Source organism: Streptomyces sp. NPDC104367, assembly GCF_055583825.1.
The window spans coordinates 112,773-168,248 of the sequence record NZ_JBVJND010000005.1 but is presented as its reverse complement, the minus strand read 5'-3'; the positions used below and the strand labels follow the sequence as shown (position 1 = coordinate 168,248).

Annotated in this window: 52 protein-coding genes, 1 tRNA gene and 1 pseudogene (1 of these 54 cut by a window edge); 27 read left to right on the top strand and 27 right to left on the bottom strand. The window is 72.0% G+C overall.

Annotated elements, in window-relative coordinates; genetic code table 11:
* Both ACZ619_RS09810 and ACZ619_RS09805 read left to right on the top strand, forming a co-directional pair.
* Positions 1–409: the 3' end of an alpha/beta fold hydrolase gene (locus tag ACZ619_RS09810; RefSeq protein ID WP_469596399.1), read on the top strand. It extends 512 nt beyond the left edge of the window; the window shows 409 of its 921 coding nt (coding positions 513–921); its start codon lies off the left edge, out of view; the stop codon is at positions 407–409.
* 127 nt (positions 410–536) lie between these two features.
* Positions 537–716 carry a hypothetical protein gene (locus ACZ619_RS09805; protein ID WP_469596396.1) on the top strand — a complete coding sequence of 60 codons (180 nt, stop codon included), beginning with the start codon at positions 537–539 and terminating at the stop codon, positions 714–716.
* Positions 717–723: 7 nt separating this feature from the next.
* Here the strand turns inward: ACZ619_RS09805 and ACZ619_RS09800 are convergent, their stop codons facing one another.
* From ACZ619_RS09800 to nth, 3 genes are all read right to left on the bottom strand, one after another.
* A complete protein-coding gene (locus ACZ619_RS09800) occupies positions 724–1,923 on the bottom strand; it encodes a MarP family serine protease (protein ID WP_469596395.1) in 1,200 nt (399 codons plus the stop codon).
* A gap of 13 nt (positions 1,924–1,936) precedes the next feature.
* Positions 1,937–2,644, bottom strand: coding sequence for an NUDIX hydrolase (locus ACZ619_RS09795; protein ID WP_469596392.1), 708 nt, complete (start codon positions 2,642–2,644; stop codon positions 1,937–1,939).
* Between the two features lie 82 nt (positions 2,645–2,726).
* The gene (nth, locus tag ACZ619_RS09790; protein ID WP_469596390.1) at positions 2,727–3,740 is read right to left on the bottom strand and encodes an endonuclease III; all 1,014 of its coding nucleotides are present in this window, start codon (positions 3,738–3,740) and stop codon (positions 2,727–2,729) included.
* Positions 3,741–4,017: 277 nt separating this feature from the next.
* Between nth and ACZ619_RS09785 the strand changes: the two genes are divergently transcribed.
* A complete protein-coding gene (locus ACZ619_RS09785; protein ID WP_123975315.1) occupies positions 4,018–4,692 on the top strand; it encodes a Crp/Fnr family transcriptional regulator in 675 nt (224 codons plus the stop codon).
* Positions 4,693–4,781: 89 nt separating this feature from the next.
* Entirely contained in the window at positions 4,782–5,648 is an 867-nt protein-coding gene (locus tag ACZ619_RS09780; protein ID WP_469596387.1) for a nucleotidyltransferase domain-containing protein, read from the top strand.
* Positions 5,649–5,668: 20 nt separating this feature from the next.
* Here ACZ619_RS09780 and ACZ619_RS09775 read toward each other — a convergent pair whose 3' ends face one another.
* The 4 genes from ACZ619_RS09775 to ACZ619_RS09760 all read right to left on the bottom strand — a co-directional run bounded on the left by ACZ619_RS09775 (position 5,669) and on the right by ACZ619_RS09760 (position 8,106).
* Positions 5,669–6,499 (bottom strand): MBL fold metallo-hydrolase, encoded by an 831-nt coding sequence (locus tag ACZ619_RS09775; RefSeq protein ID WP_469596386.1) that lies wholly within the window; start codon positions 6,497–6,499, stop codon positions 5,669–5,671.
* A complete protein-coding gene (locus ACZ619_RS09770) occupies positions 6,496–7,377 on the bottom strand; it encodes an NUDIX hydrolase (RefSeq protein ID WP_469596383.1) in 882 nt (293 codons plus the stop codon). The genes ACZ619_RS09775 and ACZ619_RS09770 overlap by 4 nt, the downstream gene beginning before the upstream one ends.
* A gap of 109 nt (positions 7,378–7,486) precedes the next feature.
* A complete protein-coding gene (locus ACZ619_RS09765; RefSeq protein ID WP_469596381.1) occupies positions 7,487–7,951 on the bottom strand; it encodes a RidA family protein in 465 nt (154 codons plus the stop codon).
* Positions 7,951–8,106 carry a DUF4177 domain-containing protein gene (locus tag ACZ619_RS09760; RefSeq protein WP_469596379.1) on the bottom strand — a complete coding sequence of 52 codons (156 nt, stop codon included), beginning with the start codon at positions 8,104–8,106 and terminating at the stop codon, positions 7,951–7,953. Before ACZ619_RS09760 ends, ACZ619_RS09765 begins: the two co-directional genes overlap by 1 nt.
* Before the next feature lie 107 nt (positions 8,107–8,213).
* Between ACZ619_RS09760 and bagA the strand changes: the two genes are divergently transcribed.
* Positions 8,214–9,191, top strand: a complete 978-nt coding sequence (bagA, locus tag ACZ619_RS09755; protein ID WP_469596376.1) for an ATPase BagA — start codon at positions 8,214–8,216, stop codon at positions 9,189–9,191.
* Positions 9,188–10,609: an ATPase BagB gene (bagB, locus tag ACZ619_RS09750; protein ID WP_469596373.1), complete on the top strand. Its 1,422-nt coding sequence runs from the start codon at positions 9,188–9,190 to the stop codon at positions 10,607–10,609. Before bagA ends, bagB begins: the two co-directional genes overlap by 4 nt.
* 21 nt (positions 10,610–10,630) lie before the next feature.
* Here bagB and wblA read toward each other — a convergent pair whose 3' ends face one another.
* Positions 10,631–10,969, bottom strand: coding sequence for a transcriptional regulator WblA (gene wblA / locus ACZ619_RS09745; RefSeq protein ID WP_063777071.1), 339 nt, complete (start codon positions 10,967–10,969; stop codon positions 10,631–10,633).
* A gap of 559 nt (positions 10,970–11,528) precedes the next feature.
* On the opposite strand from wblA, the gene ACZ619_RS09740 reads away from it, so the two are divergent.
* On the top strand, positions 11,529–13,802 hold the full coding sequence (locus tag ACZ619_RS09740; protein WP_469596371.1) for a transglycosylase domain-containing protein: 2,274 nt from the start codon (positions 11,529–11,531) through the stop codon (positions 13,800–13,802).
* 187 nt (positions 13,803–13,989) lie between these two features.
* Here ACZ619_RS09740 and ACZ619_RS09735 read toward each other — a convergent pair whose 3' ends face one another.
* A complete protein-coding gene (locus tag ACZ619_RS09735; protein WP_469596369.1) occupies positions 13,990–14,457 on the bottom strand; it encodes a GatB/YqeY domain-containing protein in 468 nt (155 codons plus the stop codon).
* Positions 14,458–14,643: 186 nt separating this feature from the next.
* Between ACZ619_RS09735 and ACZ619_RS09730 the strand changes: the two genes are divergently transcribed.
* The 4 genes and pseudogenes from ACZ619_RS09730 to ACZ619_RS09715 all read left to right on the top strand — a co-directional run bounded on the left by ACZ619_RS09730 (position 14,644) and on the right by ACZ619_RS09715 (position 18,518).
* Positions 14,644–15,570 carry a metallophosphoesterase gene (locus tag ACZ619_RS09730; RefSeq protein WP_469596368.1) on the top strand — a complete coding sequence of 309 codons (927 nt, stop codon included), beginning with the start codon at positions 14,644–14,646 and terminating at the stop codon, positions 15,568–15,570.
* 186 nt (positions 15,571–15,756) lie between these two features.
* Positions 15,757–16,549: pseudogene (locus ACZ619_RS09725) on the top strand (Pr6Pr family membrane protein).
* Between the two features lie 41 nt (positions 16,550–16,590).
* Positions 16,591–16,664: transfer RNA gene (locus ACZ619_RS09720), tRNA-Pro, on the top strand.
* Positions 16,665–16,880: 216 nt separating this feature from the next.
* A complete protein-coding gene (locus tag ACZ619_RS09715) occupies positions 16,881–18,518 on the top strand; it encodes a PE-PGRS family protein (protein WP_469596366.1) in 1,638 nt (545 codons plus the stop codon).
* On the opposite strand, the gene ACZ619_RS09710 is transcribed toward ACZ619_RS09715, so the two are convergent.
* Entirely contained in the window at positions 18,448–19,290 is an 843-nt protein-coding gene (locus ACZ619_RS09710; protein WP_469596363.1) for a PE-PGRS family protein, read from the bottom strand. The two genes, ACZ619_RS09715 and ACZ619_RS09710, sit on opposite strands and share 71 nt — an antisense overlap.
* Positions 19,291–19,990: 700 nt before the next feature.
* Here ACZ619_RS09710 and ACZ619_RS09705 point away from each other — a divergent pair.
* Positions 19,991–21,370, top strand: a complete 1,380-nt coding sequence (locus ACZ619_RS09705; RefSeq protein WP_469596360.1) for an SNIPE associated domain-containing protein — start codon at positions 19,991–19,993, stop codon at positions 21,368–21,370.
* A 31-nt stretch (positions 21,371–21,401) separates the two neighbouring features.
* Positions 21,402–22,295: a phosphorothioated DNA-binding restriction endonuclease gene (locus ACZ619_RS09700; protein ID WP_469596358.1), complete on the top strand. Its 894-nt coding sequence runs from the start codon at positions 21,402–21,404 to the stop codon at positions 22,293–22,295.
* A 149-nt stretch (positions 22,296–22,444) separates the two neighbouring features.
* Here the strand turns inward: ACZ619_RS09700 and ACZ619_RS09695 are convergent, their stop codons facing one another.
* A complete protein-coding gene (locus tag ACZ619_RS09695; protein WP_469596355.1) occupies positions 22,445–24,553 on the bottom strand; it encodes a heavy metal translocating P-type ATPase in 2,109 nt (702 codons plus the stop codon).
* Between the two features lie 96 nt (positions 24,554–24,649).
* On the opposite strand from ACZ619_RS09695, the gene ACZ619_RS09690 reads away from it, so the two are divergent.
* Positions 24,650–25,036: an ArsR/SmtB family transcription factor gene (locus ACZ619_RS09690; RefSeq protein WP_469596353.1), complete on the top strand. Its 387-nt coding sequence runs from the start codon at positions 24,650–24,652 to the stop codon at positions 25,034–25,036.
* Between the two features lie 158 nt (positions 25,037–25,194).
* Positions 25,195–25,854: a zinc ribbon domain-containing protein gene (locus ACZ619_RS09685; protein ID WP_469596352.1), complete on the top strand. Its 660-nt coding sequence runs from the start codon at positions 25,195–25,197 to the stop codon at positions 25,852–25,854.
* Between the two features lie 19 nt (positions 25,855–25,873).
* Here ACZ619_RS09685 and ACZ619_RS09680 read toward each other — a convergent pair whose 3' ends face one another.
* Positions 25,874–26,884: an ion transporter gene (locus ACZ619_RS09680; RefSeq protein WP_469596349.1), complete on the bottom strand. Its 1,011-nt coding sequence runs from the start codon at positions 26,882–26,884 to the stop codon at positions 25,874–25,876.
* Positions 26,885–26,983: 99 nt separating this feature from the next.
* Between ACZ619_RS09680 and ACZ619_RS09675 the strand changes: the two genes are divergently transcribed.
* Both ACZ619_RS09675 and ACZ619_RS09670 read left to right on the top strand, forming a co-directional pair.
* A complete protein-coding gene (locus tag ACZ619_RS09675; protein WP_469596347.1) occupies positions 26,984–27,244 on the top strand; it encodes a twin-arginine translocase TatA/TatE family subunit in 261 nt (86 codons plus the stop codon).
* Positions 27,245–27,354: 110 nt separating this feature from the next.
* On the top strand, positions 27,355–28,296 hold the full coding sequence (locus ACZ619_RS09670; protein ID WP_469596345.1) for a sulfite exporter TauE/SafE family protein: 942 nt from the start codon (positions 27,355–27,357) through the stop codon (positions 28,294–28,296).
* A gap of 16 nt (positions 28,297–28,312) precedes the next feature.
* On the opposite strand, the gene ACZ619_RS09665 is transcribed toward ACZ619_RS09670, so the two are convergent.
* Together ACZ619_RS09665 and ACZ619_RS09660 are read right to left on the bottom strand one after the other, a co-directional pair.
* Complete coding sequence (locus tag ACZ619_RS09665; protein ID WP_469596343.1) at positions 28,313–28,831, bottom strand: hypothetical protein; 519 nt, start codon at positions 28,829–28,831, stop codon at positions 28,313–28,315.
* Positions 28,832–28,920: 89 nt separating this feature from the next.
* Positions 28,921–29,391: a hypothetical protein gene (locus ACZ619_RS09660; protein WP_469596342.1), complete on the bottom strand. Its 471-nt coding sequence runs from the start codon at positions 29,389–29,391 to the stop codon at positions 28,921–28,923.
* Positions 29,392–29,639: 248 nt separating this feature from the next.
* Here ACZ619_RS09660 and ACZ619_RS09655 point away from each other — a divergent pair, with 248 nt between their 5' ends.
* From ACZ619_RS09655 to ACZ619_RS09645, 3 genes are all read left to right on the top strand, one after another.
* On the top strand, positions 29,640–30,005 hold the full coding sequence (locus ACZ619_RS09655; RefSeq protein ID WP_469596339.1) for a peptidoglycan-binding domain-containing protein: 366 nt from the start codon (positions 29,640–29,642) through the stop codon (positions 30,003–30,005).
* 179 nt (positions 30,006–30,184) lie between these two features.
* The gene (locus ACZ619_RS09650) at positions 30,185–30,658 is read left to right on the top strand and encodes a cation:proton antiporter regulatory subunit (RefSeq protein ID WP_469596337.1); all 474 of its coding nucleotides are present in this window, start codon (positions 30,185–30,187) and stop codon (positions 30,656–30,658) included.
* A gap of 6 nt (positions 30,659–30,664) precedes the next feature.
* Entirely contained in the window at positions 30,665–31,948 is a 1,284-nt protein-coding gene (locus tag ACZ619_RS09645) for a cation:proton antiporter (protein ID WP_469596335.1), read from the top strand.
* Positions 31,949–32,022: 74 nt separating this feature from the next.
* On the opposite strand, the gene ACZ619_RS09640 is transcribed toward ACZ619_RS09645, so the two are convergent.
* Positions 32,023–32,820, bottom strand: coding sequence for a TIGR03943 family putative permease subunit (locus ACZ619_RS09640; RefSeq protein ID WP_469596333.1), 798 nt, complete (start codon positions 32,818–32,820; stop codon positions 32,023–32,025).
* Complete coding sequence (locus tag ACZ619_RS09635) at positions 32,817–33,845, bottom strand: permease (protein WP_469596330.1); 1,029 nt, start codon at positions 33,843–33,845, stop codon at positions 32,817–32,819. The genes ACZ619_RS09640 and ACZ619_RS09635 overlap by 4 nt, the downstream gene beginning before the upstream one ends.
* Before the next feature lie 171 nt (positions 33,846–34,016).
* On the opposite strand from ACZ619_RS09635, the gene ACZ619_RS09630 reads away from it, so the two are divergent.
* Entirely contained in the window at positions 34,017–35,927 is a 1,911-nt protein-coding gene (locus ACZ619_RS09630; RefSeq protein ID WP_469596764.1) for an NAD-binding protein, read from the top strand.
* Positions 35,928–35,948: 21 nt separating this feature from the next.
* Here ACZ619_RS09630 and ACZ619_RS09625 read toward each other — a convergent pair whose 3' ends face one another.
* Entirely contained in the window at positions 35,949–37,754 is a 1,806-nt protein-coding gene (locus tag ACZ619_RS09625) for a S9 family peptidase (RefSeq protein ID WP_469596327.1), read from the bottom strand.
* A gap of 126 nt (positions 37,755–37,880) precedes the next feature.
* Between ACZ619_RS09625 and ACZ619_RS09620 the strand changes: the two genes are divergently transcribed.
* The gene (locus ACZ619_RS09620; protein WP_469596324.1) at positions 37,881–38,660 is read left to right on the top strand and encodes an SURF1 family protein; all 780 of its coding nucleotides are present in this window, start codon (positions 37,881–37,883) and stop codon (positions 38,658–38,660) included.
* A 12-nt stretch (positions 38,661–38,672) separates the two neighbouring features.
* Here the strand turns inward: ACZ619_RS09620 and ACZ619_RS09615 are convergent, their stop codons facing one another.
* The 4 genes from ACZ619_RS09615 to ACZ619_RS09600 form a co-directional block, all read right to left on the bottom strand.
* The gene (locus ACZ619_RS09615) at positions 38,673–40,133 is read right to left on the bottom strand and encodes a hypothetical protein (RefSeq protein ID WP_469596322.1); all 1,461 of its coding nucleotides are present in this window, start codon (positions 40,131–40,133) and stop codon (positions 38,673–38,675) included.
* 149 nt (positions 40,134–40,282) lie between these two features.
* Positions 40,283–40,957, bottom strand: a complete 675-nt coding sequence (locus ACZ619_RS09610) for a SigE family RNA polymerase sigma factor (protein WP_469596320.1) — start codon at positions 40,955–40,957, stop codon at positions 40,283–40,285.
* Positions 40,958–41,408: 451 nt separating this feature from the next.
* On the bottom strand, positions 41,409–42,494 hold the full coding sequence (locus ACZ619_RS09605) for an aspartate-semialdehyde dehydrogenase (RefSeq protein WP_469596317.1): 1,086 nt from the start codon (positions 42,492–42,494) through the stop codon (positions 41,409–41,411).
* Positions 42,494–43,765 (bottom strand): aspartate kinase, encoded by a 1,272-nt coding sequence (locus ACZ619_RS09600; protein ID WP_393794277.1) that lies wholly within the window; start codon positions 43,763–43,765, stop codon positions 42,494–42,496. The genes ACZ619_RS09605 and ACZ619_RS09600 overlap by 1 nt, the downstream gene beginning before the upstream one ends.
* Positions 43,766–43,971: 206 nt before the next feature.
* Between ACZ619_RS09600 and ACZ619_RS09595 the strand changes: the two genes are divergently transcribed.
* Complete coding sequence (locus tag ACZ619_RS09595; protein ID WP_469596314.1) at positions 43,972–44,694, top strand: TSUP family transporter; 723 nt, start codon at positions 43,972–43,974, stop codon at positions 44,692–44,694.
* A 56-nt stretch (positions 44,695–44,750) separates the two neighbouring features.
* Here ACZ619_RS09595 and ACZ619_RS09590 read toward each other — a convergent pair whose 3' ends face one another.
* The 3 genes from ACZ619_RS09590 to ACZ619_RS09580 all read right to left on the bottom strand — a co-directional run bounded on the left by ACZ619_RS09590 (position 44,751) and on the right by ACZ619_RS09580 (position 46,443).
* Complete coding sequence (locus tag ACZ619_RS09590) at positions 44,751–45,413, bottom strand: DUF5063 domain-containing protein (protein WP_469596311.1); 663 nt, start codon at positions 45,411–45,413, stop codon at positions 44,751–44,753.
* On the bottom strand, positions 45,406–46,005 hold the full coding sequence (gene recR / locus ACZ619_RS09585; RefSeq protein WP_469596309.1) for a recombination mediator RecR: 600 nt from the start codon (positions 46,003–46,005) through the stop codon (positions 45,406–45,408). The genes ACZ619_RS09590 and recR overlap by 8 nt, the downstream gene beginning before the upstream one ends.
* Before the next feature lie 93 nt (positions 46,006–46,098).
* On the bottom strand, positions 46,099–46,443 hold the full coding sequence (locus tag ACZ619_RS09580) for a YbaB/EbfC family nucleoid-associated protein (protein ID WP_469596306.1): 345 nt from the start codon (positions 46,441–46,443) through the stop codon (positions 46,099–46,101).
* Between the two features lie 210 nt (positions 46,444–46,653).
* Between ACZ619_RS09580 and ACZ619_RS09575 the strand changes: the two genes are divergently transcribed.
* Entirely contained in the window at positions 46,654–47,403 is a 750-nt protein-coding gene (locus ACZ619_RS09575; RefSeq protein ID WP_469596304.1) for an SLATT domain-containing protein, read from the top strand.
* Positions 47,404–47,487: 84 nt separating this feature from the next.
* On the opposite strand, the gene ACZ619_RS09570 is transcribed toward ACZ619_RS09575, so the two are convergent.
* A complete protein-coding gene (locus ACZ619_RS09570) occupies positions 47,488–48,489 on the bottom strand; it encodes a LacI family DNA-binding transcriptional regulator (protein WP_469596302.1) in 1,002 nt (333 codons plus the stop codon).
* A 140-nt stretch (positions 48,490–48,629) separates the two neighbouring features.
* Between ACZ619_RS09570 and ACZ619_RS09565 the strand changes: the two genes are divergently transcribed.
* Genes ACZ619_RS09565 through ACZ619_RS09555 form a run of 3 tightly spaced genes read left to right on the top strand, consistent with a single transcriptional unit; the run spans position 48,630 to position 51,845 of the window.
* Entirely contained in the window at positions 48,630–49,784 is a 1,155-nt protein-coding gene (locus ACZ619_RS09565) for a Gfo/Idh/MocA family protein (protein ID WP_469596300.1), read from the top strand.
* A gap of 32 nt (positions 49,785–49,816) precedes the next feature.
* Positions 49,817–50,803 (top strand): Gfo/Idh/MocA family oxidoreductase, encoded by a 987-nt coding sequence (locus tag ACZ619_RS09560; RefSeq protein WP_469596298.1) that lies wholly within the window; start codon positions 49,817–49,819, stop codon positions 50,801–50,803.
* Position 50,804: 1 nt separating this feature from the next.
* The gene (locus tag ACZ619_RS09555) at positions 50,805–51,845 is read left to right on the top strand and encodes a Gfo/Idh/MocA family protein (protein ID WP_469596295.1); all 1,041 of its coding nucleotides are present in this window, start codon (positions 50,805–50,807) and stop codon (positions 51,843–51,845) included.
* Between the two features lie 110 nt (positions 51,846–51,955).
* On the opposite strand, the gene ACZ619_RS09550 is transcribed toward ACZ619_RS09555, so the two are convergent.
* Positions 51,956–53,485, bottom strand: coding sequence for a substrate-binding domain-containing protein (locus ACZ619_RS09550; protein ID WP_469596293.1), 1,530 nt, complete (start codon positions 53,483–53,485; stop codon positions 51,956–51,958).
* A 134-nt stretch (positions 53,486–53,619) separates the two neighbouring features.
* Positions 53,620–55,371: a serine/threonine-protein kinase gene (locus ACZ619_RS09545; protein ID WP_469596291.1), complete on the bottom strand. Its 1,752-nt coding sequence runs from the start codon at positions 55,369–55,371 to the stop codon at positions 53,620–53,622.
* Positions 55,372–55,476 lie beyond the last annotated feature (105 nt).

Sequence of the window (55,476 nt, the reverse complement as noted above, 5' to 3'; positions counted from 1 at the left end):
CGTCGCCGACGACGGCGCGCTGGTCGGCCGGCTGATCCGGGACTGGTCCGGGCCGCGGCTGCCGGAGGACGAGGCGGTGGAGACGTACCAGCGGGCGATGTGCATCCCGTCCACCGCGCACTGCTCGATCGAGCCCTACCGCTGGCTGGTGCGCTCCCTGGCGCGGCCCGACGGCATCCAGTTCAACCGCCGGATGAAGCGGCCCGTGCGCGTGCCGACGCTGCATCTGCACGGCTCGCTGGACCCGGTGACCCGCACCCGCAGCGCGGCCGGCTCCGGCGAGTACGTCGAAGCCCCCTACCGCTGGCGGCTGTTCGACGGGCTGGGGCACTTCCCGCACGAGGAGGACCCGGTGGCGTTCTCCACCGAACTCATCAACTGGCTGAAAGACCCCGAACCCGATCGGTGACCGCGCCGATGCGCCCGCTATCCGGAGCTGCACACCTGTTCTACGAACGGCCACATGCCCGCCGCATAGGCCAATTGGGGGCCCTGGGGGCGGTTATCGACCTTGGGGCAGGGGCAGACGTCGGGGTATGGGCTGGACGCACGACTACAGTGACGCACCCCGCAACCGCCGTACGGCAGGCGGCCTGAACTCCCACCGAGGAGCCTCCCCGCATACGCCGGGTACGGACCTCCGGGTGGGGATTCCGCGCATCCTGCGCCGCCGGGCCCGCTGGGTCTCGGTCCGCCTGCGCCACACCCGAGGCTGACGCACCCTCACAGCGCGCAGCTGTCGGTGCCCACCTGCTGGTTCGCGGTCCGGCCCTGGGCGATGTCCGCCTTGATCTCGTCGGCCGTGAGGGCGTACCCGGTCGCGGCGTCGTCCAGCGACTTCGCGAAGACGACCCCGTAGACCTTGCCCTCCGGGGTGAGCAGCGGGCCGCCGGAGTTGCCCTGGCGGACGGTCGCGTACAGCGAGTAGACGGCCCGGCGGACGGTGCCGCGGTGGTAGATGTCCGGCCCGTTGGCCGTGATGCGGCCGCGCACCCGGGCCGCACGGACGTCGTACGACCCGTTCTCCGGGAACCCGGCGACGATCGCGCTGTCGCGGCTCTCCGCCTCCTGGCCGGTGAACTTCAGGGCCTTCGCGTTCAGGTCCGGCACGTCGAGTACGGCGATGTCGCGCCGCCAGTCGTAGAGGACGACCTTGGCGTCGTACTTGCGGCCCTCGCCGCCGATCTGGACGGTGGGCTCGTCGACGCCGCCGACCACGTGCGCGTTGGTCATGACCCTGCGGTCGGCGAAGACGAAGCCGGTGCCCTCCAGGATCTTGCCGCAGCTCTGGGCGGTGCCCGTCACCTTGACGATGGACTGCTTGGCCGAGACGGCGACCGCGCTGTTCACGAGGGCGGGGTCGGGCGGCTCCACGTCGGTGATCGGCTCGTCGTCGAACGGGCTGAAGACCTGCGGGAAGCCGTTCTGCGCGAGGACCGCGGAGAAGTCCGCGAACCAGCCGTCGGCCTGCGTGGGCAGCGCTCTGGAGACCCCGAGCAGCACCTTGGAGTTGCGGACCTCCTTGCCGAGCGTCGGCAGGGTGGTGCCCGCGAGGGCCGAGCCGATCAGCCAGGCGACCAGCAGCATCGCCACGACGTTGACGAGCGCGCCGCCGGTGGCGTCCAGGGCGCGGGCCGGGGACCAGGTGATGTACCGGCGCAGCTTGTTGCCGAGGTGGGTGGTCAGGGCCTGTCCGACGGAGGCGCAGACGATGACGACGACCACGGCCACGACCGCGGCGGTGGTGCTCACCTCGGCGTTGCCGGTCACCGCGTCCCAGATGACGGGCAACGTGTAGACGGCGACGAGTCCGCCGCCCAGGAAGCCGATCACCGACAGGATGCCGACGACGAACCCCTGGCGGTAGCCGACGATCGCGAACCACACGGCGGCGACCAGCAACAGGATGTCCAGCACATTCACGGTGGACACCCTGTCATGACCGCCAGTCGAGCGGGACCAGCTTCTCGCGGTCCCAGGAGCGCTCCCATCCCGCGTAGTGCACCAGTCTGTCGATCACACCCGCCGTGAACCCCCACACCAGGGCCGATTCGACCAGGAATGCCGGACCTCGGTGCCCGCTGGGGTGCACGGCGGTGGCCCGGTTGGCCGGGTCCGTGAGATCCGCCACGGGGACAGTGAACACCCGTGCGGTCTCGTTCGGGTCGACCACGCCGACCGGGCTCGGCTCGCGCCACCAGCCCAGCACCGGTGTGACCACGAACTTGCTCACCGGGATGTACAGCTTCGGCAGCACCCCGAACAGCTGCACCCCGGCCGGGTCGAGCCCGGTCTCCTCCTCGGCCTCGCGGAGAGCGGCCCGCAGCGGCCCGTCGGCCTTCGGGTCGCCGTCCTCGGGGTCGAGGGCACCACCGGGGAAGGCGGGCTGCCCGGCGTGCGAGCGCAGCGACCCGGCCCGCTCCATCAGCAGCAGCTCGGGACCGGCCGCCCCCTCCCCGAACAGGATCAGCACGGCCGACTGCCGCCCCGCGCCGTTCTCCGGCGGCAGGAAGCGGCTCAGCTGGAGCGGCTGGACGGTCTCGGCGGCCCGCACCACCGGGGCAAGCCAGTCCGGCAGGCCGTCCTTGCTCAGCGCCGCGCCGGCCCGTGGCCCACCGGTGTGCGCCCTGCTGGTGTGTGTCATGGCATCCCCCGTCGTCCTGCCCGGTCCAACGCCCGGGCGCACCTCGTTCGTTCCGTCACGCGACCCCCACAGGACCCCTAGGTCACTTCCCCTGCACACCGCCCAGTGGCGGGGCCGGCCTGCCGCCCGCGTCCAGATAGGCCTGCGGCGGCTTCAGCCGCTGCCCCGGGAAGCCGCCCTTCTCGTACTTCAGGAGCTTCCTCGCCTTCTCGGGGTCGGTCTCGCCCTCGCCGTAGGCCGGGCAGAGCGGGGCGACGGGGCAGACGCCGCAGGCGGGCTTGCGGGCGTGGCACATCCGGCGGCCGTGCCAGATCACGTGGTGCGAGAGGTCGGTCCAGTCGCCCTTGGGGAAGAGCGCCCCCACGGCCGCCTCGATCTTGTCGGGGTCGCTCTCCTCGGTCCACTCCCAGCGGCGGACCAGGCGCTGGAAGTGCGTGTCCACGGTGATGCCGGGGCGCCCGAAGGCGTTGCCGAGCACGACGAAGGCGGTCTTGCGGCCGACGCCGGGCAGCTTGACGAGGTCCTCGAGCCGTCCCGGCACCTCGCCGCCGAACTGCTCCACGAGCCCCTTGGAGAGCCCTATCACCGACTTGGTCTTGGCCCGGAAGAACCCGCAGGGCCGCAGGATCTCCTCGACCTCCTCCGGGTTGGCGACGGCCAGGTCCTCGGGGGTGGGGTACTTCGCGAAGAGCGTCGGGGTGGTCTGGTTGACCCGCAGGTCGGTGGTCTGGGCGGACAGCACGGTGGCGACCAGGAGCTGGAAGGAGTTCTCGAAGTCCAGCTCGGGGTGCGCGTACGGGTACACCTCGGCGAGCTCCCGGTCGATCCGCCGGGCCCGGCGCACGAGCGCGGTGCGCGACTCGGCCTTCTTCACCGCGGCCTTCTTCACCGCGGTCTCCTTCGCGGCGGTCTCCTTCGCGGCGGTCTTCTTCGCGGCGGTCTTCTTCGCGGGCGGGGCGGACTTCGCCGCTCTCGTCGGTTTCACGACGGAAGGCTTCTTCACGGCTTTCACCGCCTTCGTGGCTTTCACCGCCTCGGCCGCTTTCGTCGCCTTTTTCGGCGCACTCGGGGCGACACCGGACCCTTGTTCGCCCACAGCGGAATCACGACGTACAACCACCCGAGCAGCCCCCTTGGCCTGTGCTCTCACCGGCGATTTGGACACCCGGCCAGCCTAAAGCCCGGCACGGACATCCGCCCCGGACCCTGAAGATCAGCCCCCGATTGGACCCCTGCCGCTTACCTCGGGACACCTGTGCGGCATCCTTGTGACAGATCACACTGTTTGGACCGTCCGGCAAAATGGGCAGCACGGTCCCCTGGTAACACCAGGGGAGCAAGATCCCCTGAGCAGGTCGACAAGGAGAGAACTCGTGGACGACCCTCTGCGGCGCAACCCGCTCTTCGCGGCTCTCGACGACGAGCAGGCCGCGGAGCTTCGCGCCTCCATGAGCGAGGTGACCCTGGCGCGCGGCGACTCCCTCTTCCACGAGGGCGACCCGGGCGACCGGCTCTACGTGGTCACCGAGGGCAAGGTCAAGCTGCACCGCACCTCGCCCGACGGGCGCGAGAACATGCTCGCCGTCGTCGGCCCCGGTGAGCTGATCGGCGAGCTGTCGCTGTTCGACCCGGGCCCGCGGACGGCGACGGCCACCGCGCTGACCGAGGTCAAGCTGCTCGGCCTCGGCCACGGCGACCTCCAGCCCTGGCTGAACGCCCGGCCCGAGGTGGCCGGCGCCCTGCTGCGCGCCGTCGCCCGCCGGCTGCGCAAGACCAACGACCAGATGTCCGACCTGGTCTTCTCCGACGTGCCGGGCCGTGTCGCGCGGGCCCTGCTGGACCTGTCCCGCCGCTTCGGCGTGCAGTCCGAGGAGGGCATCCACGTCGTCCACGACCTCACGCAGGAGGAGCTGGCCCAGCTGGTCGGCGCGTCCCGCGAGACCGTGAACAAGGCGCTGGCGGACTTCGCCCAGCGCGGCTGGCTGCGCCTGGAGGCGCGGGCCGTGATCCTGCTGGACGTCGAGCGGCTGGCCAAGCGCTCGCGCTGACCCCGGTCGGCCACCGCCGTACGGCATCAGGGTTCCGTCTTTGGTGAGACGGAACCCTGAGTCATGAGCGGACTTGGCACAGTTGCCCCATGGCTGAAGAACCGGCTGTCTCCTCCCGGGGTCTCGACCCCCTGGGCTTCATCGACCGCGAGGGCTCCCTCGCGCGCGTGCCGCGCGTCTTCCGTCCCGTGGTCGCCGCCGCCCGCGACCGCGTCCTGGACGTCTTCGGGGCGCGGCTGGACAGCGCCTACCTCTACGGGTCCGTTCCGCGCGGCACCGCGCGCGTGGGGCGCAGCGACCTGGATCTGCTGATCGTCCTGCGCGCGGAGCCGGACGCCGCGGACCGGACGGCGGCCGACACGCTCGCCGAGGCCGTCGACGAGGCGTTCTTGGAGGTCGACGGGATCGGCGTCCTGCTCGAATCGCGGACCCGGGTGCTCAGCGAGGAGGAGCGGTACGACTACGGGTGGTTCGTGGCCTGCCTGTGCACCCCGCTGCTCGGCGAGGACCTAGCCGAGTTCCTGCCCCGCTACCGCCCCGACTCCCTGCTGGCCCGCGAGACCAACGGCGACCTGGCCCGGATCCTGCCGCGCTGGCGGGAGCGGATCGCGGCCACCGGCGACACCGAGGAGGCGCTGCGGCCCCTGGTGCGGTTCATGTCCCGGCACCTGGTGCGCACCGGCTTCACCCTCGTCATGCCCCGCTGGAACGGCTGGACCAGCGACCTGCGGGAGATGGCCGAGGCGTTCGCCGGCTGCTACCCGGAGCGGGCCGGACAGCTACGGCGCGCGGCCGGGGCGGGGTACGAACCGGTCGGCGACCGCGCCGTCCTGCGGTCGTACGTCGACGATCTCGGCCCCTGGCTGGCCGCGGAGTACGCGCGCGTGCACGGCGTGAAGGCCCTCAGACCCTCCGAACGAACCGGGCAGAGCGAGCAGGACGGGCAAGGCGGGTAGGGCGAGCTGACGGGGCAGCTCTAGATCAGCCCGTGTTCGCCGAGGTACTCCAGCTGGGCCCGTACCGACAGCTCCGCGGCCGGCCACAGGGAGCGGTCCACGTCGGCGTAGACATGGGCGACGACCTCGGCCGGGCTGCGGTGGCCGTTCTCGACGGCCGTCTCGACCTGGGCCAGCCGGTGGGCGCGGTGGGCCAGGTAGAACTCGACGGCGCCCTGGGCGTCCTCCAGGACGGGACCGTGGCCCGGCAGGACCGTGTGGACGCCGTCGTCGACCGTCAGCGAGCGCAGCCGTCGCAGCGAGTCCAGGTAGTCGCCCAGACGGCCGTCCGGGTGCGCCACGACGGTCGTGCCGCGGCCGAGGATCGTGTCGCCGGTCAGGACCGCGCGGTCGGCCGGGAGGTGGAAGCAGAGAGAGTCGGCGGTGTGGCCGGGGGTGGGGACGACCCGCAGCTCCAGGCCGCCGGTGGTGATCACGTCTCCGGCGGCCAGTCCCTCGTCGCCGAGGCGCAGCGCCGGGTCGAGGGCGCGCACATGCGTGCCGGTCAGCTCCGCGAAGCGGACGGCGCCCTCGGCGTGGTCGGGGTGGCCGTGGGTGAGCAGGGTGAGCGCGACGCGCTTGCCGGCCTTCTCGGCCGTGTCGACGACCGCGCGGAGGTGGTCGTCGTCCAGGGGCCCCGGGTCGATCACGACGGCCAGGTCGGCGTCGGGCTCGGCGACGATCCAGGTGTTGGTGCCGTCCAGGGTCATCACGGAGGCGTTGGGCGCCAGCACGTTGACGGCCCGCGCGGTGGCGGCTCCGGAGAGGACTCCGCCCCGGGGCTGGCCGGGCAGGGCTGCTGCGTCCGTCATGATCGGGCTCCGCCGGTGGGAAGGTCGGTGGGTATGTGCTTGGTGAACTCGTCGTGGCCCGGCCAGGTCAGGACGATACGGCCGTCCTCCAGGCGGGCGCGGGCCAGGACCGGGGTCATGTCCCGCGCGGGCGCCGCCGCGAGCGTCTCGGCCGCGCCGGCGTACGGCACGAGCTGGCGCAGGGTCGCGACGGTGGGCGGCATCATCAGCAGCTCGCCCTTGTCGTATCCGGCGGCCGCCTCGGCCGGGCGGATCCACACGGTGCGGTCGGCCTCCGTGGAGGCGTTGCGGGTGCGCTGGCCCTCGGGGAGGGCGGCGACGAAGAACCAGGTGTCGTAGCGGCGGGTCTCGAACTCCGGGGTGATCCAGCGCGTCCAGGCACCCAGCAGGTCCGAGCGCAGGACCAGGCCCCGCCGGTCCAGGAACTCCGCGAAGGACAGCTCACGGGCGACCAGGGCGGCGCGGTCGGCCTCCCAGTCGTCCCCGGTGGTGTCGCCGACCACCGCGTCGGCGGTGGGGCCGGCGAGCAGGACGCCCGCCTCCTCGTAGGTCTCGCGGACGGCCGCGCAGACGATCGCCTGGGCGCCCGTCCCGTCCACGCCGAGCCGCTCGGCCCACCACGCGCGCGTGGGGCCCGCCCAGCGGACCTGCTGGTCGTCGTCGCGCGGGTCGACACCGCCGCCCGGATACGCGTACGCGCCTCCGGCGAAGGCCATGGAGGCGCGTCTGCGCAGCATGTGGACGACGGGACCGTCCGGGGTGTCCTTCAGGAGCAGCACGGTGGCCGCGCGCCTGGGCGGCACCGGCACGAGGGTGCCCTCCGCGTGTGCACGGATGCGGTCCGGCCACTCGGGGGGATACCACTGTCCATCGGCCATTACCGGAGGCTATCCCCTGGTGCGCGAATGTTCGAGGGGTGGCCTGTGGCGTTCGTGCCAGGCCGCCACGGCGTTCCCGTCAGGGCTCCGCCGCCCTGCCGCCCTCCCGTCAGGGCAGCAGTTCGACCTGGACCTCGACCTCGACCGGCGCGTCCAGCGGCAGCACCGCGACGCCGACCGCGCTGCGCGCGTGCACGCCCTTGTCGCCGAGGACCTCGCCGAGCAGTTCGCTGGCGCCGTTGATCACGCCGGGCTGCCCGGTGAAGTCGGTCGCCGAGGCGACGAAGCCGACGACCTTCACCACGCGCGCGACGCGGTCCAGGTCACCCGCGACGGACTTCACGGCGGCCAGGGCGTTCAGCGCGCAGGTGCGGGCCAGCTCCTTGGCCTCCTCCGCGGTGACCTCGGCGCCGACCTTGCCGGTGACCGGAAGCTTGCCGTCCACCATCGGCAGCTGGCCGGAGGTGTAGACGTACACACCGGACCGCACGGCGGGCTGGTAGGCGGCGAGCGGCGGGACGACCGCCGGCAGCGAGAGTCCGAGTTCGGCCAGCCTGGCCTCGACCGCGCCCACTACTCCTTCACCCGCTTCATGTAGGCGACGAGCTGCTCGGGGTTGGGCCCGGGCACGACCTGGACGAGCTCCCAGCCGTCCTGACCCCAGTTGTCCAGAATCTGCTTCGTGGCATGCACGAGCAGCGGTACGGTCACGTATTCCCACTTGGTCATGTGGCCGACTTTATCCGCTGTGACGCACGGGACAGTCGTGCGACCGGGAGCACGGTTATCCACAGCCTCCCGCGTGAGTGTCGGGCGGACTGGTTAGGCTCGAAGGCGTGAGCAGGCTCCAGGTCGTCAGCGGCAAGGGCGGGACCGGAAAGACGACGGTCGCCGCCGCACTCGCGCTGGCCCTCGCGACCGAGGGGAAGCGGACGCTTCTCGTGGAGGTCGAGGGCCGGCAGGGCATCGCCCAGCTCTTCGAGACGGAGGCGTTGCCGTACGAGGAGCGGAAGATCGCCGTAGCGCCGGGAGGCGGTGAGGTCCATGCGCTGGCCATCGATCCCGAACTGGCCCTTCTGGACTACCTCCAGATGTTCTACAAGCTCGGCGGGGCCGGCCGGGCCCTGAAGAAGCTCGGCGCGATCGACTTCGCCACCACCGTCGCGCCGGGACTGAGGGACGTCCTCCTCACCGGCAAGGCGTGCGAGGCGGTGCGCAGGAAGGACAGGGCCGGCCGGTTCGTGTACGACTACGTCGTCATGGACGCCCCGCCGACCGGGCGCATCACCCGCTTCCTGAACGTCAACGACGAGGTGGCCGGGCTCGCCAAGATCGGCCCCATACACAATCAGGCGCAGGCCGTGATGCGGGTGCTCAAGTCCAAGGAGACGGCCGTGCACCTGGTCACGCTGCTGGAGGAGATGCCGGTCCAGGAGACCGCGGACGGCATCGCCGAACTGCGCGCCGCGCGGCTGCCGGTGGGCCGGATCATCGTGAACATGGTCCGCCCGGAGGTGTTGGACGCGGCCGACCTGGAACTCGTACGGACGGCGCCGCGCACCGCCGTGGCGCAGTCGCTTTCGGCCGCCGGGCTGGGCGGCGCGCGGCGCGGCGGGAAGGCCGAGCAGCTGGTGACGCCGCTGCTGGCGCAGGCCGCCGAGTATGCCGAGCGGTACGCGCTGGAGCACGAGCAGCGCGCGGTCCTCGCCGAGCTGGACCTGCCACGGCACGAACTGCCGCTGCTCGCCGAGGGGATGGATCTGGCGGGCCTGTACGAACTCGCCACCGAGCTGCGGGAACAGGGGATGTCATGACTCCGGATCCGGACCCGGCCCAGGAACCGGCCCAGGACGGCGGGCGCCGGCTGGCGCACGCGCGCGTGCTCGACGTCGATCCGCTGCTCGACGACCCGAAGACCCGGATCGTGGTGTGCTGCGGCTCGGGCGGGGTCGGCAAGACGACCACGGCCGCGGCGCTGGGGCTGCGGGCGGCCGAGCGCGGCCGCAAGGTGGTGGTGCTGACCATCGACCCGGCGAAGCGGCTGGCGCAGTCCATGGGCATCGACTCGCTCGACAACGTGCCGCGGAAGGTGAAGGGCACCGACGGCGAGGGCGAGCTGCACGCCATGATGCTCGACATGAAGCGCACGTTCGACGAGGTCGTCGAGGCGCACGCGGACGCCGAGCGGGCGGCCGCGATCCTGGCGAACCCCTTCTACCAGTCGCTCTCGGCGGGCTTCGCGGGCACGCAGGAGTACATGGCGATGGAGAAGCTGGGCCAGCTGCGGGCTCGCGACGAGTGGGACCTGATCGTCGTCGACACCCCGCCCTCGCGCTCGGCGCTGGACTTCCTGGACGCGCCGAAGCGGCTGGGCTCGTTCCTGGACGGCAAGCTGATCCGGCTGCTCACCGCGCCGGCGAAACTGGGCGGCCGCGCGGGCATGGCCTTCCTCAACGTCGGCATGTCGATGATGACCGGCACGCTCGGCAAGCTGCTCGGCGGGCAACTGCTCAAGGACGTCCAGACGTTCGTGGCCGCGATGGACACGACGTTCGGCGGGTTCCGCACGCGCGCGGACGCCACGTACAAGCTGCTCCAGGCTCCCGGTACGGCGTTCCTGGTGGTGGCGGCGCCGGAGCGGGACGCGTTGCGCGAGGCCGCGTACTTCGTGGAGCGGCTGGCCGCGGAGGACATGCCGCTGGTGGGGCTGGTCCTCAACCGTGTCCACGGCAGCGGCGCCGACCGGCTGTCGGCCGAGCGCGCGCTCGCCGCCGCGGAGACCCTCGAAGCGGCGGAGAACCCTGAAACCGCGGAAAATCCCGGAGCCGCGGAAAATCTTGAAGTCCCCGGCATTGTGGATCAGGGTGGCGGGAAAGCTGGACTTCGTAACTCTCCCGACACGTACGGCAGTTCCGGATCACCCGCGCCCGTGCGGTCCGCGTCCGGGCCCGACGAATCCCCCTCGTCAGGGCCCGAGGACATGACTGACGAATCCCCCTCGTCAGAGACCCCGGACCGCACCGTCGACCAGCTCACCGCAGGCCTGCTGAGGCTGCACGCCGAGCGCATGCAGCTGCTCTCCCGCGAGCAGCGCACACGTGACCGCTTCACCGCACGCCACCCCGAGGTGGCCGTGGTGGAAGTGGGCGCGTTGCCCGGCGATGTGCACGACCTCGCGGGGCTGCGGGACATCGGCGGCCGGCTCGCGGCCGGCCGACCGGAGCTGCCGTAGCCCTGCGCACACCTGCCCGGTCTAGCTCACCGCGGCGTAGTTCTCGTACACCTCGTCGTTGTCGAGGGGGACGATTCCGGTCCCCCGCTCGTACTCCGAGCGCGCTGTCTCCAGGAGCCTGCGCCAGGAGGTCACGGTGGGGCGCCTGCGCAGCAGTGCGCGGCGCTCCCGCTCGGTCATTCCTCCCCACACGCCGAACTCGACGCGATTGTCCAGCGCGTCGGCCAGGCATTCCGTGCGTACCGGGCATCCGGTGCACACCGCCTTGGCCCTGTTCTGCGCTGCTCCCTGAACGAACAGTTCATCCGGATCGGTAGTGCGGCAGGCGGCCTGCGCACTCCAGTCGGTTACCCAGCCCATACCGGCGCCGTCCTCTCCCGAATCGAGGCTCCCCCACGGCGGCAGCGGCATATTCACCGCCGCCAGTTGAGGACGTTACGGAAGGCGGACACAGCGCAACACCCCCTTCGGGCCCAATCTTGAATGGCCCGAACGGACTATGGGTAAGCGGCAGATCACCCGCGGGAGTGAGCTGACGACATGCGTGATCATCCCGGCAAAGCGGGACAGCTACGGTGCGCCACAACGGACGCCGGGTGACACACGAGGTGGATTCGGACACGCCATCAACACATCACCCGAAAAAAGTGGGCTGGATCCGGAACGATTCGGGGTCGCCGGACGTATTGATACGTGGCCGCACTGCTGTGACAGTTGAGAGCAGCTTAGGCCAAGGCCTGTACGCGTGTCCGGCGAATGGCAACCTAGACCGTCCATGTCGTCGTGCCGTCGGACAAGGCACCGCCGTGCCCCGAACGGCGGCAACCGGGTCGCCCGCTATGTCACGATCCGGCAGTCGAACATCCCGAGGGCCGCCCGCTCACCCGGAATGCTCATCACTACGGATTAGGCTGCCCCCATGCCAAAGAAGCGCTCGGGCGGTGGTCTGTCGACCACGCAGCAGGCCGCCAAGTTCCTCGGTGTCAGTGTGCTCGCGGGAGCCGTGATGGCGGGCATCGCGCTGCCCGCGGCCGGCGCGCTGGGCCTCGCGGCCAAGGGTTCGGTCCAGGGCTTCGACGAGATCCCGGCCAACCTGAAGAGCCCGCAGCTCAGCCAGCGCACCACGATCCTCGACAGCAAGGGCAACCAGATCGCCCAGGTCTACTCCCGTGACCGCACGGTGGTGGAGCTCAAGGACATCTCGCCGTACCTGCAGAAGGCGATCGTCGCGATCGAGGACTCGCGGTACTACCAGCACGGCGCCATCGACCTGAAGGGCGTGCTGCGCGCGCTGAACAAGAACGCGCAGAGCGGCGGGGTCGCCCAGGGCGCGTCGACACTCACCCAGCAGCTGGTGAAGAACTACTTCATCGAGGAGGCCGGCGACGACCCCACCAAGGTCGCCGAGGCCACCCAGCAGACCCTCGGCCGCAAGGTCAAGGAACTGAAGTACGCGATCCAGCTGGAGGAGAAGCTCGGCAAGAAGAAGATCCTCGAGAACTACCTGAACATCACCTTCTTCGGCGAGCAGGCCTACGGCGTCGAGGCCGCCTCCCAGCGCTACTTCTCCAAGCACGCCAAGGACCTGAGCCTGGAGCAGTCGGCCCTGCTGGCCGGCATCGTCCAGTCGCCCAGCCGCTACGACCCGGTCAACGACGAGGCCGAGGCCACCAAGCGGCGCAACGTCGTGCTGGAGCGCATGGCCCAGCTGGGTGACATCTCGCAGGCGGAGGCCGACAAGGCCAAGCAGGCACCGCTCGGCCTGAAGGTCACCCAGCCGAAGAACGGCTGCATCACCGCCGTCAAGGGCGCCGGGTTCTTCTGCAAGTACGTCGAGAACGTCTTCCTGACCGACCCGACCTTCGGCAAGACCCGCGAGGCGCGCGCCAAGCTCTGGAACCAGGGCGGTCTGACCATCCGCACCACCCTGGACCCGCAGGCCCAGGACTCGGTGCAGACGTCTATCAAGGACCACGTCTACAAGTCCGACTCGGTCGCGGCCGCCGCCACCCTCGTGGAGCCCGGCACCGGCAAGATCCTGGCGATGGGCCAGTCGAAGCCGTACGGCTACAACAAGAACGAGACCGAGTACAACTTCTCGGTCGACCGGGCCTACGGCGGCTCCAACTACGGCTTCCCGACCGGTTCGACGTTCAAGCCGTTCGTGGCCGCGGCCGCCATCGAGGGCGGCAAGTCGGCGACGCAGGAGTACTCGTCGCCGTACAAGATGAACTACCCGAGCCCCGTGCAGCAGTGCGACGGCAAGCAGTGGGTCAACACGACCAACGAGCAGGTCGAGAACGAGAACGAGTCCGAGGTCGGGCCGTACCAGATGAAGAAGGCGATGGCGAAGTCCATCAACACCTACTTCGTCCAGCTGATCTCCGACATCGGCCTGTGCCCGGTGGTCAAGATGACCGACGCGCTGCACGTCCGCCAGGGCGACGGCTCGAAGCTGCCGCAGACCCCGGCCATCGCCCTCGGCGCCATCGGCCTCTCGCCGCTGACCATGGCGAGCGCGTACGCCACCTTCGCCGACCGCGGCACGTACTGCACGCCGGTCGCCATCGAGTCGATCACCCAGAAGGTCGGCAACGAGCAGAAGTCGCTGGAGGTGCCCAAGTCGACCTGCTCGCGGGCGATGAGCACGAAGACCGCGGACACGATCAACACGCTGCTGCGCGGAGTGGTCGACTCCGGTACCGGTCAGCAGGCCGGCCTGGACGACCGTGAGAGCGCGGGCAAGACCGGTACGACGGACTCCCGCAAGAACGCCTGGTTCGTCGGCTACACGCCGAACATGGCCGGCGCGGTCTGGGTCGGCAGCGCCAAGCAGAACGTGGAGATGACCAACATCAGCATCGGCGGTGTCTACCACGCGCAGGTCTACGGCGCCGACACACCGGGCCCGATCTGGAAGGACGCCATGAGCGGCGCCCTCCAGGGCAAGGCGTCCCAGTCCTTCAACCTCGTCGACATTCCGGATGAGGGTGATAAGGGAAAAGGCAACGACACCGGCACCGGGGACGACAACAACGGTGACACCGGTGGTCTGATCGGCGGGCTCATCGGCGGCCTGACGACGGACGGCGGCACGACGGGCGGCACCACGCCGACCCCGACCTACTCCTTCCCCGACGGCTTCTTCCAGGGGAACGGGAACGGCGGCAACGGGAACGGCGGCAGGGGCTGACGCCCCGTCGGCACCGCCCGCGGCACACCCCCTCCGCGTGACGACGGCGGGGCCGTACCTCTCTCGGATCTCTCGAATCCGAAGAGGTACGGCCCCGCCGTCGTCGTCACGTCACCTTGCCGACCCCGCGGGCCCCACCAGCACCGACCCAGTCAGCCCTGCGGCTCCGCCGGCCCTGTCAGCCCTGTCAGCCCTGGAGGAGCTTCTTCACCGCGGCGGCGACGCGGCCGCCCTCGGCCAGGCCGGCCACCTTCGGGTTCACGATCTTCATCACGGCGCCCATGGCCCGCGGCCCCTCGGCGCCCGCCGCCTTCGCCTCCTCGACGGCCTGGGCGACGATCGCACCCAGCTCCTCGTCGCTAAGCTGCTTGGGCAGGTACTCGGCGAGGACCACGCCCTCCGCCTTCTCCCGCTCGGCGCTCTCGGCCCGGCCGCCCGCGGCGAACGCGTCGGCGGCCTCACGGCGCTTCTTCGCCTCCTTGGCGATCACCTTGAGCACCTCGTCGTCGGAGAGCTCGCGCTTCTGCTTGCCCGCGACCTCCTCGGTGGTGATCGCGGCGAGCGTCATCCGGAGCGTGGACGAGCGGAGCTCGTCGCGGCCCTTGATCGCGGCGTTGAGGTCGTCGTGCAGCTTCGACTTGAGCGTGGTGGTCATACGGCCGATTGTCGCAGGTACCGCCGACGAAGCGCCCGCAGATTTCCACACCCCCGGCCAGACTCACGCCTCCCTCTGCCCCCAGCCCCCCTCCCCTTCCCCCGCCTCCCTCTCCCCCCGTGTCTTCTTACCGGTCTTCTTACCGCCCGGTCTCAGGTCACTCGCCGGGTCTGACACGATGGTCGTATGCGCGCTCGATACGGAGTACCCCTGGGAATCGCGGCGTTCGGCGCCGCCGGTGTGTTGTACGCGGCCGGATTCGAGGCCCGCTCCTTCCGCCTGCGCCGAGTGACGGTCCCGGTCCTCCCGCCGGGCATGCGCCCGCTGCGCGTGCTCCAGGTCTCCGACATCCACATGGTCGGCGGCCAGCGCAAGAAGCAGCGCTGGCTGCAGACGCTGGCGGGCCTGCGCCCCGACTTCGTGATCAACACGGGCGACAACCTGTCCGACCCGGAGGGCGTCCCCGAGCTGCTGGACGCGCTGGGCCCCCTGATGGAGTTCCCGGGCGCGTACGTCTTCGGCTCCAACGACTACTACGGCCCCCGATTCCGCAACCCCGCCCGCTACTTGCTGGAGAAGGCGAGCGGCAAGCACGGCCTCAACGGCAACCCGCCGGCCGTGGGCGTGATCCACAACCCGTGGGAGGACCTGCGGGACGCCTTCGACGGGGCGGGCTGGCTCAACCTGACGAACACCAGGGGCGTGCTGAAGATCGAAGGCGCCTCGGTGGAGCTGACGGGACTGGACGACCCGCACATCAAGCGCGACCGCTATCCGCAGGTGGCGGGCGGCCCGTCCGGTACGGCGGACTTCGCGATGGGCGTGGTCCACGCGCCGTACCTGCGCGTCCTGGACTCGTTCGCGGCGGACGCCTACCCCCTGATCCTGGCCGGCCACACCCACGGCGGCCAGCTCTGCGTCCCCTTCTACGGCGCCCTGGTCACCAACTGCGACCTGGACCCGGACCGCGTGAAGGGCCTGTCCACGCACACGGCGGAGGGCCGGACGTCGTACCTCCACGTCTCCGCGGGCTGCGGCACCAACCGCTACACCCCGGTCCGCTTCGCCTGCCCGCCGGAGGCGACGCTGCTGACGCTGGTGGGCCGCGAGTAGAGGGCGCGCCGCTCGATCACCAGACAGGCAGGTGGGCCGACGGGCAGGTGGGCCGACGGGCAGGTGGGCCGACGAGTCGGTGAGCCGGCCCCGTTCCGACACCGCGCCGACACCGCGCCGACACCGTTAACCCACCCGGCGCACGCAGAAATGCCCGTTACGCCCCTTTGTCCCTATGTTGAGGGTATGACGGCCCCGATACCCAGGGACATCCCGGACCTCCCCGCGGTCCCGGGCACACCCGTACTGCTGCCCGCACACGTACCGGCGACGGCGGTGGTGGCCCCCGTCCGCCGCCCCCTGACCGCGATCTTCCGCCTGGCGACCGCCGCGCTGGCGCTGGCCGGCGTGACCCTGGAACTGCTGATGGGCAGCCCGGAGCGGATCCTGAGCCACTTCGGCATCCAGGCGGCGCTGCTCCTGGCCCTGGTCAGCCTCGCCTCGGCCCGGCGCGCCGCGCAGGCGGCCCGCCCCCTGCCGGCGGCGCTGACGGGCGCGGCGACGCTCTACGCGGTGATCTCGGCCCTGGTCTACCACCTGCTCCTGGACCACACGAACCCGCCGTTCTCCATGACCGGCGGGACGCAGCTGCCGGTACCCGGACACGGGGCGTGGCTGGCGCTGCAGCTCCTCTACGTGGCGGCGCCGGCCGCGGCGGTCCTGGACTGGCTGCTCCTCACGGCCCCGGCCCGGCTGCACCTCCGGCACGCCGCGGGCTGGATGCTCTACCCCCTGGCCTACCTGGTCTACTCCCTCGTCCGGGGCGAGCTCCTCCTGCCCGGGACACAGGGCCGCTATCTCTACCCCTTCCTCGACGCCGGGCAGCACGGCTACCGCAGCACCCTCGCCAACGCCCTCCTCCTCGGCCTGGCCTTCTACACCCTCGCGGTCCTCCTGGTAGCCCTCGACCACACCCGCCCGAACCCCGTCCGGCGACGCCCCTGAAACCGGATTTCGTCTCCAGCCACCAGTGGGCTAAAGTAAACGACGTCGCCGCGACAAGCAGAACAGCAGCGACACCGGGGTGTAGCGCAGCTTGGCAGCGCGCTTCGTTCGGGACGAAGAGGTCGTGGGTTCAAATCCCGCCACCCCGACAGCCAAAACAGCAGGTCAGGCCCGGTTCTGAGAGATCAGAACCGGGCCTGATTGCTTTGCGGCCCTGATTTGGGAGCCATTTGGGAGCCGACTTCGGGGAGTGGCTCCCCGGCGGCTCCCAGCGAGAGGTGTTCCGCCTCCGAGTGCGCCGTGCGCTCCGCAAGAGTCTCCCCACGGCTTGTGCCGAGGAGAGACCAAACGGTACGACGATCGACATGCACCGATGGTCTCCGTTAAATGACCGGCAGCTCGCACTCCTCACCCGTATCGGGGACGGAGCCGACCCCGTCACGTCGGACAGCCCCGAGTTCGCTCTCACCGCCCGCGCGCTCAAGGAGCGGCGCCTGATCACCATGCCCAAGCAGGACGGGAAATGGCAGGCGGAGATCACTGACGCGGGACGCTTCTACCTGGAACACGGCCATCACCCGGACCGGCCGGAACCAGTTCAGCGCAAGCAGCGGTCAACAGGTTCCGACCAGCGGACACGACCGGCCCCGCCGCCACAGAAGCAAGTCACAGCCTCGACCACGACGAAGCCGACACCGCAGCGCGCCGCCAAGCCGCCACGGCCGTCGCCGGCGGAAATCGGAGCCGCCTTGATCGCGGAGGTGCAGCAGGCTGGGCGGTTCCTCCGGATCCCGAACCCCAGCGACGAGGAGCGAGCCCGCTACCGAAGGGCGTTCGACGCGGCCCGGCAGTGTGCCCCCGAGGGATACAGCCTGAAGTACAGCGGGCGGGCGAAGGGGGACTTCTTCCTCGGCCTGCTCCGGGTGACCGGCGAGGACGAGACCGAGTGGAACCGTATCCGGCTGGCGCGCAGCCGTGTGATCACCGATGTCGAGGACGTGATCGCCGCAGTCAGCGCGGATCACAGCGCTTTCGAGATCTCGGAGGAGGTCCTCCCCCGAGTGCTCTCGCTGCTCCGGCTCCTCGCCGAGGAAGCCCTCGCACGCCACGGCGAAATCGCGGTGTCGAAGAAGCGCAGGCAGCCGAGGCCGCTGCTCACCGTCCACGGCAGGACGTACGAGGTCAGCTTCCGCGAACGGCAGAAGCCTGTCCGGTACGTCCCCAAGCAGCCGGGCCGCCGTACGTACGACTGGCAACGTGTCACCCCAGCCCAGAAGTTCGAGCCCTCCGGTGAGCTGGAGCTGCTGGTCATCCAGCAATCGGGCTACAGCTACGGCTGGAAGAAGGAGTGGGCCGACACCGCCAAGAAGCCGCTGGAGGACCAGATCGGTTCAGTCCTGCGGGCACTGAAGGCCCGTGCGGAGGAACAGGAACGGGCTCGGCTGGAACGTGAGGCGGAGCAACAGCGGCTGCGAGAGGAGCGGGAGCGTCAGGAGGCCGAGCGCCGGCGCCTGGAAACGGAGCGAGAGGAGCGCGAGCGGCGGGAGTGGGAGGCCGCCGTCAGCGTGGCTTCGGTCAAGGCGGTTCACGCGGTACGGGCCGAGCGCTTCAGCACGGCCCTTGAGCAGTGGCAGGCCGCAGGGGAGATCCGGATGTTCTGCGCCGCTCTGGATGAAGCCGCCACGGCGTCGGGAGACGCTCTCGAAGCCGAGAGGCTGCGAGAGTGGTCGGCTTGGGGGAAGGCGGAGGCCGACCGGCTCGACCCCACCCTCAGCGGCAAGGGCTTGGCTTCTCTCAACTTCCATGCGGAGCCGACGGGAGATCAACTGCGGCCGTTCCTCGACGGCTGGCACCCACACCGGCCGGAGAAGGAGACGAAGTCCCCTGCTCAGCCGGCACCACCCAAGGCGGAGCCAGATCCGTGGCGCGGTCTCATCGACGCACGTCAGGATCAAGGCTGGAGATATGGACGCCCAGGTCGCGCTCAATGGTGGAGGCGATGACGCCGTGGCCGCGGTCGCGTAGGGCCTTGACCGCCTTCTCGACCAACTCCCCGAGCCGGATGACCTCGGCGCGCAGCGCAACCAACTCGTCGTAGCGGTCAGCCTTGTCCTGGCCGCACCACGCTCGGACGGTTCGAAGGACTGCCGCCTCCGCGTCCAACTTGCGCCCGTCACGCCGGCTGTAGGAGTACCAGGAGGGCCGGGAACGCTCCTGCTCGATGTCCTGCTGCTTGCGGTCCGCCTCCGGAAGGATGTCCTCGGCGAGGCGTCCGGCCACGTGACGGGCGATGCGCTCGGTGACCGGCCACCCGGCCAGGCACATTCCGCGATGGTTCTCGAACACCATGGTGTCCCCGCGTAGTTCGACGGCATCCATGCCGATGAGCGGTGCAGTCTCGTCGAGGCTGCCCAGCTCCAGAACGCCTGCGTCCGCCACCGTTCGGCGCAGTCGCAACCTGTTCTTCGGGCGAACGAATCCGAGGATCATGCGGGCGGCCTCGAATTCCGTACTACCCCGGACGTGGCGCGAGGACTCCACCAGCGCCAACTCAGCCGCGTCGTCCGCGCGGAACGCATCGACATCCGACCACGGCGCTACGAGAGAGCCGGAACTGACCCACTCCTGCAGGCCGGCGGCATCGCCTTCGAGAAACCGCACGTGGACCCAGCCAGACCTACCAGGGCCGCCCACGCGAACGACCTCCACCTGGCGAACCGCGCCGCCCAGCTCCTTCGGCCTCGCGCGGTAGGCCCAGTGCTCGCCAATCTCCATGTGCCCATTGAGCCAGGTCTGTTGGACCCATCACTGGGCGTTTGCCATAACTACCGGCACCGACTCCTCATCACCAAGTTGACGCCGCAGCCCTGCGATGCACGGCGCGAGATGTCTTCGCCCGGCAGCAAGTGCAAGGAGACACAGCAGCACGTCCGGCCATCCGCGCTGTCCCTCGTAGCGTTTCTCACCGGACGACGCTCCCTCCTGGCTCGTCGGCCAGTTCGCCCGGGCGGACTTCGTCACGTGCCACCTGGAAGTCGTGTCCCTCCCCCCGAAAAGACCCTCACGCATAGTCACAGGATGGTCACGAGGTGGAATATGCGGGTGATCAAGGGGCCGATCACCCGGAAAATGTCACTCTACGTTTGCCGGGAATATCCGGAACCCTGTGTACTGGGGAGCCTCAGGGGCGAGGGGGTGGGAAATGACTACTTACCGTTTCAATCCGCCGCCGGGTTGGCCTGTGCCACCCGCGGGATGGATGCCGCCGCCGGACTGGCGGCCCGACCCCACGTGGCCCCCGATGCCAGCAGGATGGCAGCTGTGGGTTCCTGAGGCCGACTCCACCACCGATGCCCTCGCTGTCGGCCCTGCCACGGGAGCCTCTGCGGTGCCGGCCACGGCTGCTGCTGGGAACACGACCGCGGTGCCGGCTCCTCGGAAGGGAGGGCTGTTCGGGCGCCGGCGTTCGGATGCCGTGTCCGAGGCCGAGGAACTGCGAGCGTGGATCGCACAGACACAGGGACTGGATGCCGCCCAGGTCGCCGGCCTTGTACGGCAGGTCGAGGCGGAGGCCGCAGCGCTGCGTGAGCGAACATCCGCCGAAGCCTCCGCGGAGGCCGAAGCGATCCTCAAAGACGCGCGCGAGACGGCGAAGGAGATTCTCGACGACGCGCGCCGGACGGCGAAGGAGACCGAGCGGGTCCGCAAGGAGGCCGACCGGCACCGCAAGGACGTCTTCGACGCCGAGCGACGGCTCGCCGAACTGCAGGCCCGGATCGTCAACGCCGACGAGACCGCCATGCTGCAGGAGGCCGGGATCTACGCCTACCGGCACGCGCTGCACGACGCGATCGCCTACCGCAGCCGGCTCGACACACTGCAGAACGAGATCAAGGCGCTCGCCCGTGCGGGCCGCGCCGTCCAGGCGGCCACGGACTGGACGGTCAACGGCTCCAAACGCGAGGGCCAGAAGATGGTCCGCGACTTCTCCAAGCTCATGCTGCGCGCCTACAACGCCGAAGCCGACTACGCCGTGCGGTCCATGCGGCCGCACCGGCTGAGCTCCCTCGTCGACCGGCTCTACAAGAGCCGCGAGACGATCGCCCGGCTCGGTGCCACCATGCACATCCGGATCACCGACCAGTACCACAACGCGCGCGTAAGGGAGTTGGAACTCACCGCCGACTTCCTGCAGAAGAAGGAAGAGGAGAAGGAGGCCCAGCGCGAGGTACGCGCCCGGGAGCGCGAGGAGGCAGCAGTCCAGCGGGAGCTCGACCGGCAGCGCGAGAAGCTGAACAAGGAACTCGGCCACTACCAGTCAGCACTCGACCGCCTGCGCGAACGCGGGGACGCGGCGGCTGTGGCGGAGATGGAGGCCAAACTGGCCGAGATCGAGAACGCTCTGCAGGACGTCGAGTCCCGCGCGGCGAACATCCGCGCCGGCTATGTGTACGTCATCTCGAACATCGGCGCCTTCGGCGATCGCATGGTGAAGATCGGCATGACGCGTCGGCTCGAACCTCTTGAGCGTGTATACGAGTTGAGCGGCGCGGCCGTGCCCTTCCGCTTCGACGTGCACGCGCTGATCTTCAGCAAGGACGCGGTCGGCCTGGAGACGGAACTCCACCGGCAGTTCGCCTCGAAACGGGTCAACCAGGTCAACAGCCGGAAGGAGTTCTTCTACGCCACCCCGGCTGAGGTGCGGGATGCACTGCAACGGTTCGCCGGGCAGCATCTGATCGAGTTCACCGAGGAACCCCAGGCGCTGGAATGGCGGGCGGGGAAGCTCGCGGGCGAGACCGGCGCGCCCGTCGCGGGCGCAGGCGCAGGAGGAGTTGCCGCCCGGACAGCATGAGGTGCGAGCAGGCATCACTACGATCACCGTCATGGACTGGCTGGAGCGGGCCGCGAAGCTGAGGCAGTGGAGTCGGGACGGAGTGCGGGCGCCGCACAAGCCGTTGCTGCTGCTGTACGCCCTGGGCCGGTTTCAGGCGGATGCCGCGGACGAGTTGCCGTACAGCGCGGTGGAGGCGGAGCTGAAGCAACTGCTGGCGGAGTACGGTCCGCCGCGCGTGACCACACCGGCCTACCCCTTCCACCATCTGGTCAGCGACGGGGTGTGGGAGGTGCGGACCGAGCACGGCGCCGGCAGCCCGGGCACCGGGGTGCGGGAGCTGCGGGCCAGCCGGGCCACCGGGCGGCTGGCCCCGGACCTTCGGGGGGCGCTCCAGCGGGAACCGGCGCTGCTGGGCCGCATGGCCAGGGTGCTGCTGGATCTGCACTTTCCTGCGTCGCTGCACCAGGACCTGTGCGACGCGGTGGGTCTGGAACTGGAACTCGCGGAGACCGTCTCCCTGGCAGCGCCCGGGAGACGGCAGCGGGACCGGCGGATGCGGGAGATGGTGCTGACCGCCTACGAGTACCGGTGCGCCTTCTGCGGCTACGACGGCATGATCGGCTCGGCGCCCGTCGGGCTGGAGGCCGCGCACGTGCGCTGGTGGGCGTTCGACGGCCCGGACGACGTCGACAACGGGCTGTGCCTGTGCTCGCTGCACCACAAACTCTTCGACAAGGGCGTCCTCGGCATAGGCGACGGCCATCGCATCCTGGTCTCGCAGCAATTCATCGGCCGCAGCCAGGCTGCCCGCGAACATGTCACCGCACTCGCGGGCCGTCCGCTCATGGGCCCTCAACCCGGCGTGCCGGCCATCGCGGCAGCCCATCGCTCCTGGCACACCAGCCAGGTCTTCCACGGCAGCCCACGCCCGACCGCCGCCTGACCCGGTGTTCAGAGCGGGAGTCCAATCCCGAGCCGTCTTCAGTCGTCCGTGCGTACGGCGACCATCAGCTCCTCCCGGCCCGGTGAAGGCTCGAAGGGCTCAGGAGCGGCCGTCGTTTCGCGCGGCCGGTTCGTCCGGGGCCGGGCGGCTCAGGAGGGGCCGTCTCGCCAGGACCGTTCCGTCAGGAGGCGGAGGCCGTTGAGGGCCACGAGGACGGTGGAGCCCTCGTGGCCGGCCACGCCGAGGGGCAGGGGGAGGGTTCCGGTGAGGTCCCAGGTGACCAGGGCGGTGATGAACGCACCGGCGATCACCAGGTTCTGGACGACCAGGCGGCGGGCGCGGCGGGAGAGGGCGACGGTGGCCGGGATGGCGGCGAGTTCGTCGCGGACCACCACGGCGTCGGCCGCGTCCAGCGCGAGATCGGCGCCCGCGCGCCCCATCGCGACCCCGGTGTGCGCGGCGGCCAGGGCGGGGGCGTCGTTGACCCCGTCACCGACGACCAGGACCCTGTGCCCGCTCGCCTCCAGTTCCCGTACGACGGTGACCTTGTCCTCGGGCAGCAGGCCGGCGCGGACGTCCGTGATGCCGACGTCGGCGGCGAGGCGGCGCGCGGCGCGCGGGTTGTCGCCGGTCACCAGGACCGGCGTACGGCCGGTCAGCCGGGCCAGCGCCCTGGTGGCCGCACCCGCGTCGCCGCGGAGGCGGTCGGCCACGCCGAGGACTCCGGCCGGGGTTCCGTCGAGGGTGACCAGGACCGCGGTACGGCCCTGCTCCTCAAGGCTCTCGATCAGGGGGGAGGCGGAGTGCCCCTGGCCGGTTCCGTGCGGCAGCCGGGTCGGGCTGCCCACCGCCACCACGCGGCCCTCGACCTTCGCGGTCACCCCCGTCCCCGGCACCGAGGAGAAACCGGTGGCCTCCGGGAGGGTGAGGCCCTCGGTGCGGGCGGCCTCCACCACGGCCCGGGCCAGCGGGTGTTCGCTCGCGTGCTCGGCCGCCGCGGCGAGCCGCAGCAGCTCGTCCTGGCCACTCGCGCCGCCGCGCAGCGGGCGGACGTCGGTGACGACGGGGGCGCCCTCGGTGAGCGTGCCGGTCTTGTCCAGGGCGACCGCGTCGATCTGACCCAGGCGTTCCATCACGACGGCGGACTTGACCAGCACTCCGTGCCGGCCCGCGTTGGCCATGGCCGACAGCAGCGGGGGCATCGTCGCCAGGACGACCGCGCACGGCGAGGCGACGATCATGAACGTCATCGCGCGCAGCAGCGCCGCCTGGAGCGGGGAGCCGTACAGCAGCGGCACGAGGAAGATCAGGACGGTGGCGGCGACCATGGCGAGGCTGTAGCGCTGCTCGACCTTCTCGATGAACAGCTGGGTGGGCGCCTTGGTCCCGGCGGCCTCCTCCACCATCCGTACGATCCTGGCGATGACGGAGTCCGACGGATCGCGCTCGACCCGGACGCGCAGCGCGCCGGTGCCGTTGACGGTCCCGGCGAAGACCTCGTCGCCGGTCATCTTGGCCGCGGGCAGCGGTTCGCCGGTGATGGTGGCCTGGTCGACGTCGCTCGCGCCCGCCACGACCCGGCCGTCGGCCCCGATCCGCTCGCCGGGGCGTACGAGGACGGTGTCGCCCACCGTGAGGCGGTCGGCCGGGACGGTCTCCTCTCCGCCGTCCGTCAGCCGGGTCGCGGTGCTCGGCGCCAGGTCGAGCAGGCCCCGGACGGAGTCGGCCGTGCGGGCGGTGGCGATCGCCTCCAGCGCGCCGGAGGTGGCGAAGATGACGATCAGCAGCGCGCCGTCCAGGACCTGGCCGATCGCCGCCGCGCCCAGCGCCGCGACGACCATCAGCAGGTCCACGTCCAGGGTCCTGTCCCTGAGCGCCTTCAGCCCCTCCCACCCCGGCTCCCAGCCGCCGGTCGCGTAGACGGCGGCGAAGAGCGGGGCCCACAGCCACGCGGGCGCGCCGAGCAGGTCCAGCGCGAGGGCGGCCAGGAACAGCAGCAGCGCGGCCAGCGCCCAGCGGGCCTCGGAGAGGGCCAGGAGCCGGGTACGCCGGGCGGGCGACGGGGACGACGGCGACAGGGACGGGGAGGGGGACGGGGACGACGACGGGGACGAAGACGGCAACGGCAACGGAGGCCGGGACGGCAGCGGCGTCGGGGCGGTGGCGACAGGGGCCATGGCGGCGGCCGTGCCGGTGGTGGTGAGGGCCGGCGGCGCGGGGTGCTCGGGGTGCTCGTCCTGGTCCAGGGCGGAAGGCATGACAAATCAACCCTTCACGGGCATGGGTAACGCGACCCCCACACCATACAGGAACACCTGAACAGGTCTTCAGATAACGCCGGTATGCTGTCCCGCATGGGCCATGGAGTCGTCACCACCAACAACGCGACCGCCCGCGAACGCCTCGACGCCGTCGGCACCGCCGACGTGGCCGCCACCCTCCAGGCCCTCGCCACCCCGTCGCGGCTGCACATCCTGGCCCGGCTCCAGGAAGGCCCCTGCTCGGTCGGTGACCTGGCGGCCGCGGTCGACATGGAACCCTCCGCCTGCTCCCACCAGTTGCGCCTGCTGCGCAACCTCGGCCTGGTCACGGGCGAGCGCCGGGGCCGCTCGATCATCTACGCGCTCTACGACAACCACGTCGCCGAACTCCTCGACCAGGCGCTGTACCACGTCGAGCATCTGCGCCTGGGGATCCACGACACCCCGGCGACGGCCCCCAAGGACGAACAGACCGGCTGACGGCGGCAGTTCGCCCTCCCGTTCCCGCCGGCCCCTCCCCGTTCGCCGCCCCACCCGCCCCCTCCATGGCCTGAAAACGTGGCCGTGGCCAGAACCAGTACCGTTTTCCCAGCGTCGTACGGCATGTGTGCCGACGGCCTGACCTGTGGGGGGACCACGTGAGCGGCGAGATCTACTTCAGCAACAACTACCGCGACCTGTGCGAGCGGGACGGGACGGGAGCCGGCTTCCAGTTCGAGTTCTCGTGCGCGCGCTGCTACGACACCTGGCGCTCGCCGTTCGAGCCGTACACCGGGGAGCGGGCCGCGACCTGGCTCCGCAAGGGCGTCGACGTGGCCTGGGGGCTGCTCGGGCGTACGGGGTCGGGGCTGACGTCGGCGGCCGACGGGCTGGCGGGGGCCGGTTACGGACGCGCCCGCGACCAGGCGTTCCAGCGGGCGATCGACAACGCGCAGGGGCACTTCAACCGCTGCGCCCGCTGCACCGACTACGTCTGCGGCCGCTGCTGGAACGCGGAGCAGGGACTGTGCCTGCGCTGCGCGCCGGACACCGCGGCCGAGGCGATGGCGGCGCAGCAGCGCGGCCTCAACGACATGGCCTCGCAGCGCGCGTACGCCGCCGGGCAGCAGACCGGACAGGCCTACGACCCGCACACGCCCCGGCAGTTGGTCTGCCCGCACTGCCGCACCGAGACCCGCGGCGCCGCCTTCTGCTCCGGCTGCGGCCACCAACTGGCCCAGCCGGACCGGTGCCCCTCGTGCTCAGCCGTCGTGCCGGACGGGGCGGCGTTCTGCCCGGGATGCGGTACGCGCAGGTAGCGAGCGCGCCCCCCTCGGGCTATCCGACTTCTTCTGAAGCGGAGGCGGAGGAGGCGGCGCGGGTGGGGGCGGGGGCGAGCAGAGGTACGGCGCGGGCCAGGTCGTGTTCGAGGGCGTCGAGGGCCTGGCGGGCGGCGGTGATGCGGGCGAGGAGAAGAGGGGCGTCGACCGGGCCGGCGGGCGAAGGGGAGATCTGTGCCGGTGCGGGTGCCGGCACCGTCCGCCGCCCACGCTCGCCCCTTTCTTCCACAGCCGCTCCCGCCGCCGCGTCCGCCTCCTTCTCCATCTCCCGTGCCTCGTCGAGGGAGGTGATGACCACGCCGATGAGGACGTTGACGAGGACGAAGGAGGCGATGAGGACGTACGAGGCGTAGTAGACGAGGCTCCAGCGGGAGATCTCCAGGCCCGCGTGGACCGCGTCGCCGATGCCGTCGAGGGTCATCAGCAGGAACAGGGTGAGGACGGCGCGGCCGATGGAGCCGTAGTGCTCGGGGTCCTGGTGGCCGAAGAAGACCCAGCCCACCATCGCGTACACGTACAGCAGCAGCGCCCCGACCAGCAGGAAGCTCAGAGTGCCGGGCAGGCTGCGGGCGACCGCGACCAGCACGATCCGCAACTGGGGCAGGAAACGGGCCGTACGCAGCACCCGGGCCAGCCGCAACAGCCGCAGCACGGTGGTGTTCTCGCGTACGACGGGCAGGAACGCGCACAGCACCACGGCGAGGTCGAAGAGGTTCCACGGGTCCTTGAGGAAGTCCCGCGGACGGTCGGCGTACGCGCCCGCGCGGAGCAGGATCTCCGCCGTGAACGCGGCCAGACAGGCGTGTTCGGCGAGCCGTAACCAGAAGTGCCACTGCTCGACGAGGCCGGTGTAGGTCTCCACGCCCAGCAGCGCGGCGTTGAGGAGGATCACCACGAAGACGGTCAGGGCGAACCAGCGCGACTCCGTGACGGCACGGCACCGTCGGGCCAGATCCAGCCGGGTGGACCGGAATTCGACTGCGGTCGGCTGGTCGTACTGCTCCGGCATCGTGCTGCCCTGACTCCGCGCTTGTTCGTCGATCGCTTCTTCGGGGAAGCTTCTACAGCACTGTAGATCAAGAAGATCGAACGGAAGAGGGAAGACCTGATGTTCGGCTTGAGCGAGCTTGCCGTGATCCTCGTCGTCGTGATCGTGGTCCTCGGGATCAAGAAGCTGCCCGAGCTGACACGGTCCGCGGGCAAGGCGTCCCGGATCCTCAAGAGCGAGGCGAGGGCGCTCAAGGAGCAGGGCGCCGAGGGCACGACGGGTACGGCGGGTGATGCGGGTACGGCGGGTACGAGCGGTGAGTCCGGTCGTGTGATCTCCGGCACGGTCGTCGACCGGGACGAGACCGCCCCGCGGGCCTGAACGAAGGGAACGGCAGGAACGGCAGGAACGGCGGGCCCCGCACGGGGCGGGCGCCCGTTCGCCACCCATTCCATACAACTCCCATAGGAATGGTGGATAAGGTCCCGCCCATGGATTCCACTGGCCCGATCGTCATCGCGGGAGCCCTGGTCGGCTTCGCCGTAGGCCTCACCGGCATGGGCGGCGGGGCCCTCATGACACCGATCATGGTGATGGTGTTCGGGGTGAACCCGACCGCGGCCATCGGCAGCGACCTCGCCGCGTCCGTGTTCATGAAGCCGTTCGGCGCCCTGGTGCACCAGCGGGCGGGCACCGTGCGCTGGGACATCGTGCGCTGGCTGCTGCCGACCGCGGTGCCGGCCGCCTTCGGCGGTGTCTTCCTGCTCCGCGCGCTCGGTGACGGGGACGACCTTCAGCAGCGCGTGAAGTACGTCGTCGGCTCGGCGCTGATGCTCGCCGTCGTCGGCATGCTCACCCGCCTCTGGCTCGACCGCCGCCGCGCCGCCACGGTCACCGAGGACGCGCATGTCCCCGTACGACCCGTGGCCACGCTGCTCATCGGACTGGGGGGCGGGGTGATCGTCGGGATGACCTCGGTCGGCTCGGGCTCCCTGATCATCGTGATGCTGATGCTGGCCCACCCGCGGCTGAAGGCGAACCACCTCGTCGGCACGGACCTGGTGCAGGCCATCCCGATGGTGGCCGCCGCGGCCCTCGGTCACCTGCTCGTCGGCGACGCGGACCTCGGGCTCGCCGCGACCCTCCTGATCGGCGCGATCCCCGGTGTCCTGCTCGGCTCCGTCATCTCCACCCGGGTCACCGGGTCCGCGGTGCGCTGGGCCCTGGTCGTGCTGCTCACCGGCTCCGGGCTGTCCATGCTGAAGGCGTCGTCCACCGTCGTCCTGCTCGCCTGCCTGGGCATGGCGCTGCTCGGCGGTGTCGTCAGCGTGCGGGAGCGCCGGGCCGCGCGGCTCGCGGAGAACGCCGGGAACCCTGAGAACGCGGACCCCGCGGAGGCCGCCGCGTCGGCGCCGGTCACGAGCGGCTCGTAGGGCAGCGCGCCGCGCGTCAGGACGCGCTGGGGCCGATGCCGGACAGGTGGACGATGTCGCCGCCCAACTTGGGCCGGAACTCCTTGAGCATCTTCGGCTGGGCGCTGACCACCCAGCCCGTGCCGACCAGGTACGTGCCCTGGTACGAGCTGATGGAGTCCAGCCACACCTCCTTGTACTTCTCCTCGGGGAACGTGGTGATGAGGTAGTCGCCGTCCGCGGTGTGGCAGGAGCCCTCGCGCAGCTCCTCCGCCTGGACCCGGATCCTGGCCTCGCAGCCCGTCAGCCGGGCGATGACCTCGACCTTGGCGGGCGCCACGACCTGGGCCTCCTGTGCGGAGACCGCCGGAGTCCTGGACGCCCCGGCCCGCTCCTCCGCCGACGCGTCCCCCTCTCCGCCGCCCCCGCCGGCGCCGCAGGCCGCGGTCAGGGGCAGCAGGGCCAGGCTGCCGGCGAGGGTGGCACCGCGCACCAGGCGCGCGGCGGTGGAGACGGCGGGGGACGGGGAAGACGTACGACGTCGCTGCTGGGGCATGGCGAGGCTCCGTGTCGGAAGGTTTCCGTCCGCGCGGGCGGACGGCGTTGCTGACGAGGGGCAGGTACCGGGATGCGGCACGCCCCCGCTCAGCAGCGGAACGTCCGCAGGACACCCAGGTCGGGCTCGGGTGCGGAGCCGGGGTTCCACTCGTCTCTCGCCGTGTGCGGCCGGGCCGCCCCGGGCGCGCTGTCGGGCACGGCACCGGACGGCGTCCCGCCGGCGGGCGTCGGCGCCACGACCAGGTGACCGGCCCGCGGCGGCAGCGCGGGGAAGTCGGCCCCGCCCCCTGCCCGAGCCGCACCCGCACCCGGCTGCGGCGCCCGGTACTCCTCGTCGATCACGGGTACGGACGGAGCGGATGCCGGGACCGTGGAGACCGGAGCCGCCGACACCGCCGACACCGCCGGCACCACCTGCGCCACCTGCGCCACCTGCGCCACCTGCGCCACCTGCGCCACCTGCATGGCGTACGGCGTGTGGGTGGAGCCCGTGGTGTGGTGCGGAGTCGTGAGGTGCAGGAGCACGGCGGCGGCCAGCAGCACCACCGCTGCCACCATCCGCCGTATCACCACTGGCCTCCGGCCCTCGACCCCCGGCGTCCTACCCGCGCCGACGCCTGAACGCTACCCGCAGCGGTTCCCCGCCCGGGCGGAACTCCGGAGCGGGGACGGTGACTTGGGCAACACCGGCGGCCGTTGCGGGGGCGGCCGCACGGTCCCGGCGGCGGCCACGACTCGCGGGGGCCGCCCCGGGCGCGGGATCATGGGCAGAAGTCGCCCCCGAAGGTGCGGGCAAAGGAGCGGGCATGAGACGGAACCGACTTCCCACCTCCGCCGCGGCACTGGCCGCGGCCGCCGCGCTCGGCCTCGCGGTGCCCCACACCGCCGCGGCCGCCCCCGACCGCTGTTCCTACGTGCCGGCGGACTTCCGCCCCACGCTCACCTACGGCGACACCGGCGCCGCGGTCAGCCAGGCGCAGTGCCTCAGCAACGTGTGGGGAGGCCAACCGCCCGAGCTGGCGCCGGACGGGTCCTACGACAACGCCCTGCTGAAGAAGATCGAGTGGATCCAGGGCTGCCACGGGCTGCCGCGGAGCGGGGTCGTCGAGGGCCGCACCTGGCACGTGCTGTACCACCCGGCCCTGGACTGCTACCTCCCCTACCCGGCCTGAGACACGCGTCTCAAACCCGCGCCTTTCCGCCATGCGCGTACGCCCGAACCGTCCGCGTTTGTGAGCAATCGGACAGGAAACGCTTCCGGGTCGGCCCGGCGCGACCGTTAGGGTGTCGTTAAAGAAAGCGCAAAGAAGTAGCGGGAGAGACAGGGGAGGCAGTCGTGGGGGCTCCACGCATGAGCAGTACGCCGTTGCCGGGAATCGGGGTCCGTTACGACCTCACCACGCGAGAGGAACAGCGCAGGCTGTCCGTGGTCGCGCACCGGGACGGCTCGCGGATACTGAGCGCCTACCACCGGAGCGACCCCGACGCCTGCTCGCTGTCGGTGCGGCTGTCCTCCGTGGAGGCGGCGGCGCTCATCGACGCGCTGATGCCCACGCACCACAGCCCGAACCTGCTCTCCACCACCGACCTGGGGCTGGTGGCCGAGCGGATCGAGCTGGAGGCCACCTCGTACTGGAACGGGCGGCTGCTGGGCGACACGCGGATGCGCACCGAGACCGGGGTGTCCATCGTGGCCGTGCTGCGCCGCGCCGAGGCGGTCCCCTCCCCCGCGCCCGACTTCCGCCTGGCCGGCGGCGACACACTGATCCTCATCGGCACCCGCGAGGGCGTCGACGCCGCCGCCGTGATTCTCGGGCGGGAGTGAGGCGCTGTGCATGATTCCGCCGTGTTCCTGATCGAGTTCGGGGCGATCATCCTCGGTCTGGGGCTGCTCGGCCGGCTGGCCGGACGCTTCCAGTTCTCGCCCATACCCCTCTATCTGCTGGCCGGGCTCGCCTTCGGGAAGGGCGGAATCTACCCTCTCGGCACCAGCGAGGAGTTCGTCGCGATCGGTGCCGAGATCGGCGTCGTCCTGCTGCTGCTCATGCTGGGGCTGGAGTACACCGCCAGCGATCTCGTCTCCAACCTGAAGACCCAGTACCCGGCGGGGCTCGTCGACGCGACGCTCAACGCGCTGCCCGGCGCGGCCATGGCGCTGCTGCTCGGCTGGGGGCCGGTGGCGGCCGTGGTGCTGGCCGGCGTCACCTGGATCTCGTCCTCCGGGGTCATCGCCAAGGTCCTCGGCGACCTGGGGCGGCTCGGCAACCGGGAGACCCCGGTGATCCTCAGCATCCTGGTGCTGGAGGACCTGTCGATGGCCGTCTACCTGCCGATCATCACCGCGCTGCTGGCCGGGGCCGGCCTGGCGGCGGGCAGCCTGACGCTGGCCATCGCGCTCGGCGTCGCCGGACTCGTCCTGGTCGTCGCCGTCCGCTACGGCCGGCACATCTCGCGGTTCGTCTCCAGCGACGACTCCGAGAAGCTGCTGCTGGTGGTGCTGGGCCTGACCCTGCTGGTCGCGGGCATCGCGCAGCAGCTCCAGGTCTCCGCCGCGGTGGGCGCGTTCCTCGTCGGCATCGCGCTCTCGGGCGAGGTGGCGGAGGGTGCCCACCACCTCCTGGCTCCCCTCCGCGACCTGTTCGCGGCCGTCTTCTTCGTCTTCTTCGGGCTGCACACCGACCCGTCGAGCATTCCGCCGGTGCTGGCGCCCGCGCTCGCGCTCGCGGTCGTCACCGCGCTGACGAAGATCGCGACCGGGTACTGGGCCGCCAAGCGCGCCGGGATCTCGTCGAAGGGCCGCTGGCGGGCCGGCGGCACACTGGTCGCCCGCGGCGAGTTCTCGATCGTCATCGCCGGTCTCGCGGTGTCGGCCGGTATCGAGCCCTCCCTGGGCCCGCTGGCCACCGCGTACGTCCTGATCCTCGTGATCATCGGCCCGCTCACCGCCCGCTACACCGAGCCTCTGGCCCGCCGCCTCGCCCGCACCGCCCGCACCGCCCCGTCCCCCGCTCCCGTCGCGGCCGGCACCCCGCTCCCCCTCCCGGAGCAGGAAACCCCGCTGGAGGCCCAGGAACAGGACCTGGCCGACGACAGGGACGCGGTGGAACGGGCCTGACCGAGGACCCTGGCCTGCAAGGGGGCCGGGCGGGTCCGGCCGGACCCGCCCGGCCCCCTTGCATCTCCGCGGCGTCAGTTGTTCAAGGTCTCGTCGTACGGGTCGGACGGGGTCGGGACCGGCTTGGCGGTGGTGACCTGGAGGTAGGGGATGGGCCCGTTGTTGACCGGGTCCCGGGTCTGCTGGGGGGTGTAGGTTCCGGTCACCTGGAGCCAGGCGTCCGGCTGGAGCACCGGGGGGATCTTGCCGGTGAGGGCCACCTTCACCGGCTGGGCGTCCGCCGCGCAGCAGTTGAGGGCCATGCGGACGAGGTACGGGGTGCCCTTGGCGTCCAGGGCGACGAAGCCGGTGATGCGGACGCTGTGGCCCCGGAACGAGCGGCCGTGGTCGTACACCGCGCGCCCCGCGTAGTCGACCAGGTTGAGCGGCATCGGGTCGGAGGCCGGCAACTTCAGGTAGCCGTAAGGCTGTTGCAGGGCCGTGCCGGCGCGCATCGCGCTGTAGGAGCCGAGGGCGGGCGGGGCGACGAGGATCAGGGCGAGGAGGGGGAGGACCAGGAGCCAGGAGATACGCGGCTCGGGGTGGGGGTGGGCTTCCGCACCGGTGTGGGCGTGCGGGGCGTGGGGGGCGTCGTGGGTGTGGGGGCCGTCGTGGGCTTGGGGGGCGTCGGTCCGTAGGGCTCTGGCTCGGTTGCGGGCGCGCCACTCGTACCAGGCCGTCATCAGCGCCGACACGATCAGCACCACGCCCGCCGCCAGGACCAGCGGGCGCAGGCCCGCCTTGACGTAGCGCAGGTAGAGATCGGTGCCGCCCGCGTGCAGCAGGGCCGCCCCGACCAGGAACATCACCGCCGCCTGTGCCTGCCGGTTCACAGCAGCACCGCCCCGGTCAGGACCGCGCCCGCGATCGCGGCGGCGAAGGTGGCCGGGGCGAACCGCAGGGCGAACCCGCGGCCGAAGGTGCCCGCCTGCATCGCGAAGAGCTTGAGGTCGATCATCGGGCCCACGATCAGGAAGGCCAGTTTCGCGGTGAGCGAGAACTGGGTCAGGGAGGCCGCCACGAACGCGTCCGCCTCCGAGCAGATGGACAGGAGCACCGCCAGGACCGACAGGGCGAGGATCGCGACCGCCTCGTTGCCGGCCGCCGTGCGCAGCCACTCCGCCGGGGCCACCGCCTTCAGGGTCGCCGCCGCCATCGCGCCGAGCACCAGGAAGCCGCCCGCGTGCATGGTGTCGTGCCGGACCGAGGACCAGAACGCCTCCGCCTTCGTCTCCCCCTCGTGGTGCGCGTGGGCCGGCGGGCGCAGCCAGTCGGTGCGGCCGAGCCGCTGCCACAGCCAGCCCATCACGCACGCCACCAGCAGGCTGCCCGCGAACCGTGCCAGCACCATCTCGGGGTCGCGCGGGAACGCCACCGCCGTCGCCGTGAGCACGATCGGGTTGATCGCGGGCGCGGAGAGCAGGAAGGCGATGGCCGCGGCCGGGGTCACGCCCCGGCGGACCAGGGCGCCGGCCACCGGGACGGACGCGCACTCGCAGCCCGGGAGCACCACCCCGGCCAGGCCCGCGACCGGTACGGCCAGGGCGGGGCGGCTGGGCAGGGCGCGGGCGAAGAAGGCGGGCGGGACGAAGACCGCGATCGCCGCGGACAGGAGCACGCCGAGGACGAGGAAGGGCAGCGCCTGGACGACCACGGCCACGAACACCGTCATCCAGCTCTGCATCACCGGCTTCGCCAGCACGCCGCGCACCGGGCCCTGGAAGACCACCACCAGGAGCAGCAACAGGGTCAGGGCCAGCGGCGAGTTGAGGTGCCAGCCCTCCTGGTCAAAACGGCCCGGGGGCTCGTCGTGGGGAGCCGGCCCGGGCTGGGCGGCGGCTTTCTCGATGATGGCCACGGGTCGGATACCTCCGGCACTTCGGTCAGATCCGGGATGATGCTCCCTCCCCCTCCCTACGGCCGGTCAGGGGCGGCTGTTCACTTCGTTGCTGGAACCATGCGTCCCGTTGAGGCAGTCTTTTCCCTCGTGGGGAGCGTTCCGAATCAGGGTGGCGCCGGGCCGGCGCACATGGTCGTGTGCGGGGACGACGGTCTCGCGCACCGGCTGGCCGCCGAGTTGCGCACGGTGTACGGCGAGCAGGTCACCCTCGTCGTACCGCCGAACATACGTATCGCCAGGCCGCCGGTGGTCGGACGGGCCCGGGCCGCGTCGGCCGCGCTGTTCGACCGGGTGGTCAGCGCCGCCGTCGGGCGGGCCAACGGTACCGGTGGCCAGGGTGCGGCCGGCGGCGCGGGCGGCAGCGGTCCGGCCGTCGGGGAAGGCCCGCGCGGGGAGCGGGTGTTGGAGGCCGTCGAGGCCACCGAGGCGGTGCTCGCCGACGCGGGCGTGGAGCGGGCCGCCGCGCTGGCGCTGGTGTACGACGACGACGAGACCAACATCCGGGCCGCCCTGACCGCGCGCCGGCTGAACCCGCGACTGCGCCTGGTGCTGCGCCTGTACAACCGGCGGTTGGGCCAGCACATCGAGGAACTCCTCGACCAGGCGGCCGCGTTGGCGATCGGCGGCACGGACGGCGACGCGGACGGCGGCGGGGGCGACACCTCCACGACCGTGCTCTCCGACGCCGACACCGCCGCGCCCGCGCTCGCGGCCACCTCGCTCGCCGGGAACGGCAAGGTGATCCAGACCGACGGACTGGTGCTGCGGGCGGTGGAACGGCCGCCTGCCGGGACCGTGCCCCGGCAGGACGGCCCCGGCCGGGGGCTGTGCGCGCTGGCGCTGCTCTCGGTGAACAACGACAACAACGGTCCCGAACCGGCCGGGGGCGGCGGCGAGCACGGGCCGCGACTGCTGCCGGACGACGCGGAGGTACGTGCCGCGGGCGAGCGGGGCGTGCTGGTGCTGGAGCAGGTGTCGACGTCCACGGGGGCGGTCTCGCCGAACGGCCGCCGGGGCGGTGTCGTACCGCCGCTCGCCTCGCTGTTCTCGCGGCGGCTGCGGTGGTCGCTGGCCGGGCTCGTGGGGTGCGTGGTCGCGCTGGCGATCGCGTTGTCGGTGGTGACGGGCATCCATCCGCTACGGGCCTTCTACTACACGCTCCTCGATCTGTTCGCCATCGACGATCCCGCGACGGGGGCCTCGCCTGCGCGGCAGATCCTTCAGTTGCTGTCCGCGCTGATGGGCCTGCTGTTGCTGCCGGTGCTGCTGGCGGCGGTGCTGGAGGCGCTGGGGACCTTCCGGACCGCGTCCGCGCTGCGGAAGCCGCCCCGGGGGCTGGGCGGGCACGTCGTGCTGCTCGGGCTGGGGAAGATCGGCACACGGGTGCTGACGCGGCTGCGGGAGCTGCATGTCCCCGTGGTGTGCGTCGAGTCCGACCCCGAGGCGCGCGGGCTGGCGGTGGCGCGGCGGCTGCGGGTGCCGGTGGTGCTCGGGGACGTCACCCAGGAAGGGGTCCTGGAGGCCGCGAAGATCCACCGGGCGCACGCGCTGCTCGCGGTGACCAGCGCGGACACCACGAACCTGGAGGCCGTGCTGTACGCGCGGTCCGTGCGGCCGGACCTGAAGGCGGTGCTGCGGCTGTACGACGACGACTTCGCGACGGCCGTGTACCGGACGCTGCGGGCCGCGCATCCGCACGCGATCACGCGGAGCCGGAGCGTGTCGTATCTGGCGGCGCCGTCCTTCGCGGGGGCGATGCTGGGGCGGCAGATCCTCGGGGCGGTCCCGGTGGAGCGGAAGGTGCTGCTGGTGGCGGTGGTGGAGGTGGGCGGCCATCCGCAGCTGGAGGGGCGGACGGTGGACGGGGCGTTCCGGGCGGGAGCCTGGCGGGTGCTGGCGATCGAGGGCCGGCCGGGGGTCGCCGCCGGGGACCTCGTGCTGCGGGACGGCGACCGGGCCGTGGTGGCAGCCACGCGCAGGGGGCTGGCGGAGCTGTCGGGCCGGGTGCCGCCGACCCACCCCGCCGACTCGGTCGGTTGAGCGGCGGGGTCCGGGACGCTTCTACAGCGCTTCCGCCGGCGCTCCCTTCAGGTGGCGCTCCGCGAACTCCATCTCCAGTCCGAGCTGCTTGATGCGTTCGTCCACGACCAGGGAGCCGTGGCCGGCGTCGTAGCGGTAGACCTCGTGGACGGCGGAGCGGGCCGCGAGGCGGTCGACGTAGTTGTCGATCTGGCGGATGGGGCAGCGGGGGTCGTTGAGGCCGGCCGAGAGGTAGACCGGAGCCTTCACGTCGTCGACGTACGTCAGCGGGGAGGACGCGGCGAAGCGGTCGGGGACCTCCTCCGGGGTGCCGCCCAGCAGCGTGCGGTCCATCGCCTTCAGCGACTCCATCTCGTCGTGGTACGCCGTGACGTAGTCGGCGACCGGGACCACGGCGATCCCCACCGACCAGGCGTCCGGCTGGGTGCCGAGGCCGAGGAGGGTCAGGTAGCCGCCCCAGGAGCCGCCGGTGAGGACCAGGCGGTCGGGGTCGGCGAGGCCGGACTCGATCGCCCAGTCGCGGACCGCCGCCACGTCCTCCAGCTCGATCAGGCCGACCCGGTGCTTCAGCGCGTCCGTCCAGGCGCGGCCGTAGCCCGTGGAGCCCCGGTAGTTGATGCGGACCACCGCGTAGCCGTGGTCCACCCAGGCCGCCGGGCCCGCCGCGAAGCTGTCGCTGTCGTGCCAGGTCGGGCCGCCGTGCAGGTCGAAGACGGTCGGCAGCGGACCGGTCGCGCCCGCCGGCTTCTGGATCAGGGCGTGGATGACCCCGCCGGGGCCCTCCACCCACGCGTCCGAGACGGGGACGGACGGCGGGCACTTCATGCCGGGCGGGTCGAGGACGATCCCGCCCGTCGTGGAGCGGACCACGGGCGGCTCGGCGGCCGAGGACCACAGGTACTCGACGGTGCCGTCGGGCCGGGCCGTGGCACCGGAGACGGAACCGGCCGGGGTGGGGATCGCGGTCAGCCCGCCCGTGGCCAGGTCGTAGCGGTAGAGGTCGCTGCGGGCCCTGTGGCTGTGGACGATGAGCAGGGCGCTGCCGTCCGGGTACCACTCCGCGCCCACGTCACCGGGCAGGTCCAGGGTCAGCTCGGTCTGCTCCCCGGAGACGACGTCCCAGACCAGCGGTTCCCAACGGCCGCGCCGCTGGTGCCCGATGAGCAGCCGCGGGTCGCCCTCGACCGGGGCGAAGCCCAGCACCTCCAGGCCCAGCTCCTCCTCGCCGCCCCTGGTGTCGTCCAGCTCCGCGACCGTCGAGCCGTCCGGGCGGACCACGCGCAGCGCCGAGTGCATCGCGTCGCCGTGCTCGGTGTGCTCGATCGCGATCAGCGAGCCGTCGTGGGAGAGGTCGCCGACCCCCGCGGACTCGTGGTGGCGGTAGATCTCCAGCGGCTTCTGACCCGCTCTGGCCAGGTGGATCGTCGTACCCTCGTCGTCCGTGGACCGGCCCACGACCGCCGTCCGGCCGTCCCGGCCCAGCGCCAGGCCGGAGGGGTACGACGGCTCCAGGCCGGGCGTCGCCTCCTCGTCCGGGCCGCCCGCGAAGGGCTGCCGGCGCCAGACGCCGAACTCGTCGCCGTCCTTGTCGTCGAACCACCAGATCCACGCGCCGTCCGGGGAGAGCAGCCCGTCCGTCGTGCCGTTCGGCCGGTTCGTCGCCTGGCGCTGCTCCCCGCTCGCGCGGTCCCAGGCGTACAGCTCGTACGTCCCCGTCGCGTTCGACACGAACAGGGAACGGTCGGGGGCGTCCTCCGCCCAGTCCGGCAGGGAGACCCGCGGGGCGCGGAACCTCTTCTCCCAGTCCGGCATGTCGCTCTCACTCATGGCCGCAGTCATGGCCCCATAGTGCCTGGCTCGGCCCACAACGCGCTGGCAGGTACCCCCAGCCTGTGGATAACTTTGCGCACCCCACCCCGAACCACCCGCAAAGCGCCCCGTACCGTGGACGGCGTGTACCGCTTCCTGCTGACACCCCGCTGGTGGGGCATCAACGTCTTCGTGCTGCTCGCCATCCCGTTCTGCATCTTCATGGGGTCGTGGCAGCTGAGCCGGTTCGAGGCCCGGGTGGAGAGCCACCACGAGGCGACCGAGCAGGTCCAGGAAGCGAAGACGGAGGCGCCCCGGCCGCTGGCCGACCTGCTCCCGGTCGACCAGGGCACCTCGGGCAAGCGGGCCACCGTCACCGGCCGGTACGACAAGCAGCTGCTGGTGCCGGACCGTCAGCTCGACGGCAAGGACGGCTTCTACGTCCTGACCATGCTGCGCACCGACTCCGGCAGGGCCCTGCCCGTGGTGCGCGGCTGGCTGCCCGGCCGGGCCGACGCGGCGAAGGCGCCCGCCGCGCCCGCCGGCGAGGTCACCGTCACCGGCGCGCTCCAGGCCAACGAGACGCCCGGGGACAACGGCGTCAGCTCCACGGGCGGGCTGCCGTCCGGGCAGACGGCGGCGATCAGCTCGGCCTCACTGGTCAACCTGGTGCCGTACCGGGTGTACGACGCCTGGATCACCCTGGACAAGGCCGACTCGGGGATGACGGCCGTGCCGGCGACCGCGCCGGACAACTCCGGACTCGACCTGAAGGCGTTCCAGAACCTCGGCTACACCGGTGAGTGGTTCGTGTTCGCGGGGTTCGTGGTGTTCATGTGGTTCCGGCTGCTGCGCCGCGAGGTGGAGTTCGAGCGGGACGCGGCCCTGGGGATCGTCCCGGAGGAAGAGCCCGTCGGGATCTGACCGCCGCCGCGGTCACTGCGCCGCCAGGACCCCGGTCCAGTAGACCGTCCCGGCACACGCGTCGGTCACCGTCGCCGAGCCGGTCGGGGAACCCGCCTCCGGGGTGTACGAGACGGCGATGCTGCCGTCGGCCGTGCCGTCCTCGGTGAGCAACTGGGTGGTGACGCCCTCCGAGCCGGTACTGGTCGTCCCCGTGCTGGTGCTCGCGTCGTCCGAGGGGCTCGGGGAGGCCGTGGTGCCGCCGGTGTCGGTGGAACCGGTGCCGGAACCGCTGGTCGGGCAGGCCGCCGAGGGCACGAAGCCGAACTTCTCCTCGTAGGCCGCGCCGGGCGCCAGGACCAGACCGGTCAGCTCGGTGGCGGGGTCGGGCAGTCCGGCCGCCGCGTCCCCCGAGACGTGCCGGACGGCGCTGACCTTGGTGGCGTCGGCCGCGCCCTGCGCGAGCAGGCCCACGCTGCCGGGGCCGCCGACCGTGCAGCTGGCCGCGGAGACGTTCACGACGCGGAAGGTGCCGTAGACGACGCCGGCCGAGTCGGGGGCGTCGACGGTGGAGGTCGGGGTGCCGAGCTGGGCCGAGGTGCAGACGGGGGCGCTGCCGGCGGCACTGGCGGTGGGGACGACCTTGGTGCCGTCGCCGGTCCCGGTGCTCTCGCTCTTGCCGCCGGCCTTGCCGCCGCCGGTGCTCTGGTCGGTGGCGCTCTGGCCGCCGGAGCCGCCGGCGGTGCCGGCGCCGCCGTCCGGGTTCTTGCCGCCGGTGGCGCCGCCCTGGGCCTGGGAGGCCTGGCCGGCCATGGAGGTGTTGGGGTCGGTGCCGCCGGAGTTGGAGACGTGCACGAGCGCGGGGATCGCGGTGCCGATGAACAGCGCGGCGGCGGCCATGCCGACGGCGGCCTGCCGCTTGCGGGCCCGGCGGGCGGGCACCGCGCGGCGCAGGTGGTCGAGGCTGCCGTCGCGCGGTGCGAGGTCGTCGACGGCGGAGTGCAGCAGCCGCCGCAACGCCATCTCGTCCGTACCGAGCCCGTCCAGCGCGTGCACACCGTCGAGCCCGTCGAGGCCTTCGAGCCCGTCCAGACCGCCGAGACCGCCGAGACCGTCGCGACCTTCCAGACCGCCGAGACCTTCGCGGCCGTCCAGATCTTCGCGGCCGAGGTCGCGCAGCCCCGCGGTGCCGGTCGGCCCGTCGGTGCCGGTCGGTTCGTCGGTGCCGCGCGGGCCTTCAGCCTCGCTCCCGGTCTCCGGGGCGACGCTCCCGGTCTCCAGGCCGACGCTCCGGGTCTCCGGGGCGACGCTCCCGGTCTCCGGGCCGTCCGGGTCCTCGGAGCCGCCCGGCCTCTCAAGGCTGTCGGGCCCCTCAAGGCTGTCCGGTCCCTCGGAGCCGCCCTGGGTCTCCGGGCCGGCGGCGCCGGGCCCGGAGTCGGGGCCGTGCCCGCTCCCGAGCCCCTCGGGGCCCTTTTCTTCGGGGCCGTGGTTCACAGTTCCGTTCCCAGCGTGCGATTGCGTGTGCTCGTTCTCGTGGTCCCGTGCCGGAACATCCGCGCGACCGGGGTCGTCGTCGCGCATCGGCTCGTGCCAAGCGTAGGGCTCGTGGCGGTCATGCGAGCCGCCTCCCTCGGGGCTGTCCGTCATACCGTCGACTCCATCGCCACGCGCAGGGCGGCGATGCCCCGCGAGCCGTACGCCTTCACCGAGCCCAGCGAGATGCCGAGCGTCTCGGCGACCTGGGCCTCGGTCATGTCGGCGAAGTAGCGCAGCACCAGGACCTCGCGCTGGCGGCGTTGCAGGCCCTTCATCGCCTTGATGAGGTCGCGCCGCTCCAGCTGGTCGTAGGCGCCCTCCTCCGCGCTCGCCATGTCGGGCATGGGCTTGGAGAGGAGCTTGAGGCCGAGTATCCGGCGGCGCAGCGCGGAGCGGGAGAGGTTGACGACGGTCTGGCGCAGGTACGCCAGGGTCTTCTCCGGGTCGCGGACACGCTTGCGGGCGGAGTGGACGCGGATGAACGCCTCCTGCACGACGTCCTCGCAGGAGGCGGTGTCGTCGAGGAGCAGGGCGGCGAGGCCGAGGAGCGAGCGGTAGTGCGCCCGGTACGTCTCGGTGAGGTGGTCGACGGTGGTGCCGGCGGCCACCGTCTCGTCGGCGCCGTCGCGCTGGCTGGGTACGCGGGTGGGCCGCGCCGCGGGCATGGGCGCGATCACCGGCATGCCGCCGGCCGTGCCGGGCATCCGGGAGCGCAGGCCGGCGCGGGGCGGCCGCAGGGCCGTCGCGCCGCGCGGCGCAGTGAGTTCGAGTACCTCTGCCACGCCAGTTGGACACGTTCACCCCCGCCGGGGTTGTACGTGCCGCGCGTCACTTTTGTGTCGGGCATGCCGGGTGGGCCGGCCGGCACGGTCGGCACCGCTCGTCGCGCGTCCGGCGGCAGCACACCGGAGGGTGCCTCGAATGCCGTCATGCGTCCCGCTCTTCCCCTGTGTCCCATATGAACGGGCGTCCCCACGCCCCGATCACGGCGTCCCCACGCCAGGATCATGCGCCCCACGGCCCGGAGGCCGGTCGCGTAAGCGCCCCGTAAGAGCGCGCTCGCAAAGACGCTCCCCGCCGTCCGCGTGGTTGCGGAGGACGGGGAGGAAAATCTTCGAACGCCGAGGGCTCGGGATTCAAGAGGTCCGGACCATGCTCCGGACCACATTCCTTACGGAGATCCTACCGACGAACCCGCGTCCGGCCTGGGCATTTACCGTGTACACCGGCTGTTCACACAAACTCCGCGATTCCTGAACGGCCGGTCAGTTCGGCGGCGACCAGCTCGGCGATCTGGGCGGTGTTCAGCGCGGCGCCCTTGCGGAGGTTGTCCCCGCAGACGAACAGTTCGAGCGCGGTCGGGTCGTCGAGCGCCCGCCGCACCCGTCCGACCCAGGTCGGATCGGTGCCGACGACGTCGGCCGGGGTCGGGAACTCCCCGGCGGCCGGGTTGTCGAAGAGGACGACGCCCGGGGCCGTGTCGAGGATCTCCCGGGCCTTGTCGACCGTGACCGCGGCCTGGAAGCGGGCGTGCACGGTCAGGGAGTGCGTGGTGACGACCGGGACCCGGACGCAGGTGACCGCGACCGGCAGCTTCGGCAGTCCGAGGATCTTGCGGGACTCGTCCCGCACCTTCATCTCCTCCGACGACCAGCCGTCCTCGCGCAGCGAACCGGCCCACGGTACGACGTTCAGCGCGACCGGCTCAGGGAACGGCCCGGTGCGGTCGCCGACCGCCCGCCGCACGTCACCGGGGTGGGTGCCCAGCTCCGTGCCGGCGACCAGGGAGAGCTGGGCGCGCAGTGTCTCCACGCCGGCCCGCCCGGCCCCGCTCACCGCCTGGTAGGAGGAGACCACCAGCTCGCGCAGCCCGAACTCGGCGTGCAGCGCGCCCAGGGCGACGATCATCGACAGGGTGGTGCAGTTGGGGTTGGCGATGATCCCGCGCGGGCGGTTGCGGGCGCAGTGCGGGTTGACCTCGGGGACGACCAGCGGCACCCGGGGGTCCATCCGGAAGGCGCCGGAGTTGTCGACGACGACCGCGCCGCGGGCCGCCGCGACCGGCGCCCAGTGCGCGGCGACGTCGTCGGGGACGTCGAACATCGCGACGTCGATGCCGTCGAAGGCCTCCTCCGACAGCGCCACCACCTCGACCTCCTGCCCGCGCACGGCCAGCTTGCGGCCGGCCGAGCGCGGGGAGGCGAGCAGGCGGATCTCGCCCCAGACGTCCGCCCGCTGGGACAGGATCCGGAGCATGACCGAGCCGACGGCCCCGGTCGCTCCCACGACCGCGAGCGCCGGCTTGCCGGTCGGTGCCATCAGCGGCCCGTACCCCCGTAGACGACGGCCTCGTCGCTGTCGGAGTCGAGGCCGAAGGCGGAGTGCACGGCGCGCACGGCCTCCGGGACGTCGTCGGCGCGGGTGACGACCGAGATGCGGATCTCGGAGGTCGAGATCAGCTCGATGTTCACGCCCGCGTCGGACAGCGCCTCGAAGAAGGAGGCGGTGACGCCCGGGTTGGTCTTCATGCCCGCGCCGACCAGCGAGATCTTGCCGATCTGGTCGTCGTAGCGCAGCGAGTCGAAGCCGATGCCGGAGCGGTTGCGCTCCAGCGCGTCGATCGCCTTACGGCCCTCGGTCTTCGGGAGCGTGAAGGAGATGTCCGTCAGGCCGGTGGCGGCGGCGGACACGTTCTGCACGACCATGTCGATGTTGATCGCGGCGTCGGCGATGGTCCGGAAGATGGCGGCGGCCTCACCCGGCTTGTCCGGCACGCCGACGACCGTGATCTTGGCCTCGGAGGTGTCGTGTGCGACACCGGAGATGATGGCCTGCTCCACCTTCTTGTCCCCAATCGGCTTGCTGCTGACCCACGTGCCCTGCAGTCCGCTGAAGCTGGAGCGGACGTGGATCGGGATGTTGTAGCGGCGCGCGTACTCCACACAGCGGTGGAGCAGCACCTTGGAACCGGAGGCGGCGAGCTCCAGCATGTCCTCGAAGGAGATCCAGTCGATCTTCCGCGCCTTCTTCACCACGCGCGGGTCGGCGGTGAACACACCGTCGACGTCGGTGTAGATCTCGCAGACCTCGGCGTCGAGCGCGGCGGCGAGGGCGACGGCGGTCGTGTCGGACCCGCCGCGTCCCAGCGTGGTGATGTCCTTCTTGTCCGCGCTGACGCCCTGGAAGCCGGCGACGATGGCGATGTTGCCCTCGTCCAGCGCGGTCCTGATCCGCCCCGGCGTGACGTCGATGATCCGGGCTTTGTTGTGGACCGAGTCGGTGATGACGCCTGCCTGGCTGCCGGTGAACGACTGGGCCTCGTGGCCCAGGTTTTTGATCGCCATGGCCAGCAGTGCCATGGAGATACGCTCTCCGGCGGTCAGCAGCATGTCGAACTCACGCCCGGCAGGCATCGGGGATACCTGCTCGGCGAGATCGATCAGCTCGTCCGTCGTGTCGCCCATCGCGGAAACGACGACAACCACCTGGTTGCCGTTCTTCTTCGCTTCCACGATCCGCTTGGCGACGCGCTTGATGCCCTCGGCATCGGCTACGGAGGAGCCTCCGTACTTCTGCACGACAAGGCCCACGTGCGCTCCTCGCTCGGTTCGTTTGTGTCGGCTCAGTTTAACGAGCGTCCGAAATCCACCGGCCTGCTCCCGCATGGTGAGACTGGTCCGGACTCCGTGCTCGCAGCCGGAACCTGCCCAGGGAACGGGCGGCCACGCGGAAAAGTGCCCTGCCTCACAGTCGGGCCGCCCGACTGGCGGCCGTCACTGGTGTAGCCAGTTGCAGCATGACGACGACGTTGATACCCCTGACCGGGATCGTGCTGCTCGGTGCGAGTGTGCAGTGGCTGACGGGGATGGGCTTCGCCCTGGTAGCCGTACCGGCGCTGATCCTGCTCCTCGGTCCGGCCACCGGGGTCGCCCTCGCGAACTGCGCGGCCGGCGCGATCAGCGTGGTGGGCCTGGCGGGCGGTCGCCGCCGGGTCCGTCCGGCGGCGATGGTCCCCCTCTGCGCGGCGGCGGCCTGCACGGTCCCGGCGGGCACCTGGGTCACCCGGCGGCTCCCGCAGCCGTGGCTCCTGCTGCTGATGGGTGCCCTCGTCACGGCCGCCGTCCTCCTCGTCATGCGAGGCGCGCGGCTGCCGGCCCTGCGCGGCCGGGCGGGCGCGCTGACGGCGGGCGCGGCGGGCGGCTTCATGAACTCCGCGGCGGGCGTCGGCGGCCCTGCGGTCTCCCTCTACGCGCTCAACGCGGGCTGGACGATCCGGGAGTTCGTCCCCAACGCCCAGTTCTACGGCGTCGTCGTCAACGCCTTCTCGGTCACGGCGAACGGCGTGCCGGCGCTGAGCCCGGCGGAGTGGACGGCGGTGGGTACGGCCCTGGTGGCCGGAGCCCTGATCGGCCGCGCCGTCTCCGACCGCCTGCCCGAACACCACGCCCGCCGCCTCGTGCTCCTCCTCGCCCTGACCGGAGGCCTCACAGCGATGACGAAGGGCGCGTGGACGCTGTGAGGCGGGGGCGGGGACCAGCGAAGGAGGCCAGGTCCTCGCGGGCGACGGTGGACGTGCTACTTGACCGGTCCCAGGCCGAGGGCTCCGCCGATCTCCTGCTGCATGACCTGGCCCGCTTCGAATTCGAGGGTTTCGTCGCCGACCGTGGCCTGGTCGGTGTCGAGGCCGTCGAGTTCTTCGAGGGGCTGGTTGAGGCGGACGTGGATGAGGATGGACTGGAGGGCGCGCAGGACCGCGGAGGCGGTGGGGCCCCAGTTGGAGAAGTAGGAGAACTGCCACCACCACAGGGCCTCCGTGACGCGGCCCGCGCGGTAGTGGGCCATGCCGTGGCGGAGGTCGGTGACGATGTCGGCCAGGTCGTCCGAGAGCCGGGCCGGTACGGGGGCCTTGCGCGGCTCGTAGGGGTCGAAGACCTCGGAGTAGACGTCGATGGGGTCCAGCAGGCGCGCGAAGTTCTCGCGGAGCTGGTCCACGTCCGGCTCCGGACCCGAGTCCGGCTCGTAGCGCTCGTCGGGGACGATGTCCTCGTGCGCGCCGAGACGGCCGCCGGCCAGCAGGAGCTGGGAGACCTCCAGCAGGAGGAAGGGCACCGCGGAGTCCGGCTCGTCGCCCTTCGCCACCTCGGTGACGGCCACCAGGAAGCTCTCCACCTGGTCGGCGATCTGGACCGAGAAGTCGTCGGGGTCCGGCGCGGTCGCGTGCAGTGTGGCGTCAGACATCTAGGAGTCGTCTCCCCTCGAAGGCGCGGCCGAGGGTGACCTCGTCCGCGTATTCCAGGTCGCCGCCCACCGGGAGGCCGCTGGCCAGGCGGGTGACCTTCAGGCCCATGGGTTTGATCATGCGGGCGAGGTACGTGGCCGTCGCCTCGCCTTCGAGATTGGGGTCCGTGGCCAGGATCAGCTCGGTGACCGTGCCGTCGGCCAGACGGGCGAGGAGTTCCCTGATCCGCAGGTCGTCGGGGCCCACGCCCTCGATCGGGCTGATCGCGCCGCCCAGCACGTGGTAGCGGCCGCGGAACTCCCGGGTGCGCTCGACGGCGACGACGTCCTTCGGCTCCTCCACCACGCAGATCACCGTCGCGTCGCGGCGGGCGTCACGGCAGATGTTGCACAGCTCCTCCTGTGCCACGTTGCCGCAGGTCGCGCAGAAGCGGACCTTCGCCTTCACCTCCATGAGGGCCTGGGCGAGACGCCGTACGTCCGTCGGCTCGGCCTGGAGGATGTGGAAGGCGATCCGCTGCGCGCTCTTGGGACCGACGCCGGGCAGTCGCCCCAGCTCGTCGATGAGGTCCTGGACCACGCCTTCGTACAACGGACTGCCCTTCCTGGAGTCTTTCGGTACGTACCGTAGTTGGCTGCCGCCTGTCCTAGGAAGGCGGTACGGGTGACGCGCCCGTGACGAACATCAGAACGGCAGGCCCGGGATGCCGGTGCCGCCGCCCAGACCCTGCGCCAGCGGGCCGAGCTTCTGGGACTGGAGCGCCTGGGCGTTCGCGTTCGCCGCCTGGACGGCCGCGACGACCAGGTCGGCGAGGGTCTCGGTGTCCTCCGGGTCCACCGCCTTCGGGTCGATCTTCAGCGCGCGCAGCTCGCCCGCGCCGGTCACGGTGGCCGTCACCAGACCGCCGCCGGCCTGACCGTCGACCTCCGTGTTCGCCAGCTCCTCCTGGGCCCGCGCCAGGTCCTGCTGCATCTTCTGGGCCTGCTGGAGCAGCTGCTGCATGTTGGGCTGGCCACCACCGGGGATCACGATCAGCTCCTTCGTCTCGCTCTGCTGTGCATGAGCCTACGTGGTTGACGCAGCCATCGCCCCGCCACTCTTTCGGGTGAGAATCCCGATAGGTCCATACCTGATCAAGGCCCACTTCAGGGCGTAAAAGCGGAGAAAGCAGAGCCTTAGCCACCCATTGGGCGGTAGGAAGGGTGCCCGTCGTCAGCATCCATCAGTAGGGAGTGCCGGGTGGGTCAGCCGGAGATGCAGCCCGAGGGACCGCCTCAGGACGGGCGGGGCGAGGGCGCGGCCGGACTGCGGCCGGGTGATCTGGCCGGGCGGGCGTTCCCGCTCGGGGACTGGGGCGAGCCGGCCGAGCGGCTCGACGAGCTGTACCGGTGGGTGGAGCGCGGGGCGCTGGAGACGGCGTCCTGGTACCTGGCGGACCGGGTGTGGAAGCGGCGCGGCGCGCGGGTCCTGCGGTGCGGGGCGGCCGTGGGCGCGGTGCTGGGCGCCGCGCTGCCGCTGCTCGACCTCACCGGGGTGGTCGGCGAGGTGGCGCCCTGGGGCTATCTGGCGCTGCTGCTGGCGGTGGCCTGCCTCGCCGTCGACCGCTTCTTCGGGGTGACGTCCGGCTGGATAAGGGACATGGCGACCGCGCAGGCCGTGCAGCGGCGCCTCCAGGGGCTCCAGTTCGACTGGGCGTCGGAGAGCGTGCGGGAGGTGCTGGGGCCGGCGGAGGGCACGGCGAGCGAGGCGACCGAGCGGTGCCTGGCGGTGCTGCGCCGGTTCTCGGAGGACGTGACCGAGCTGGTCCGCACGGAGACCGCCGACTGGATGGTGGAGTTCCGGACCGGGTCGGCGCCGCTGGCGATCCAGGGCGCGGCGGTGGTGGGGCCGCGGTCGGAGGCGAGCCATCTCAACGGCCGCTTCCCGATGCCGCCGGGCGTCAACGCCCGCCCGAACATGCCCCGGCAGCGACCTCCGGAGCCCCGCTGAGTCCGGCTGAGTCCCGCCTGGTCCCGCCGAGTCCCGCCTGGTCCCGCCGAGTCCGGCCGAGTCCCGCCTAGTCTGGCCGAGTCCCTAGTGGGGCGGCGTCGTGGTGGAGCCGCGTGCCTCCAGGAACGGGGTCACCAGGTCCAGCTCGGCCGGCCGTCCCGGCTCGGCCATGCGGTCCAGGAGGTGCTGGGCGGCGCGGTGGCCGACCTCGTGGCTGGCGTTGTCGACGGTGGTGAGCCAGAGGTGGCGCAGCCGGGAGAGGTACGTGTTGTCGTAGCCGACCAGGGACAGGTCGCGGGGGACCGACAGGCCCGTCTCCTCGGCCGCGGAGAGGGCGCCCACGCAGGTCATGTCGTTGACGGCGAAGACGGCCGTCGGGCGGCGCGGGCGGCTCAGGAGGCGGACCGTGGCGCGGTAGCCGCCCTCCTCCGTGAGGTCGCCCCGCTCCACCACCGCCGAGCCGGCCAGCCCGTGCTCCCGCATCGTCGCCTCGAAGCTGCGCCGGCGCAGCTCGCCGACCGCGCCCTGCCCGGCGATGTGCGCGATGTCCCGGTGGCCCAGGCCGATGAGGTGCTCGGTGGCGAGCCGGGCGCCGAGCCCGTCGTCGTTCGCGACGACGTCCACGGACGGCAGGACGGGTTCCCGGGTGCCGGCCACGACCGTCGGGATGCGGTCGGCCGCCGCGCGCAGCACGCCGGGGTCCGGCAGGGTGCCGACCGCGATCAGGCCGTCCACGCGCAGCTCGGTGAAGGTGTGGGTGAGGTCCTCGCCGAGGCGCCGGTTGAGGTGGCCGTCGGCCAGCAGCATGCGCAGCCCGGCGTCGTACAGCCGCCGGTTCAGGCCGTCGAGGAGTTCCACGAACCAGGGGTTGCGCATGTCGTTCAGCAGGACGCCGACCGTGCGGGTGCGGCGCTCGCTGAGGCTGCGCGCGGCCGCGTTGGGCCGGTAGCCGAGCTCCTCGACGGCGGCGAGCACGGCCCGGCGCTTGTCGTCCCGGACGCCGTCCGCACCGCGCAGCACCAGGGAGACCAGCGACTTGGACACGCCGGCGCGCGCGGCGACGTCCCGGATGGTCGGAGCACTCATGGTGTGGACCGTCTCATATCCATGGACCGTTCCACAGCCCCGGTCGCTTTGTAAAGACGGCCGAATGTCTTGACACCTGCCGAAGTGTCGCCGCATCGTGGGCGGGCAAGTTCTGGAACGGTCCAAAGAAGGGCAGCCCCATGGTGAGTACGCTCGGCGTGGCCGTCGTCGGATTCGGCTGGATGGGACGGGTGCACACCCAGGCCTACCAGCGGGTCGCGCACCACTTCCCGCAGCTGTCCGTGCGGCCGGAGCTGGTCGCCGTCGCCGAGGAGGTGCCGGGGCGGGCCGAGGAGGCCGCGGCGCAGTTCGGGTTCGCCTCGACCACCCGGGACTGGCGCGAGGTCGTCGCCGACCCGCGGGTCCGGGCGGTCAGCATCACCGCGCCGAACTTCCTGCACCGGGAGATCGGCGTGGCGATGGCCGAGGCCGGCAAGCACATCTGGATCGAGAAGCCGGTCGGCCTGACCGCGCAGGACGCCCGGGCGGTGTCGGAGGCGGTGGCCAAGGCCGGGGTGCGGGGCACGGTCGGGTTCAACTACCGCAACGCACCCGCCGTCGCGTACGCCCGTGAGCTGATCGCCTCCGGCGAGCTGGGCACCGTCACCCATGTCCGGATCCGGCTCTTCAGCGACTACGCGGCCCACCCGGACGGGGCGCTGACCTGGCGCTACGAGCGCGCCCGGGGCGGCGGAGGGGTCCTCGGCGACCTCGCCTCGCACGGCGTCGACCTGGCCCGCTTCCTGCTCGGCGACATCGCCTCGCTCGCCGCCGACACCGCCGTCTTCATCCCCGAGCGCGCCCGGCCCGCCGGCGCCACCGCGGGCCACACCCTGGCCACCGGCGGCGAGCCGGGCCCGGTCGAGAACGAGGACTACGTCAACTGCCTGCTGCGCTTCGCGTCGGGCGCCCGGGGCGTCCTGGAGGCCTGCCGGGTCTCGGTCGGCGAGCAGAACAACTACGGCTTCGAGGTGCACGGCACCAGGGGCGCGGTCTTCTGGGACTACCGGCGGATGGGCGAGCTGGGCGTCAGCCGCGGCACCTCGTACCAGGACCAGCCGGTCAGCACGGTGTACGTCGGCCCCGGCCACGGCGAGTACGGCGCCTTCCAGCCCGGCTCGGCCAACGCCATGGGCTACGACGACCTCAAGGTCGTCGAGGCCCGCAACTTCCTGCGCTCCGTCGCCGAGGGCACCTCCCACGGCGCGACCCTGGAGGACGCCGTGCACAGCGCCACCGCCCTGGACGCGATGAGCCGCTCCGCCGAGCAGGGGACGTGGGTGACCCTCGGATGAACCAGGTGAACCAAGTGAGTCGGGTGAGTCGGGTGAGTCCCGTACGGATCGGGGTCGTCGGGGCCGGGAACATGGGCGCCGACCATGTGAACACGCTGCACCGCTGGGTGTCCGGCGCCGAGGTCGCCCAGGTCGCCGACCTCGACAAGGGGCGGGCCGCCGAGGTGGCGGCGGTGCCGGGGGCGCGGGCCACCGACGACCCGCTCGCGCTGATCGCCGACCCGGAGGTCGACGCGGTCGTCGTCGCCTCGCACGACAGCACGCACGCGGAGCTGGTGATCGCCGCCGTACGGGCCGGGAAGCCGGTGCTGTGCGAGAAGCCGCTCGCGCCGACCACGGCGGAGTGCGTGCGGGTCCTCCGGGAGGACCGCGCGGACCTGGTCTCCCTCGGTTTCATGCGCCGCTTCGACCCCGGGTACGCCGAGCTGAGGGCCGCCGTCGCCGCCGGTACGGCCGGTGTCCCCCTCCTGGTGCACTGCGTGAGCCGGGGTGTGTCCGCCGCGCCCGGCGCCACCGACGAGTTCAGCGTCACCGGGTCGGCGATCCACGAGTTCGACACCGTGCCCTGGCTGCTGGGCTCCCCCGTCACCGAGGTCAGCTGGCACGCGGCCCGGCCCACCCCGTCGGCGACCGGGCTGCGCGACCCGCAGGTGATGCTGCTGCGCACCGCCGACGGCGCCCTGACCACCGTGGAGACCTTCCTCAACGCCGGGTACGGGTACGACATCCGCTGCGAGGTCGTCGGCGAGCACGGCACGCTGGCGCTGACCGACCCGGCCCGGCTGGTCACGGACACCGCCCGCACTCGCGCCACCGGCTACCCGGCCGACTGGCGGCCCCGGTTCGCCGACGCCTACCGGCTGGAGCTCCAGGCCTGGGTCGACGCCCTCACCGAGGGCCGGCCGGCGCCGCTGGCCACCGCGTACGACGGACTGGTGGCGTCCGCGGTCGCCGAGGCGGTCATCACGTCCATGCACGCCGGCGGCCGCACGGTCGCCGTCCAGGTCCCGGAGGTCTGAGTTGTCCGCGCACCCCGCCTTCCCGTCCGCCCTGCCCGCCCCGCGCACCCCGGACCCGATGGACGCGCCCGCGCTGCGCTGGGGCGTGCTCGGCACGGGCTGGATCGCCGAGCGGTTCGTCCGGTCGGTGCGGGACCACACCCGGCAGCGGTTCACCGCCGTCGCCTCCCGGGACGCGGGCCGGGCCGCCGGGTTCGCCGACCGGCACGGCATCCCGGCCTCCTACGGCTCGTACGAGGAACTGGTCGCGGCGGCGGACGTCGACGTGGTCTACGTGGCGACCGAGCACACCGCCCATCTCGGCTGCGCCCGGCTGGCGTTGGAGGCGGGCAAGCACACCCTCGTGGAGAAGCCGCTGGCCCTCGACGCGGCGCAGGCCGAGGAGCTGGCCGGGCTGGCCGCCGAGCGCGGGCTGTTCTGCGCCGAGGCGCTGTGGACCTTCTTCCTGCCCCGGTTCGACGTGGTCCGGCAGATCCTCGGCTCCGGGGTCCTCGGCGACGTCCACACCGTGCTGGCCGACCACGGCGAGCACTTCGACGCCGGCCACCGCATCCTGCGCGCCGACCTGGCCGGCGGCCCGCTGCTCGACCTCGGCACCTACCCGGTCTCCCTGGCCACCTGGGTGCTGGGCGAGCCGGCCGGGATCTCGGCCTTCGGCCAGCCGCACCCGGCCGGCGTCAACGGCCAGCTCTCCGCCGTCCTGCGGGACCGTGACGGCGGCCAGGCGGTCGTCCACACCACGCTGTTCAGCGACACCCCGACCACCGCGACCATCGCGGGCAACCGGGCCACGCTGACCCTGCCCGGCCCCTTCTACCAGCCCGGCGACGTCCTCCTCACCCCGGCGGGCGGCGGCACCACGCTGACGTACACGGAGCCGCGCACCGGCCACGAGGGACTGCACTTCGAGGCGGCGGAGGTGGCGAGGTGCGTGGCGGAGGGCCGGCGGGAGTCCGCGCTCCGGCCGCTGGACGCGTCGGTCACCACCCTGCGCGCGCTGGACGGCATCCGGCACGCCTGCGGCATCGAGTTCCCCCGCTGACCCGCCGACCCGCCGACCCCGCCGACCCCGCCGACCCCGCCGACCCCGCCGACCCCGCCGACCCCGCCGACCAGGCAAAACCAGGCAGACCAGGCAGACCCACAGGCCGGTCACGCGCACAGCTTCATGCCCTTCGGGGTGTAGCAGGGCACGTGGCCGTGCGTGCGGATCACGTCCTCGCCGTCGCCCTGCACGACGTACGACAGGAAGCTCGACGCCAGCGAGCCGGCCGCCGGCTGCCCGTACGTGTACGCGTACTCGATCTCGCGGTACGGGTAGGGGCTGTCGCCGTTCTCGATCGCGTCCACGGACGGGGCGTCGTGGTCCAGGGCGAGCACGTGCAGGCCCTTCGCCCCGGCCGCCACGTTCAGTTCGGCGTAGCCGACCGCGCCCTTCAGGGCGGCCACCTCGGACAGCACCTGGTCCGTCGAGTCCAGCTCGCAGCGGACGACCGGCGCCGTCCGGTCGTCCTTGCGCACGCAGTCGACGGAGGAGTTGGCGATCTCGCCGCGTCCCAGCACCCGCCGCTGGAAGACCTGCCGGGTACCGGAGTTGGCGTCCCTGCTGACCAGCCGCACCGGCAGGTCGGGGCCGCCCAGCTGCCGCCAGTTGGTGATCTCGCCCCGGTACAGCCGCCGTACGTCGGCCGTGGCGAGGTTCCCGAGTCCGACGCCGTCGTTCACGACAAGGGCGAAGACCACCAACGCGACCCGGTTCTCCTTCAGTTCGGGCCTGCCGGTGGGCTTGGGTCCGTCCGAGAGGGCCACGTCCGGCGGGGAGCCGTTCTTCTTCCAGGCCGCTCCGGCGCTCTCCAGGTCCCTGATCCCGGCGGTCGAGCCGTGCGCGTCCACGGTGACCGACGCGCCCGCGCAGTCCTTCTCGTACTGCTCCGCCGCGTCCCGCATCACCGGGGCGAAGGCGGTCGAGCCGTAGACCTGGAGCGAGCCCTTGGCGCAGCCCATCGGCGGCGGGTCGTCGTCGCGGGCCACGACGATCGTGGCGAGCGTGACGACGCTGAGCGTCAGCATGATGCTGATCAGCCGGGAGGCGCGGCTGAACAGGGGCGTCGCGTCGTCCGGGGTGGCGCTGCGGTTGGGGTGCACCTCGCCGTCCTGGAGACCGCCGATGAGTCTGATCTCCCGGCCGACGTCACCGCCGGACAGCAGCACCAGGAGCTTGAAGTGCTCGCCCGCGTTGAGCGGGACGCGCGGGATGCGCAGGGTGTTGCCGGAGTAGCCGAAGCCGCGGTCGGGGGTGAAGTGCGGCATGAGGTGGTCGCTGTCGGTCGGCTGGGTGACCGAGACGCCACGGACGGTCCGGTCGGTGAAGACCGCGGTGAGGCCGTGTATTTCGGGGCTGGTGTAGTCGTCGCGGCCGATGCCCTGGGAGCCGTCGTTCTCGATCCGCAGCAGGACGAGGGTGGCACCGGCCATGTCCGGGGCCTCGTCGAAGAGGCCGAGCCGTCTGCCGATGCGGCCCGAACGGATGTCGTCGCCGATCGGGTTGTCCATCTGCACGCGGTAGCCGATCCGTCGGCGGCGCGGGACCCGGCGCTCGAACCAGAAGATGGCCGCCGACGCGACGATGCCGGCCACCGCGGTGCCGACGGCGACGATGTTCTCCGTGCTCAGCCACTCCATGTGGGTGCCCCCGCCACTCCCCGGAGTCGGATGGTGCGGTCACCGTAAGGGGCGGGGCGGGGACGCGAAGGGGCAATCCGGACACGCGGGCCGATGTTCGCCGAACGTTCAACTGGCGCTGGCGAAAGGCGAGTTCAGCTCTTGCTGTAGGTCAGGCTCTCGTCGCCGTTCTGCTTCGCGCGCCGGATCCTGCCGTCCGACAGGAGGGTCACCTCGGTGGCGTCCCCTGCGGTGCAGGACGACAGCGGCTCACCGGTGGTGACCGTGGACGGGCCTATCTCCAACGGGCCCGAGGAGGAGGGTCGTTCGGCGAGCTTCGCCTCGAACTCGCAGTGGTAGCCGGGGCCGTCGGCCACGAGGGTCAGCACGGTCTCCCCCACGGCACCCTGGCGGATGCTGAGTTCGCGGGTGTTGTGGCCGGTGGAGTTGTCGATCTCCGTGGTCCAGGTGCCGAGGAAGGCGGACGGGACGGTGCCGTCCGGGGAGGCCGAGGCGGAGGCCGACCCGGTGGCCGCGGGTTCACCGGCCGTGGTGGGGGCGGAGACCGACGGGGCGGAGGTGGACCCGCCGCCGTCCGCCCGGGTGTCGCCGTCGTCGCTGTTCATCAGCGCGTACACCGAGCCGCCCGCGGCGAGCATCACGATCAGGGCGATGGTGACGAGGAGCGCGGTGGAGCGGGGGGAGCGGCGGGGCTCGTCGCCGGCGGGGTCGTAGAGGGACGGGGGCGGCGGGGTGTGGACCGGCTGGGTGGGGGCCGGGGCGGCGACCGCGGTGTACGGGTTGTCGTACGGCCCGGAGGGCTGGGCCGGGAACGCGGGCTGGGGCTGGGGGTGCGGCTGGGGGTAGCCGTAGGCGGGGTGGGCGGTGGAGTGTTCGGGCGAGGCGGTGCCGTGGGACGGGTGCGGGTACGTCGTGGCCGGCGCTTCCTGGTCGAAGCCCCGCGTTGCCGCGAAGGAGCCGTGCAGCGTGGGGTTCTCCACCTCCAGCAGTTCGACGGCGTGCCGGCCCAGCTGGGCCACCAGGGCTCCGGGCAGCCAGGGGTCGCGGGCCCGGCCGTCCGCCACCGTGTCGCCCGCGCCCATCCGCAGCAGGATCGAGTCCAGGGACGGCCGGGTCGCCGGGTCCTTGCGGAGGCAGTCGCGGACGACGTCGGCGATGTCCTCGGGGAGGCCGGAGAGGTCGGGTTCGTCCTGCGCTATGCGGAACATCAGGGCGTGGGCGCCGCCGTCGGTGGAACCGAAGGGGAGCCGGCCGGTGGCCGCGTAGGCGAGCACCGAGCCGAGGCAGAAGATGTCGCAGGCCGGGGTGATCCGGTCGCCGCGCACCTGTTCGGGGGCCATGAAGCCGGGCGAGCCGACGAGCGAGCCGGTGCGGGTGAGGCCCTCGCCGGGCATGGTCTCCAGGGCGCGGGCGATGCCGAAGTCGATGACCCGGGGGCCCTCGATGGTGAGCATCACGTTGGACGGCTTGAGGTCGCGGTGGACGATGCCGGCCGCGTGGATGTTGCCGAGCGCGTGCGCCAGTCCGGCCGCGAGGATGCGCACCGAGCGGTCGGGCAGCGGGCCGTGGTCGCGCTCGACGACCTGCTGGAGGCTCGGCCCGGCCACATAGCCGGTGGCCACCCAGGGCACCGCGGCCTCGGTGTCGGCGTCCAGGACGGGCGCGGTCCAGTACCCGCCGACCCGCTGGGCGTTGCGCACCTCCTGCCGGAAGCGCGCCCGGAACTCCTCGTGCTCGGCCAGCTCCGACCGGACCAGTTTCACCGCGGCGGTACGGCCGCGCTCCGACCGGGCGAGGTACACATGGCCCATGCCGCCCGCGCCCAGCCGCGCGAGCAGCCGGTAGCCGCCGATGCGCTGCGGATCCCCCGGCCCCAGCTTCTCCATGGCAGATCCGCCTCTCCCCCACATGTGTGATCGAGCCGAGAATAATCCGGCCGCCGTGGTGGCCGGGCGGCGCGGTGTCCACGATTGCGTAACGGGCGCCCGGCC

Excerpts from the sequence above, each read along its gene's own strand:
- ACZ619_RS09805 (WP_469596396.1), top strand. The coding sequence starts at position 537 with ATGGGCTGGACGCACGACTACAGTGACGCACCCCGCAACCGCCGTACG.
- ACZ619_RS09795 (WP_469596392.1), bottom strand. The coding sequence starts at position 2,644 with ATGACACACACCAGCAGGGCGCACACCGGTGGGCCACGGGCCGGCGCG.
- ACZ619_RS09780 (WP_469596387.1), top strand. The coding sequence starts at position 4,782 with ATGGCTGAAGAACCGGCTGTCTCCTCCCGGGGTCTCGACCCCCTGGGC.
- ACZ619_RS09775 (WP_469596386.1), bottom strand. The coding sequence starts at position 6,499 with ATGACGGACGCAGCAGCCCTGCCCGGCCAGCCCCGGGGCGGAGTCCTC.
- ACZ619_RS09770 (WP_469596383.1), bottom strand. The coding sequence starts at position 7,377 with ATGGCCGATGGACAGTGGTATCCCCCCGAGTGGCCGGACCGCATCCGT.
- ACZ619_RS09760 (WP_469596379.1), bottom strand. The coding sequence starts at position 8,106 with ATGACCAAGTGGGAATACGTGACCGTACCGCTGCTCGTGCATGCCACG.
- bagB (WP_469596373.1), top strand. The coding sequence starts at position 9,188 with ATGACTCCGGATCCGGACCCGGCCCAGGAACCGGCCCAGGACGGCGGG.
- wblA (WP_063777071.1), bottom strand. The coding sequence starts at position 10,969 with ATGGGCTGGGTAACCGACTGGAGTGCGCAGGCCGCCTGCCGCACTACC.
- ACZ619_RS09740 (WP_469596371.1), top strand. The coding sequence starts at position 11,529 with ATGCCAAAGAAGCGCTCGGGCGGTGGTCTGTCGACCACGCAGCAGGCC.
- ACZ619_RS09735 (WP_469596369.1), bottom strand. The coding sequence starts at position 14,457 with ATGACCACCACGCTCAAGTCGAAGCTGCACGACGACCTCAACGCCGCG.
- ACZ619_RS09730 (WP_469596368.1), top strand. The coding sequence starts at position 14,644 with ATGCGCGCTCGATACGGAGTACCCCTGGGAATCGCGGCGTTCGGCGCC.
- ACZ619_RS09715 (WP_469596366.1), top strand. The coding sequence starts at position 16,881 with ATGCACCGATGGTCTCCGTTAAATGACCGGCAGCTCGCACTCCTCACC.
- ACZ619_RS09710 (WP_469596363.1), bottom strand. The coding sequence starts at position 19,290 with ATGGAGATTGGCGAGCACTGGGCCTACCGCGCGAGGCCGAAGGAGCTG.
- ACZ619_RS09700 (WP_469596358.1), top strand. The coding sequence starts at position 21,402 with ATGGACTGGCTGGAGCGGGCCGCGAAGCTGAGGCAGTGGAGTCGGGAC.
- ACZ619_RS09695 (WP_469596355.1), bottom strand. The coding sequence starts at position 24,553 with ATGCCTTCCGCCCTGGACCAGGACGAGCACCCCGAGCACCCCGCGCCG.
- ACZ619_RS09690 (WP_469596353.1), top strand. The coding sequence starts at position 24,650 with ATGGGCCATGGAGTCGTCACCACCAACAACGCGACCGCCCGCGAACGC.
- ACZ619_RS09680 (WP_469596349.1), bottom strand. The coding sequence starts at position 26,884 with ATGCCGGAGCAGTACGACCAGCCGACCGCAGTCGAATTCCGGTCCACC.
- ACZ619_RS09675 (WP_469596347.1), top strand. The coding sequence starts at position 26,984 with ATGTTCGGCTTGAGCGAGCTTGCCGTGATCCTCGTCGTCGTGATCGTG.
- ACZ619_RS09670 (WP_469596345.1), top strand. The coding sequence starts at position 27,355 with ATGGATTCCACTGGCCCGATCGTCATCGCGGGAGCCCTGGTCGGCTTC.
- ACZ619_RS09665 (WP_469596343.1), bottom strand. The coding sequence starts at position 28,831 with ATGCCCCAGCAGCGACGTCGTACGTCTTCCCCGTCCCCCGCCGTCTCC.
- ACZ619_RS09660 (WP_469596342.1), bottom strand. The coding sequence starts at position 29,391 with ATGGTGGCAGCGGTGGTGCTGCTGGCCGCCGCCGTGCTCCTGCACCTC.
- ACZ619_RS09655 (WP_469596339.1), top strand. The coding sequence starts at position 29,640 with ATGAGACGGAACCGACTTCCCACCTCCGCCGCGGCACTGGCCGCGGCC.
- ACZ619_RS09650 (WP_469596337.1), top strand. The coding sequence starts at position 30,185 with ATGAGCAGTACGCCGTTGCCGGGAATCGGGGTCCGTTACGACCTCACC.
- ACZ619_RS09630 (WP_469596764.1), top strand. The coding sequence starts at position 34,017 with ATGGTCGTGTGCGGGGACGACGGTCTCGCGCACCGGCTGGCCGCCGAG.
- ACZ619_RS09625 (WP_469596327.1), bottom strand. The coding sequence starts at position 37,754 with ATGAGTGAGAGCGACATGCCGGACTGGGAGAAGAGGTTCCGCGCCCCG.
- ACZ619_RS09605 (WP_469596317.1), bottom strand. The coding sequence starts at position 42,494 with ATGGCACCGACCGGCAAGCCGGCGCTCGCGGTCGTGGGAGCGACCGGG.
- ACZ619_RS09595 (WP_469596314.1), top strand. The coding sequence starts at position 43,972 with ATGACGACGACGTTGATACCCCTGACCGGGATCGTGCTGCTCGGTGCG.
- ACZ619_RS09590 (WP_469596311.1), bottom strand. The coding sequence starts at position 45,413 with ATGTCTGACGCCACACTGCACGCGACCGCGCCGGACCCCGACGACTTC.
- ACZ619_RS09570 (WP_469596302.1), bottom strand. The coding sequence starts at position 48,489 with ATGAGTGCTCCGACCATCCGGGACGTCGCCGCGCGCGCCGGCGTGTCC.
- ACZ619_RS09565 (WP_469596300.1), top strand. The coding sequence starts at position 48,630 with ATGGTGAGTACGCTCGGCGTGGCCGTCGTCGGATTCGGCTGGATGGGA.
- ACZ619_RS09550 (WP_469596293.1), bottom strand. The coding sequence starts at position 53,485 with ATGGAGTGGCTGAGCACGGAGAACATCGTCGCCGTCGGCACCGCGGTG.
- ACZ619_RS09545 (WP_469596291.1), bottom strand. The coding sequence starts at position 55,371 with ATGGAGAAGCTGGGGCCGGGGGATCCGCAGCGCATCGGCGGCTACCGG.